52 protein-coding genes and 2 pseudogenes (2 of these 54 running past the window's edge) are annotated in these 57,238 nt (G+C 59.0%); 31 read left to right on the forward strand and 23 right to left on the reverse strand.

Translation table 11 applies throughout. The features are described 5' to 3' along the window. Positions 1–1,590 carry the 5' portion of a bifunctional aconitate hydratase 2/2-methylisocitrate dehydratase gene (gene acnB, locus AC07UI_RS04895; protein WP_494991725.1) on the reverse strand. 1,011 nt of this gene lie to the left of the window's left edge, so the window shows 1,590 of its 2,601 coding nt (coding positions 1–1,590); its start codon is at positions 1,588–1,590; the stop codon falls past the left edge of the window. Between the two features lie 407 nt (positions 1,591–1,997). Between acnB and AC07UI_RS04900 the strand changes: the two genes are divergently transcribed. After that, complete coding sequence (locus AC07UI_RS04900) at positions 1,998–2,468, forward strand: DUF1289 domain-containing protein (RefSeq protein ID WP_494991419.1); 471 nt, start codon at positions 1,998–2,000, stop codon at positions 2,466–2,468. A 57-nt stretch (positions 2,469–2,525) separates the two neighbouring features. Here the strand turns inward: AC07UI_RS04900 and AC07UI_RS04905 are convergent, their stop codons facing one another. Next, positions 2,526–3,389, reverse strand: coding sequence for a universal stress protein (locus AC07UI_RS04905; RefSeq protein WP_494991420.1), 864 nt, complete (start codon positions 3,387–3,389; stop codon positions 2,526–2,528). Between the two features lie 227 nt (positions 3,390–3,616). Here AC07UI_RS04905 and AC07UI_RS04910 point away from each other — a divergent pair, with 227 nt between their 5' ends. The 4 genes from AC07UI_RS04910 (at position 3,617) to AC07UI_RS04925 (ending at position 10,129) form a co-directional block, all read left to right on the forward strand. Continuing rightward, on the forward strand, positions 3,617–4,255 hold the full coding sequence (locus tag AC07UI_RS04910) for a MiaE family protein (protein ID WP_494991421.1): 639 nt from the start codon (positions 3,617–3,619) through the stop codon (positions 4,253–4,255). A gap of 236 nt (positions 4,256–4,491) precedes the next feature. Further along, entirely contained in the window at positions 4,492–5,856 is a 1,365-nt protein-coding gene (locus AC07UI_RS04915; RefSeq protein WP_494991422.1) for an efflux transporter outer membrane subunit, read from the forward strand. Continuing rightward, positions 5,853–7,055: an efflux RND transporter periplasmic adaptor subunit gene (locus tag AC07UI_RS04920; protein WP_494991423.1), complete on the forward strand. Its 1,203-nt coding sequence runs from the start codon at positions 5,853–5,855 to the stop codon at positions 7,053–7,055. Before AC07UI_RS04915 ends, AC07UI_RS04920 begins: the two co-directional genes overlap by 4 nt. Further along, entirely contained in the window at positions 7,052–10,129 is a 3,078-nt protein-coding gene (locus AC07UI_RS04925) for an efflux RND transporter permease subunit (RefSeq protein ID WP_494991424.1), read from the forward strand. Before AC07UI_RS04920 ends, AC07UI_RS04925 begins: the two co-directional genes overlap by 4 nt. A 156-nt stretch (positions 10,130–10,285) precedes the next feature. Here AC07UI_RS04925 and AC07UI_RS04930 read toward each other — a convergent pair whose 3' ends face one another. The 7 genes from AC07UI_RS04930 to AC07UI_RS04960 all read right to left on the reverse strand — a co-directional run bounded on the left by AC07UI_RS04930 (position 10,286) and on the right by AC07UI_RS04960 (position 16,045). Further along, positions 10,286–10,774 (reverse strand): GFA family protein, encoded by a 489-nt coding sequence (locus AC07UI_RS04930; protein ID WP_494991425.1) that lies wholly within the window; start codon positions 10,772–10,774, stop codon positions 10,286–10,288. A 161-nt stretch (positions 10,775–10,935) separates the two neighbouring features. Continuing rightward, positions 10,936–11,553, reverse strand: a complete 618-nt coding sequence (locus AC07UI_RS04935) for a DNA-3-methyladenine glycosylase family protein (RefSeq protein WP_494991426.1) — start codon at positions 11,551–11,553, stop codon at positions 10,936–10,938. Between the two features lie 5 nt (positions 11,554–11,558). Continuing rightward, positions 11,559–12,371: an isocitrate lyase/PEP mutase family protein gene (locus AC07UI_RS04940; protein ID WP_494991427.1), complete on the reverse strand. Its 813-nt coding sequence runs from the start codon at positions 12,369–12,371 to the stop codon at positions 11,559–11,561. A gap of 60 nt (positions 12,372–12,431) precedes the next feature. After that, on the reverse strand, positions 12,432–13,514 hold the full coding sequence (locus AC07UI_RS04945) for a bifunctional transcriptional activator/DNA repair enzyme AdaA (protein ID WP_494991428.1): 1,083 nt from the start codon (positions 13,512–13,514) through the stop codon (positions 12,432–12,434). Positions 13,515–13,594: 80 nt separating this feature from the next. Next, the gene (locus AC07UI_RS04950) at positions 13,595–14,635 is read right to left on the reverse strand and encodes a DMT family transporter (protein ID WP_494991429.1); all 1,041 of its coding nucleotides are present in this window, start codon (positions 14,633–14,635) and stop codon (positions 13,595–13,597) included. A gap of 34 nt (positions 14,636–14,669) precedes the next feature. Continuing rightward, the gene (locus AC07UI_RS04955; protein ID WP_494991430.1) at positions 14,670–15,290 is read right to left on the reverse strand and encodes a LysE family translocator; all 621 of its coding nucleotides are present in this window, start codon (positions 15,288–15,290) and stop codon (positions 14,670–14,672) included. Positions 15,291–15,826: 536 nt separating this feature from the next. After that, complete coding sequence (locus AC07UI_RS04960; RefSeq protein WP_494991431.1) at positions 15,827–16,045, reverse strand: hypothetical protein; 219 nt, start codon at positions 16,043–16,045, stop codon at positions 15,827–15,829. Between the two features lie 679 nt (positions 16,046–16,724). Here AC07UI_RS04960 and AC07UI_RS04965 point away from each other — a divergent pair. The 5 genes and pseudogenes from AC07UI_RS04965 to AC07UI_RS04985 form a co-directional block, all read left to right on the forward strand. Continuing rightward, positions 16,725–16,832: pseudogene (locus tag AC07UI_RS04965) on the forward strand (LysE family translocator); the annotation flags it as partial. 28 nt (positions 16,833–16,860) lie between these two features. Next, positions 16,861–17,082 carry a hypothetical protein gene (locus AC07UI_RS04970; protein ID WP_494991432.1) on the forward strand — a complete coding sequence of 74 codons (222 nt, stop codon included), beginning with the start codon at positions 16,861–16,863 and terminating at the stop codon, positions 17,080–17,082. A 14-nt stretch (positions 17,083–17,096) separates the two neighbouring features. Continuing rightward, positions 17,097–17,519, forward strand: coding sequence for a DUF2000 domain-containing protein (locus AC07UI_RS04975; RefSeq protein ID WP_494991433.1), 423 nt, complete (start codon positions 17,097–17,099; stop codon positions 17,517–17,519). A gap of 209 nt (positions 17,520–17,728) precedes the next feature. Then, positions 17,729–18,349 (forward strand): LysE family translocator, encoded by a 621-nt coding sequence (locus AC07UI_RS04980; protein ID WP_494991434.1) that lies wholly within the window; start codon positions 17,729–17,731, stop codon positions 18,347–18,349. 149 nt (positions 18,350–18,498) lie between these two features. Further along, positions 18,499–19,086: a LysE family translocator gene (locus AC07UI_RS04985; RefSeq protein WP_494991435.1), complete on the forward strand. Its 588-nt coding sequence runs from the start codon at positions 18,499–18,501 to the stop codon at positions 19,084–19,086. 107 nt (positions 19,087–19,193) lie between these two features. On the opposite strand, the gene AC07UI_RS04990 is transcribed toward AC07UI_RS04985, so the two are convergent. Beyond that, entirely contained in the window at positions 19,194–20,027 is an 834-nt protein-coding gene (locus tag AC07UI_RS04990) for an AraC family transcriptional regulator (RefSeq protein WP_494991436.1), read from the reverse strand. A 37-nt stretch (positions 20,028–20,064) separates the two neighbouring features. Next, positions 20,065–20,568 carry a VOC family protein gene (locus AC07UI_RS04995; protein ID WP_494991437.1) on the reverse strand — a complete coding sequence of 168 codons (504 nt, stop codon included), beginning with the start codon at positions 20,566–20,568 and terminating at the stop codon, positions 20,065–20,067. 276 nt (positions 20,569–20,844) lie between these two features. Here AC07UI_RS04995 and AC07UI_RS05000 point away from each other — a divergent pair, with 276 nt between their 5' ends. From AC07UI_RS05000 to AC07UI_RS05020, 5 genes are all read left to right on the forward strand, one after another. Continuing rightward, positions 20,845–21,036 (forward strand): hypothetical protein, encoded by a 192-nt coding sequence (locus AC07UI_RS05000; protein ID WP_494991438.1) that lies wholly within the window; start codon positions 20,845–20,847, stop codon positions 21,034–21,036. A 195-nt stretch (positions 21,037–21,231) separates the two neighbouring features. Then, positions 21,232–21,687, forward strand: coding sequence for a (2Fe-2S)-binding protein (locus AC07UI_RS05005; protein ID WP_494991439.1), 456 nt, complete (start codon positions 21,232–21,234; stop codon positions 21,685–21,687). Between the two features lie 50 nt (positions 21,688–21,737). Then, positions 21,738–23,903, forward strand: a complete 2,166-nt coding sequence (locus AC07UI_RS05010; RefSeq protein ID WP_494991440.1) for a xanthine dehydrogenase family protein molybdopterin-binding subunit — start codon at positions 21,738–21,740, stop codon at positions 23,901–23,903. Between the two features lies 1 nt (position 23,904). Then, complete coding sequence (locus tag AC07UI_RS05015) at positions 23,905–24,504, forward strand: hypothetical protein (protein WP_494991441.1); 600 nt, start codon at positions 23,905–23,907, stop codon at positions 24,502–24,504. A 66-nt stretch (positions 24,505–24,570) separates the two neighbouring features. Continuing rightward, entirely contained in the window at positions 24,571–25,536 is a 966-nt protein-coding gene (locus AC07UI_RS05020; protein WP_494991442.1) for a GGDEF domain-containing protein, read from the forward strand. Between the two features lie 16 nt (positions 25,537–25,552). Here the strand turns inward: AC07UI_RS05020 and AC07UI_RS05025 are convergent, their stop codons facing one another. After that, positions 25,553–25,978, reverse strand: a complete 426-nt coding sequence (locus AC07UI_RS05025; RefSeq protein ID WP_494991443.1) for a VOC family protein — start codon at positions 25,976–25,978, stop codon at positions 25,553–25,555. 95 nt (positions 25,979–26,073) lie between these two features. Between AC07UI_RS05025 and AC07UI_RS05030 the strand changes: the two are divergent. Next, positions 26,074–26,193, forward strand: a pseudogene (locus tag AC07UI_RS05030) (LysR family transcriptional regulator); the annotation flags it as partial. A 138-nt stretch (positions 26,194–26,331) separates the two neighbouring features. Here the strand turns inward: AC07UI_RS05030 and fabI are convergent. The 8 genes from fabI to gloB all read right to left on the reverse strand — a co-directional run bounded on the left by fabI (position 26,332) and on the right by gloB (position 36,947). Next, positions 26,332–27,126: an enoyl-ACP reductase FabI gene (gene fabI / locus AC07UI_RS05035; protein ID WP_494991444.1), complete on the reverse strand. Its 795-nt coding sequence runs from the start codon at positions 27,124–27,126 to the stop codon at positions 26,332–26,334. A 20-nt stretch (positions 27,127–27,146) separates the two neighbouring features. Beyond that, positions 27,147–28,757 (reverse strand): ABC transporter ATP-binding protein, encoded by a 1,611-nt coding sequence (locus tag AC07UI_RS05040; RefSeq protein WP_494991445.1) that lies wholly within the window; start codon positions 28,755–28,757, stop codon positions 27,147–27,149. A gap of 1 nt (position 28,758) precedes the next feature. Beyond that, on the reverse strand, positions 28,759–29,778 hold the full coding sequence (locus tag AC07UI_RS05045) for an ABC transporter permease (RefSeq protein ID WP_494991446.1): 1,020 nt from the start codon (positions 29,776–29,778) through the stop codon (positions 28,759–28,761). A 1-nt stretch (position 29,779) separates the two neighbouring features. Continuing rightward, the gene (locus AC07UI_RS05050; RefSeq protein ID WP_494991447.1) at positions 29,780–30,853 is read right to left on the reverse strand and encodes a microcin C ABC transporter permease YejB; all 1,074 of its coding nucleotides are present in this window, start codon (positions 30,851–30,853) and stop codon (positions 29,780–29,782) included. 1 nt (position 30,854) lies between these two features. After that, on the reverse strand, positions 30,855–32,708 hold the full coding sequence (locus tag AC07UI_RS05055; protein ID WP_494991448.1) for an extracellular solute-binding protein: 1,854 nt from the start codon (positions 32,706–32,708) through the stop codon (positions 30,855–30,857). Further along, positions 32,705–34,537: an extracellular solute-binding protein gene (locus tag AC07UI_RS05060; RefSeq protein ID WP_494991449.1), complete on the reverse strand. Its 1,833-nt coding sequence runs from the start codon at positions 34,535–34,537 to the stop codon at positions 32,705–32,707. Before AC07UI_RS05060 ends, AC07UI_RS05055 begins: the two co-directional genes overlap by 4 nt. A 124-nt stretch (positions 34,538–34,661) precedes the next feature. Next, positions 34,662–36,080, reverse strand: coding sequence for a transglycosylase SLT domain-containing protein (locus tag AC07UI_RS05065; protein WP_494991450.1), 1,419 nt, complete (start codon positions 36,078–36,080; stop codon positions 34,662–34,664). A 99-nt stretch (positions 36,081–36,179) separates the two neighbouring features. Further along, positions 36,180–36,947, reverse strand: a complete 768-nt coding sequence (gene gloB / locus AC07UI_RS05070; protein ID WP_494991451.1) for a hydroxyacylglutathione hydrolase — start codon at positions 36,945–36,947, stop codon at positions 36,180–36,182. Positions 36,948–37,012: 65 nt separating this feature from the next. Here gloB and AC07UI_RS05075 point away from each other — a divergent pair, with 65 nt between their 5' ends. From AC07UI_RS05075 to AC07UI_RS05095, 5 genes are all read left to right on the forward strand, one after another. Then, a complete protein-coding gene (locus tag AC07UI_RS05075; protein WP_494991452.1) occupies positions 37,013–37,771 on the forward strand; it encodes a methyltransferase domain-containing protein in 759 nt (252 codons plus the stop codon). Positions 37,772–37,915: 144 nt separating this feature from the next. Continuing rightward, positions 37,916–38,368 (forward strand): ribonuclease HI, encoded by a 453-nt coding sequence (gene rnhA, locus AC07UI_RS05080; RefSeq protein ID WP_494991453.1) that lies wholly within the window; start codon positions 37,916–37,918, stop codon positions 38,366–38,368. A gap of 135 nt (positions 38,369–38,503) precedes the next feature. Then, the gene (dnaQ, locus tag AC07UI_RS05085; protein ID WP_494991454.1) at positions 38,504–39,256 is read left to right on the forward strand and encodes a DNA polymerase III subunit epsilon; all 753 of its coding nucleotides are present in this window, start codon (positions 38,504–38,506) and stop codon (positions 39,254–39,256) included. Between the two features lie 103 nt (positions 39,257–39,359). After that, complete coding sequence (locus AC07UI_RS05090) at positions 39,360–41,615, forward strand: Orn/Lys/Arg family decarboxylase (RefSeq protein WP_494991455.1); 2,256 nt, start codon at positions 39,360–39,362, stop codon at positions 41,613–41,615. A gap of 14 nt (positions 41,616–41,629) precedes the next feature. Beyond that, entirely contained in the window at positions 41,630–42,247 is a 618-nt protein-coding gene (locus tag AC07UI_RS05095; protein WP_494991456.1) for a GNAT family N-acetyltransferase, read from the forward strand. On the opposite strand, the gene AC07UI_RS05100 is transcribed toward AC07UI_RS05095, so the two are convergent. Next, a complete protein-coding gene (locus AC07UI_RS05100) occupies positions 42,213–43,106 on the reverse strand; it encodes a LysR substrate-binding domain-containing protein (RefSeq protein WP_494991457.1) in 894 nt (297 codons plus the stop codon). The genes AC07UI_RS05095 and AC07UI_RS05100 overlap by 35 nt on opposite strands. An 88-nt stretch (positions 43,107–43,194) precedes the next feature. Further along, positions 43,195–43,431 carry a hypothetical protein gene (locus AC07UI_RS05105; protein ID WP_494991458.1) on the reverse strand — a complete coding sequence of 79 codons (237 nt, stop codon included), beginning with the start codon at positions 43,429–43,431 and terminating at the stop codon, positions 43,195–43,197. Between the two features lie 185 nt (positions 43,432–43,616). Here AC07UI_RS05105 and AC07UI_RS05110 point away from each other — a divergent pair, with 185 nt between their 5' ends. Both AC07UI_RS05110 and AC07UI_RS05115 read left to right on the forward strand, forming a co-directional pair. Then, positions 43,617–44,174 (forward strand): NADPH-dependent FMN reductase, encoded by a 558-nt coding sequence (locus tag AC07UI_RS05110; protein WP_494991459.1) that lies wholly within the window; start codon positions 43,617–43,619, stop codon positions 44,172–44,174. 232 nt (positions 44,175–44,406) lie between these two features. Then, positions 44,407–45,699: an arsenic transporter gene (locus AC07UI_RS05115; RefSeq protein ID WP_494991460.1), complete on the forward strand. Its 1,293-nt coding sequence runs from the start codon at positions 44,407–44,409 to the stop codon at positions 45,697–45,699. Positions 45,700–45,830: 131 nt separating this feature from the next. Here the strand turns inward: AC07UI_RS05115 and AC07UI_RS05120 are convergent, their stop codons facing one another. Continuing rightward, positions 45,831–46,892, reverse strand: coding sequence for a DUF1853 family protein (locus tag AC07UI_RS05120; RefSeq protein ID WP_494991461.1), 1,062 nt, complete (start codon positions 46,890–46,892; stop codon positions 45,831–45,833). Between AC07UI_RS05120 and AC07UI_RS05125 the strand changes: the two genes are divergently transcribed. From AC07UI_RS05125 to AC07UI_RS05160, 8 genes are all read left to right on the forward strand, one after another. Then, the gene (locus AC07UI_RS05125; RefSeq protein WP_419115794.1) at positions 46,884–47,774 is read left to right on the forward strand and encodes an NAD(+) kinase; all 891 of its coding nucleotides are present in this window, start codon (positions 46,884–46,886) and stop codon (positions 47,772–47,774) included. The two genes, AC07UI_RS05120 and AC07UI_RS05125, sit on opposite strands and share 9 nt — an antisense overlap. Beyond that, positions 47,774–48,745, forward strand: coding sequence for a metallophosphoesterase (locus tag AC07UI_RS05130; protein WP_494991462.1), 972 nt, complete (start codon positions 47,774–47,776; stop codon positions 48,743–48,745). Before AC07UI_RS05125 ends, AC07UI_RS05130 begins: the two co-directional genes overlap by 1 nt. Beyond that, positions 48,742–49,611 carry a rhomboid family intramembrane serine protease gene (locus tag AC07UI_RS05135; RefSeq protein ID WP_494991463.1) on the forward strand — a complete coding sequence of 290 codons (870 nt, stop codon included), beginning with the start codon at positions 48,742–48,744 and terminating at the stop codon, positions 49,609–49,611. Before AC07UI_RS05130 ends, AC07UI_RS05135 begins: the two co-directional genes overlap by 4 nt. Positions 49,612–49,647: 36 nt before the next feature. Then, the gene (locus AC07UI_RS05140) at positions 49,648–49,908 is read left to right on the forward strand and encodes a YeaC family protein (protein ID WP_494991464.1); all 261 of its coding nucleotides are present in this window, start codon (positions 49,648–49,650) and stop codon (positions 49,906–49,908) included. After that, positions 49,905–50,735 carry a DUF2797 domain-containing protein gene (locus AC07UI_RS05145; protein WP_494991465.1) on the forward strand — a complete coding sequence of 277 codons (831 nt, stop codon included), beginning with the start codon at positions 49,905–49,907 and terminating at the stop codon, positions 50,733–50,735. The genes AC07UI_RS05140 and AC07UI_RS05145 overlap by 4 nt, the downstream gene beginning before the upstream one ends. A 12-nt stretch (positions 50,736–50,747) precedes the next feature. Beyond that, positions 50,748–53,417, forward strand: coding sequence for an aminopeptidase N (pepN, locus tag AC07UI_RS05150; RefSeq protein WP_494991466.1), 2,670 nt, complete (start codon positions 50,748–50,750; stop codon positions 53,415–53,417). 802 nt (positions 53,418–54,219) lie between these two features. Continuing rightward, positions 54,220–55,272, forward strand: a complete 1,053-nt coding sequence (locus AC07UI_RS05155) for a WD40/YVTN/BNR-like repeat-containing protein (RefSeq protein WP_494991467.1) — start codon at positions 54,220–54,222, stop codon at positions 55,270–55,272. A 20-nt stretch (positions 55,273–55,292) separates the two neighbouring features. Next, positions 55,293–57,238 carry the 5' portion of an efflux RND transporter permease subunit gene (locus AC07UI_RS05160; RefSeq protein ID WP_494991468.1) on the forward strand. The gene runs 460 nt beyond the window's last position, so the window shows 1,946 of its 2,406 coding nt (coding positions 1–1,946); its start codon is at positions 55,293–55,295; its stop codon lies off the right edge, out of view.

The raw sequence follows: 57,238 nt of genomic DNA on the forward strand, positions 1-57,238 counted from the left end.
TTCCGGCATGTCCAGTGGCATCACGCCAGTGGCTGCGGCGAAAGCGACCAGACCGGAACCGGCCGGGAAGGAGATCCCCATCGGGAAACGGGTGTGGGAGTCACCACCGGTACCGACGGTGTCCGGCAGCAGCATGCGGTTCAGCCAGCTGTGGATGATGCCGTCACCCGGACGCAGGGAAACACCGCCGCGGGTCATGATGAAGTCTGGCAGGGTGTGGTGGGTGGTCACGTCGATCGGCTTTGGATAAGCCGCGGTGTGGCAGAAAGACTGCATTACCAGATCGGTCGAGAAGCCCAGGCATGCCAGGTCTTTCAGTTCGTCACGGGTCATGGGACCGGTGGTGTCCTGGGAGCCGACGGTGGTCATTTTCGGTTCGCAGTAGGTACCTGGACGAACGCCAGCTACGCCGCACGCCTTGCCGACCATTTTCTGCGCCAGGGTGAAGCCCTTGGTGCTTTCAGCCGGAGCTTCCGGCTTCTTGAACAGATCGGACGGCGGCAGACCCAGCTCGGCACGCGCCTTCTCGGTCAGGCCACGGCCGATGATCAGCGGAATACGACCGCCAGCACGGACTTCGTCGAGCAGGACCGGGGTCTTCATTTCGAAGGTGGTCAGGATTTCGTCGCTGTTGTGCTTGGTGACTTTACCGGCATGAGGGTACAGGTCGATCACGTCGCCCATGTTCATGTTGGTCACGTCGAATTCGATTGGCAGTGCGCCGGCATCTTCCATGGTGTTGTAGAAGATCGGAGCGATTTTGCTGCCGAAGCAGAAACCGCCAGCGCGCTTGTTCGGCACGTAAGGAACGTCGTCGCCGAAGAACCACAGCACCGAGTTGGTGGCCGATTTACGCGAAGAACCGGTACCCACTACGTCGCCGACGTAGGCGATCGGGAAGCCTTCGCCGCGCATGGTTTCGATCTGCTTCATGGGACCGGTGACGCCTTGCTCATCAGGCACGATGCCGTCACGGGCCATTTTCAGCATGGCCAGGGCGTGCAGCGGGATGTCTGGACGGGACCAGGCATCAGGAGCAGGGGACAGGTCGTCGGTGTTGGTTTCGCCGGTGACCTTGAATACGCGCAGGCTGATCTTGTCGGCCAGAACAGGGCGGTTCTTGAACCACTCGCCGTCAGCCCAGGATTGCAGTACGCCTTGAGCGTGAACGTTGCCGTTCTTGGCTTTTTCCGCGACGTCGTGGAAAGCATCGAACATCAACAGGGTGTGCTTGAGTTGCGCGGCAGCGACCGGAGCCAGTTCGGCTGAGTCGAGCAGGTCAACCAGCGTCACGATGTTGTAGCCGCCTTGCATGGTGCCAAGCAGTTCAACAGCGCGCTTTTTGTCGAGCAGAGGGGAAGTGGCTTCGCCTTTGGCCAGAGCAGAGAGGAAACCGGCCTTTACATAGGCTGCTTCGTCCACGCCAGGCGGCACGCGATTGGTGATCAGGTCAACGAGGAAAGCTTCTTCGCCAGCCGGGGGATTCTTCAGCAGCTCGACCAGGCCTGCAGTTTGTTCGGCGTTAAGCGGCTGGGGAACGATACCCAGTGCTGCACGCTCTTCGATATGTTTGCGGTAGGCTTCAAGCACAGTTATTACCCTCATCAGTGGTCCCAAATGGGTGTCCGGGACGCTCATCCCGAAATTGCCGTACTCATGCGCTGCGTAGCGTTGTGGGCCACTTAGCCAGAATTACCGGCAATTCCTTACAGAAGCTGCTTTCAAAGTTTTACGCCTGCAGAACGGGGAGCTGATGAGGGTTGGCGTTGGGCTTTTCCCCGCTGGAAAAACCCTTCGCCAACACCGCTCTGAAGGAACGACTGTGCTCGTGACGCTTTGAAAACAGCTTCTAACGGACATTGGCGCCTTAAAAGGCTGGCTGATTCTACGGCAAAAAAAATTTTAAGGTAAGTTAGCCTCTGAACTTTGAGGGGTGATGAATGTTAGACAAAGGGCTAACATGCCGACCTGTTTTGCTTCTCACGTTCTGCTTACCTATGCCCAATCAGACCATCAAGACCCCCTGCGTCGGCCTCTGCTCCACTGTTTACGGTGATCTGGTATGCCGTGGCTGCAAGCGTTTCCACCATGAAGTGATTCACTGGAACGGCTACAACGAGGAAGAAAAACGTGCGGTCTGGCTGCGTCTGGAGCAGCTGCTGGTGCAGGTGATGGCCGGCAAACTGGAAATTTTCGACCCCAAACGGCTGCGTCAGCAGCTGGAGCAGCGAAAAATCCGCTTCGTGCCCCATCAGTCCGAATATTGCTGGGCCTATCAGTTGATTGCCCGTGGCGCGCGGGTCATCAGCCAACTGGACGCCTACGGCATGGTGTTAATGCCCGAGTTTCGCGGCTGGAGCCTGCCGCAGCTGCGTGATGCCATTGATCGGGAGTTTTTCCTGCTGTCTGAAGCTCATTATCAGCGTTACATCGCGCCGGGCTTTCTCAGGGATGCCTTCGGTTCCTGATTGCTGAAACCTAGTGGCGAGGGAGCGGCCACTCCCTCGCCACAGGTGATCATCACCTCAATGCTTCAACGCCACTTCCTCCAGGTGGTCCATGATCTGGTCCGGCTTGAGCACCAGTACGTCGCTTTCCAGCGAGTCGAGCACCACTTCCGCGGTATTGCCAATCAATGCACCTGACAATCCGGTACGCGCCACGGTACCGATGACCGTGACCGATGCCTGCAACTTGTGGGCAAAGTGTGGAATCAATACGTCTGCCGGGCCTTCTTCGATATGCAAATGGTCGTCATCAATGTCGAACTCGGCCTGAAACGCCTTGCACTGCTCGCGGTAGCGGGCTTCGATGGTTTCCTTGAGCTGAAACACTGGATCGGCCGCCGACAGCATCGGTGACGGATGGGCGCTGATGACATGCAACTGCGCCTTGGCCAGGCTGGCGATGTCAAAGCCGTGATCGACGATGCTGGCGTGCAGGTTGCGGTGTTCGCCATCGGTATTACCGACGTCGATGGCCGCCAGAATGGTTCCGCCAGTCCAGGGGGTGGAGGTCTTGACCAGTAACACCGGAGTCGGGCAATAGCGCAGCAGTTTCCAGTCCGCCGGGGTGAGCAGGGCCTTTTTCAGCGGGTTGTCGGGGTAATGCTGCTTGACCACCAGGCCGCAGCCTTCGGCCTGCTGCACGTCGATAATGGTTTCGTGCAGGCTTTCATTCCACGCCTGTTCGGTGGTGACGCTGTAGCCTTCGCTCAACAGGCTGCTCTTGAGCACGCTCAGGAGCGCCGAGTGTTCATGCTTCTTGTCGCAGACCAGCAAATGCAGGTGCGCCTGGGTCACTCCGGCGATCAGCTTGGCGCGTTTGAGTGCGAGACTTTCCGAATGCTCGGGCTCAATGACCACCAGGATGCTGCGAATGGCTTGCATGATCGGGATCTCCAGAAGGTGATAGACGCTACGTTGCACAACTATAGTTGCTGTGCGCTGACTGTGATGTTGACGCACATCAAGTCGGCCGGCTGGTGGTCTGCGGCCCGGCCGGTATAATCAGCGCCCTTCGCTGTGAACCTTTCTTTCGTGAGCCTCATGTTACCGATCCTTGAAGTCGCTGCCCTCCTGCCTTGCCACGCTCCTGAACGTACGGAAGTGTCCCTATGATTTTTCCGGAAATTCACGAGTTTTTGGGTTGCCGCACCCCGGACGGTTGGGTCCAGGCCGCGCTGGCGGATCAGCAAACCCTGCTGATCGACCACAAGAATTGTGAGTTCAAGGCGGCCAGCACTGCGCTCAGTCTGATCGCCAAGTATCACGCCCATGTCGATCTAATCAACCTGATGTCGCGTCTGGCCCGCGAAGAGTTGGTCCACCATGAACAGGTCATGCGGCTGATGAAAAAGCGCAAGATCGAGCTGCGCCAGCTCTCCGCCAGCCGCTATGCATCAGGGCTGCGCAAAGTGGTGCGCAACCACGAGCCGGTCAAACTGGTGGACACGCTGGTGGTCGGTGCCTTTATCGAGGCTCGAAGCTGCGAACGCTTCGAAGCGCTGGTGCCGCATCTGGATGAAGAACTGGGCAAGTTCTACTTTGGCCTGCTGAAAAGCGAGGCCCGGCATTTTCAGGGCTACCTGAAGCTGGCTTACCAGTACGGCGATGCCAAGGACATTGCCCAGGTGATCGACAGGGTCAGGGTCACCGAGCAGGAATTGATCGAGTCACCGGATACCGAATTCCGCTTCCACAGCGGGATCCCACCGCTCTCATCGGTACCTGATCTTTCGGGCGAGTCGACCTGACGGCTGTATGGCGGCCGGACTCGCAGTGGTACAGCCGTTGGGCTTGGCTAAATTAAATTTTAGGTTCAGGGGAACGCTCTGCTAGGTGCCCATTGTTATCTTCGCGCCATTCGTGGTGGCCAAGCCACACAGGCTTTGCCGGAGATGATCAGTAGATGCCCGTCGTTACGTTACCTTCGTCTTTCAGACCGTCCTCAGCCTCGCTTCGACTTTCCAAACGGCTGACGCTCCTGGGCATGCTGTTGTTGAGTGGTTGCTCGCTGGTGCCGACCTATCATCAACCCGCATTGGCAGTTGCGCCGGCGTGGGCCGGTGCGGCCTCCAGCGCCCCGGCAGCGGGCGGGCAGTGGTGGACAGAGTTTCACAGCCCGGAGCTCGACGCTCTGATTGCCCGCGGTCTGGATCACAATTACACCCTGCAAGCGGCTCTAAGCCGAATCGATGAAGCCCGTGCTTCGGCCCAGGTGGCGGGTGCCGCGCAATACCCGGCAGTGGCTTTGGGCGGCAGCTATCAGCGGCAGAACGGTAGCTCGACGAGCCAGACACGCAGCGTGTTTGCCCAGGCGTCCTATGAGGTGGACTTCTGGGGCAAGCACCGGGCAACGGCTGACGCAGCTCAAACGCTGGCGCAAGCGAGCGCTTTCGATGCGCAGACCTTGCGCATGACCTTGGGAGCGTCGATTGCCGACAGCTATTTCCAGGTGCTCTCGCTCGAAGAGCGGCTGCGTCTGGCTCAGTCGATTGCCGACGACGCGCAACAAGTGCTTGAGTTGGTCCAGGTGCAAGCCAGCCAGGGCGCGGTTTCCAACCTTGAGGTCGAGCAGCAACGCAATGCCCGACAAACCTTTCAGGCCGCGGTGCCGGCCCTGCGCCAGCAACGCGATCAGGCGCTGTATCAATTGGCGGTACTGGTCGGCGCTGCTCCACAAGGATTCACCGTGTCTCAGACCGACCTGGACCGGTTCGACGTACCAAAGCCTACGCTTGGATTGCCGATCGGCCTGCTACGTCAGCGGCCGGATATCCAGTCCGCCGAGGCACGCCTGAAATCGGCCAATTTTGATGTCGGTGTGGCGCGAGCTGCCTTTTTACCCAATTTATCGCTGGATCTGATGGGCGGCCTCGACACCCTGGCTGGAGGACGGATCTGGAGCGTGGTCGGTACATTGGCCCAACCGGTGTTCATGGGCGGCCAACTGAACGGCCAATTGCACTTCGATCAGGCTCATGTCCAGGAATTGACGGCCAGCTATCGGGAGTCGGTGATCGAAGCCTTGCAGGATGTCGAGACGCAGTTGAGTGCTGCCCATGAACTGGATCAAGCCTATGAGCTGAACCGCGCTGCAGTGGCCTCGGCCCGTGAGGCCGCGAGGTTGGCGCAGGTTCGTTACCGTCTGGGCTCGACCGACTTCCAGACACTGTTGGTCGTGGAGCGTACCCAGTACCAGGCCGAAGACACGTTGCTGCAGGTGCGCCTGCAGCATTTGCAGGCCGCAGTCGGCCTGTTTCGCGCACTGGGCGGTGATTTCACGGCTGCCGCCATCTCGTCTAACACCATGCCCACTCCGTCTTCTTCAGCTCTTCAGGCCACACGCCCATGAACGTCCCACTCGTTTCGCCTCCTTTTCGCCGCTGGTGCCATGCCGGACTGCTCATCGTCCTGCTGGGCGCCGGGTGGGTGATCAGCACCCCATGGCGCGCATCCGCCGAACCCGCCAAACCGGCGGACAGTGCGGTGCCGGTGGTCATGCAGCAGGCCCGCCAACAAGATTTGCCCATCTGGCTGGATGCGATCGGCAACGTCCAGCCGCTCAACACGGTGAATGTGCGGGTAAGGGCCGATGGCGAGTTGCAGAAGGTGCTCTTCAATGAGGGCCAGATGGTCACTGCTGGCAGCCAACTGGCGCAGATCGATCCGCGGGTCTATCACGCTCAGTTGGCGCAGGCCCAGGCCGTGGTCGCCAAAGATCAGGCGCAACTGGCCAATCTGCGCGTCAGCCTGGATCGGGCCAGTAAACTGGCTGCGGCCAAGGCCGGTCCGACCCAGGATGTCGATACCTATCGGGCGCAGTTGGCCGCGCAGCAAGCCAGCGTACAGGCGGATCAGGCCGCGCTGGAGAATGCGCGTCTGCAACTGGGATTCACCCAGATCCTCGCACCGCTGACCGGGCGCACCGGCCAGCGTCTGCTGGACGTCGGCTCGATTGTTCATGGCACGGACGCGACGGGGTTGGTGACCATCACTCAAATGGACCCGATCTCGGTGGCCTTTGCCGTGTCCCAGGATGAGCTGTCCGAAATCCTTGAAGAGACTGCGCGCCAGCCCTTGCAGGTGGTTGCCATGAGCCGTGATGGTCGGCAACAGATTGCCAGCGGGCACCTGAGCTTCATTGATAGTCAGGTCGCTGCCGCCACCGGCCAGATTCAGCTCAAAGCCCAATTCGACAATGCCGATAACAAGCTTTGGCCCGGGCAGTTGGTCAACGCCCGCCTGTTGCTCAATACCCAGCGCAAGGCAACCGTGGTTCCGGCCAACGCGGTCCAGTTAGGACAGAAGGGCAGTTTTGTTTATGTGGTCAACGCTGATCAGCGAGTAGCGCCGCGACAAGTCCAGGCGGCGGCCGTGGTTGATGGCCGGCAATGGATTCGTGCAGGGCTGGAACCGGGTGAAACGGTCGTGGTGCAAGGGCAGTCGCGTATCGCACCGGGAGTCAAGGTGTCTGCGGTTCAGGCTGATCCTGCGCAAGTCGATACCTCCGTATCGATTGCCTCCAGCAACGGCGTGGAGGGAGGGCGATGAAAGCCTTGTCCGGTTTGATCCAGCGACGTGTCGGTTTGGGCTTGCTGGCGTTGGGGGTGATGCTGCTGGGAAGCTTCGCGTATTTTCAGTTACCCGTAGCGCCGCTGCCGACCGTGGATTTCCCGACGATTCAGGTCACCGCAAAACTCTCCGGCGCGAGTGCCGAGACTATGGCGACTTCCGTGGCGACACCATTGGAGCGTGCTTTCTCGACAGTCCCTCAAGTCACATCCATGACCTCGTCCAGCGCCTCGGGGAAAACCCAGATCGTGCTGCAGTTCGATTTGTCCCGCAACATTGACGGCGCCGCCCAGGATGTCCAGTCGGCGATCAATACCGCCAGCGCCAGCCTGCCCAAAAGCATGACCAGTGCGCCGACCTTCAACAAGGTCAACCCGGCCGAGTTCACCGTGCTTTCGTTGGCGCTGACTTCACCGACTCGCACGCTGCACGAACTGGATCGCTATGCCGACAATTACCTGGCTCAGCAATTATCGCAGGTGCCGGGCGTTGGTCTGGTGGACTTTCATGGTGAACAGAAACCCGCTGTGCGCATTCAGATCGACCCGGATGCCCTGGCAGCTCGCGGCTTGACACTGGAGGACGTGCGTAGCGTCATCGGTCTGAGTACGCTCGACCAGCCCAAAGGGAGCCTGGACGGTGCCAGCCGTAACGTGACCCTCAACACCACCGACCAGCTGCTCGACCCGCAGGGCTATCGCGACCAGGTGGTTGCCTACAAGAGCGGGATGCCGATCAAACTGGGCGACCTTGGCCGGGTGATCGACGGTGCCGAAGATACCCAGCAGGCGGCGGCCATCGGCGGGGAGCCGACGATCATTGTCGACATCCATAAACAGCCGGGTTTCAACGTGCTGGCGACCATTGCAACGATCAAGGCGCGTCTGCCGTCGTTGACGGCATCGTTGCCCCGTGACGTTCAGGTTCAGGTGGTGGGCGATCGCACGCAGACGATTGAAGCGTCGGTGCATGACGTGCAGTTCACGTTGTTGCTGTCCATCGCGCTGGTCGTGGTAGTGATCTTTGTGTTTCTGCGCAAAGCCACCGCGACCCTGATCCCGAGCCTGACCATTCCTCTGTCACTGGTGGCGACCTTTGCGGTGATGTACTTGCTGGGTTATAGCCTGGATAACCTGTCGATCATGGGGTTGGCGATCGCGGTGGGATTCGTGGTCGACGACGCCATCGTCGTGATGGAAAACATCGTGCGTCACCTGGAAATGGGCAAGTCACGGCTGCAGTCGGCGGTCGATGGCTTGCGTGAAGTCGGTTTCACCATCGTCTCTATGACGGTTTCGCTGATCGCGGTATTCCTGCCGATTTTGTTGATGGGAGGGATCGTCGGACGCCTGATGCGCGAGTTCGCGGTCACGGTCAGCGTGGCGATTGTCATGTCCTGCATCGTTTCGCTTACGGTGACGCCAATGCTCTGCGCGTGGCTCTTGAAACCCCACGCCGAGGACCGCCCCGGGCGATTCGCGCAGGCCTGTGAAGCGGGGTTCACACGCTTGCATGAGGGTTACCGACGCAGTCTGGATTGGGTACTGGAGCATCAGCGCCTGACCCTGGCAGTCGCGCTGGCGACACTGGTGGCGACGGCTGCGCTGTATGTCTACATCCCCAAAGGCTTTTTCCCACAGCAGGACACCGGGCTGATTCAGGGCGTCGCCGAGGCGGCGCCGGATATTTCGTCGCAGGCAATGCGCGAGGACGTCGCGCGCCTGACCGATATCATCGGTCAGGACCCGGCAGTGGCCAAGGTCTATTTCTGGATCGGACCCAACCCGACGATCAGCCAGGGCAAGGTGATGATCAACCTCAAGCCCTTCAGTGAACGCACCGCCAGCGCCCAGCAAGTGATCGCCCGACTGCAACCGCAGCTTGATGCGGTGCCTGCTATCAAGCTGTTCATGCAGGCCAACCAGGACATTCAGATCGGTGGTCGGGCGAGCAAGACCCAGTATCAATATACCCTCCAGGACCCGAACAGCCTTGAGCTGGACCACTGGAGCGCGGTTCTGTTGGCGAAGTTCAAGACGTTGCCACAGTTGCAGCATGTCACCTCCGATCAGCAGCACGCCGCACCCCAGGCGACACTGGTGATCGACCGCCCCACGGCGGCACGGCTGGGTGTCACCGTCCAGGCTATCGATGACGTGCTTTACGATGCGTTCGGGCAGCGACAGATCGCCACCATGTTCACCCAGCTCGATCAGAATCATGTGATTCTCGAGCTCGATCCGCGCTGGCAGTTGTCGCTCGATACGCTTGCGCATCTGTACGTTCGTTCAGCCGCCGGCGATAGGGTGCCGTTGAACCTGTTGGCCAGCGTCAAGAACGAGCTGGCGCCGATCGTGATCAACCATCAGGGGGTATTCCCGGCCATCACGCTGTCGTTCGACCTGGCGCCGGGTCAAGCCCTGAGCAACGCCGTCGCGGCAATTCAGCAGGCCTCGCTGGATGTCGGATTGCCGGATAGCGTCCGTGGGAGCTTTCAGGGAACCGCCCAAGCGTTTCAGGATTCCATCAAGTCGCAGCCGTGGCTGGTGTTGGCCGCGATTCTGACGGTCTACATCGTCCTGGGTGTGCTGTACGAAAGCGCCATCCATCCGTTGACGATCATCTCCACGTTACCCTCGGCAGGCTTCGGCGCCTTGCTGGCATTGATCATCTGCGGTCAGGATCTTTCAGTCCTGGGCATGATCGGGATCATTTTGTTGATCGGGATCGTCAAGAAAAACGCCATCATGATCGTCGATTTCAGCCTGGCGGCCGAGCAGCAAGGGATGAGTCCCCGCGATGCTGTGCGCGAAGGTTGTCTGTTACGGCTGCGTCCGATTCTGATGACTTCTCTGGCTGCCTTGCTGGGAGCGGTACCGCTGGCTTTTGGTCATGGTGCCGGCTCTGAGTTGCGACAACCGTTGGGGATTGCCATCGTCGGCGGGCTGGCGGTGTCACAACTGCTGACGCTGTACACCACCCCAGTGGTCTACCTCTGGTTCGATCGTTTTCGCCGTCGTAGCGAGGTCGAGCACTCGCTGGTCAAGAGTTAAAGGTTCACAAAGGATGTGGTGAGGGCGCAGAGCCTGTAGGAGCACGGCTTGCCGGCGATGGTGTCCTCGAGATTGCCATCGTCGGAACGCCGCCCGGACCAATCGAGCGTCGAGCGGCTGCTCCTACAAAAAGCCATCTATTTCAAGCGCAACGGCTTATCGGTTCAAACCAAGCCGCTCATGCCACTGGGCGATGGATTCTTGCGGGTAGACCTCGAATTGCTGGTCGCCGGGGTGCGCCTGGACTTCAACCCAATCGGCTTTTGAGCCAAGCATCAGATGCGTATGTTCCGGCGGCACCGGCAGCGGTGTGTTGATGGCCGAGGCAAACGAGTGGATCAGCTCCGGCCACTGCGGGCTGAACAGCCACAGCGCACTACCGCAGAGCTTGCAGAAGTGACGCTCGGCGGTGCTGCTGTGGGCGCGGCGATCACCTTCATCCTTGAGTCGGGCGTGATAGATCGCGACGTTTTTGCGGCCGCGGACTTTCAGGCTGTTGGCGTCACCGCCCAGATTGATCGCATAACCGCCACCCCCCTGAGTCTTGCGACAGATCGAGCAATAGCAGCGCTGGTAAGGGTAGGGGTGTGCACTGCTCAGGCTGAACGTGACCGCACCGCAATGACAGGAACCTTCGAGCTGCATGGGAACCTCCGGCTGTTTTTGGACGTACTTAGGACAGCCTAGACCTTCAGCACCCTTCGACCGGCACCAGAATCGCGTCGCCGGTTGCCAGTTGTGGCTACTGTCAGATCTGACAGGGGCACAGCAGTTTCCGATCAGCGGTTATGCGACCTTCGTCGCTTTCATTTGTTCGGCACCCGCCACAAATACCAGGCCGCCGTCGTCCGATACGGACTCCACCACAACCCCATCTCGATCATCTGCTTGCGCGTCGGCTGCACCTCCAGCCCCTTCAACCGCCGATAGCCCTCGCGCACGCCAAAATCATCGGCCGGCAAAATATCCGGCCGTTCCAGGCTGTAAATCAGCAGCATCTCAACCGTCCAGCGTCCAACCCCGCGCAAGGTAATCAACCGCTCGATCAATGTCTCATCGTCCATGGTCAATGCCGTGGCGTAATCCGGCACCACACCACTCAACGCCGCCTCAGCAATCCCCTGAATGGTCGCGATCTTGCTGGCCGAAAACCCGCAACTGCGTATCTGGTCAATCCCGGTTGCAATAATCTGCTCAGGCCTCGGAAACGCGCCCGAGGGAAACAACGCCAGCAACCTCCCGACAATCGCATCCCCGGCCTTGGCATGCAGTTGCTGGTAGGCAATCGCCCGCACCAGCGACTCATAAGGATCGCGCGCCGGATGGGGCTGATGCAGGCAAGGGCCGATGGCGGCAATGTGGCGCCGCCAGTCGTCATCGATGGACGACAGAAACTCGGTCGCGGGCAGATAGGGATCGAGCATCGCGATCAGGCTTTCCCGGAGGGTTTGAGCAGGGCGTTCACTTCGCCATAGGTGAAGGCCTTCAGGTGGCTGCTGTCGAGCTTGCCGGTTTGCAGAAAGCTTTTAGCCAGCCCGGCCATGGCGCCGTAAAGAAACTCGGCGATGCCCGATCCTGCACTCAAGCGGCGTACGCCGAGGGTTTTGAGCTCGTCTGGCGACGGCAGGCCGGGTAATCCGAGTACGTTCACCGGTAGCGTGGTGCCCTGGCAGAGCGCCGCAATTTCGTACTCCGCGGTCACGCCTGCGGCGAACAACCCATCGGCGCCAGCGGCTTGATACAACGCCGCACGCTTGAGCGTTTCTGCGACGCGATCTTCGGCGGGCACCAGACCCTTGAGGTAGACGTCGGTGCGCGCATTGATGAACAGCTTCACATCGCGGCGCCTGGCAACCTGACGAGCGATCCCGATCTTGCGCGCCAACAGTTCGGGCGGTGAGGCGCCATCTTCGATGTTGATCCCGACGGCCCCGGCGGCGATCACCGCATCGATCACATCGGCAACCCGTGCCAGGTCATCGGAATAACCGGCCTCGATGTCCACGGTCAACGGCACGCAAATCACTCGGGCAATGGACTCGACGGTCGACACCAGGCGTTCGAGGGGCAGGGTGTTGCCATCCGGATAGCCATGAACCCACGCCACAGCCGCGCTGCTGGTGGCAATGGCTTTGCTGCCCAATTGCTCCACCAGCCGCGCCCCGGCGGCATCGGCGACGTTGGTGAGGATCAGCAAACCCTCGTGGTGCAGCTGGTGAAATTGATTGTCGAGCGTTTCCATCGGATGTCCTTCCCTTATGACTTTGTTGATATAGACGGGGTTGAAATAAACGGGGAGCGATCAGAACGCGAGTTGTTGAATGACCTGCACCTTGGCCTTTTCCAGCCTAAGCAAAAACGCCTTGCGCGGTTGTCCTCCACCATAGCCTGTCAACGAGCCATCTGCACCGATCACCCGGTGGCAGGGCACGACAATCGAGAGACGGTTATGCCCGTTCGCCAGGCCCACGGCACGACTGGCGCCGGGTTTGCCCAGCAACGCGGCGATGGTGCCGTAGGTGCTGGTCTGGCCATAGGGAATTTTCGTCAGTTCGGCCCAGACCTGCCTGGCGAAATCGCTGCCCGGCAAATGCAGCGGGACCTTGAACTCGGTCAGCTTGCCTGCGAAATACTGCGCCAGTTCATTTTCGATTTGTCGCAAGTAGGCGTTGTGCCCTGGCGCCACGGCATAGCTGTAGCGGTTTTGTAGTGCTTCTACCTCCCGGGTCAACGCGGGTCGATCGAGGAATTCCAGGAGCACCAGCCCACGGCGCTCGGCCATGGCGATCATCGGCCCCAGCGGTGTGGTCAGGCGGGTGAACAGCAGTGGCTCGCTGTTGGCGGCGCGGCCGGGGGTGATATGGAAGGACTTTTGAAACGCGTCGCGGAAACCGCTCAGGGATTCGTAACCCGAGTCGAACGCGACGTTATCAATGGAATTGCCCTGTTTGATGCCGCCTAACGCCATGCCGAGGCGCCGGGTGCGCAGCCAGGCATGGAAGGTCATGCCAAAATGTTGTTTGAACCAACGCCGCAGCTTCAGCGGCTCGATGCCCTTGGCCAGTAACTGGGCATCGGTCCAGCGCTGGTCGGGGTCGGTATCCACCGCCGAGAGCAGCTTTTGCACCCAGTCCGGTGCGATGGCCGCGGCGTCCAGCGGCTTGCAACGCAGGCAAGCGCGATAGCCCGCCGACATCGCCTCGTCGACATGGGCGAAGAACTCGACGTTTTCCGGCTTCGGCTTGCGCGCTGTGCAGGTCGGGCGACAAAAGATGCCGGTGGTTTTGACCGCGGTAAAGAACACCCCCTCATAGGCGGTGTCTCGTTCGAGCATGGCGCGAACCATCTCGGTATGGGGCGGGAGTAGGGTGTTTTTTAGGTTCATGGACACGAGTCTAGAGTGACCGGCGCTGAGCCTCCACCGGAAAATCGACAGCGAATTCCGGCTTTTGCTTGAGCGTGACCTCAGTGCTTGTGCCGGTGATGAATGTCTGGAAAGTGCGGATGGCTGTGGCGGATCGGCGCATGGTCATGTACGTGGCTGTGGGGCTGCGTTCCATCCCATTCAAACGAATGCTCGTGTTGATGGTGCTCGTCGTGAACATGACGGTGTTCGTGCGTGAGCGGGTCGTGTTGGTGATCGTGGGCATGGCTTTCGGTGAGATGAATCCAGACACCTGTGCCCATCAACAAGGCCGCCGCCCAGAACGTGAAGGACACAGGCTCGCCCAACATCAAAATCGAAATGGCTGCGCCCAGAAACGGTGCCGTAGAGAAGTACGCGCCGGTGCGTGCGGTGCCAAGCCCTCGAAGCGCCAGAACGAACAGCACCAGGCTGATGCCGTAGCCCAGAAATCCAACGATGAGCGTGGGGCCAAGCACGGAAAAATCTGGAAGTTGAGCCCCCAGGAAAAGTGCCAGAGAACAGTTCACCAGACCGGCGATCAAGCCTTTGATACCAGCAGTAAAAAGAGCATCCGAGGCAGAAACCTTGCGCGTCAGATTGTTATCGATAGCCCAGCAAGCACAGGCCAAAGCGACAGCCAATGGCCCAAGCCACTCATAAGACCGGGTTGTACTCTGCGGCCACGCCAGGACGAGGCCTCCGGCAACGATGGCGAGCATACCCGCCACGATCCGGCGATCAGCATTCTCTTTGAAAACGACCCACGCCAGTAACGCTGTCAGTACGGCTTCCAGATTAAGCATGAGTGACGCTGTCGAGGCTGATGTTCGGGTTAAACCAAACATCAGTGCGATCGGGCCAAGAACACCACCAAAAGCGATCGCACCGATAAGCCACGGCCATTCTGACGGCGTAAGACCGGTTTTTTGCCAACGGCGGTCGCGGATAAACCTGACGACTGTCAGACCAATGCCGCTACCCAGGTACAGGAGGCCGGCGAGCAGGATCGGGGAGAGATTCAGGCCTAACAGTTTGGCGAGTGGTGTACTCGCACCAAATAGTGCGGCGGCCGCCAGTGCGTAGAAAATGCTGATGTTCATTCAACTGCTACTCCGAGTCTAACGCTGGAATTTCTCAAGCCCGGCGGGCCATCAGCAACACCGAAGCAGCACCCGACAACAACCCGGCGCAGCAGCGGTTGAATATCCGCTTGCCGCGTGGCTCGGCAAACCAGCGGCGCATGTGCAAGCCCATGTAGGCGTAGGCGCTGATGGCGATCCATTCCAGGCACAGGAACAACGCACCGAGCACAGCGAACTGCGGTGTGACCGCTTGTGTCGAGTCGACGAACTGCGGCAGGAAGGCGGTGAAAATCAGGATCGCCTTTGGATTGCCGGCAGCCACCAAAAATTCTTGCCGCGCCAGAGCCAGCACGCCGACCGGCGCTTTCACCGCCTCGGTTTCGGTTTCGGGACTGGCGCGCCACAACTGCAGCGCCAGGTAAAACAGATAGGCCGCGCCCAGAATCTTGATCCCGTAGAACAACAGTTCCGAGGTCTGCAGCACCACGGCCAAACCGGCCGAGGCGAGGGCGATCATTCCGGCAAAGGCCAGCAGGCGACCCACCCCGGCGACGCAGGAGGTGCGATAGCCGTAGCGGGTCGAGTTGCTCACCGAGAGCAGGTTGTTCGGACCGGGGGCCATGTTCAAAGCGAAACAGGCGGGAAGAAATAAGGTGAGTGTTGCGAGATCCATGATGGGCTCCATGGGATATTTTTATTTCAGGCAGTGTGGCTAATGCCAGTCAGTCAAGACATTACGCGGACAGTAGCAGCTGGCGAAGCCTGCGTCCGGCTGCGCAGCAGTCGTAAAACAGTCACTGCGGTATTCCAGACAAATCGTGGAAGCAGGATTTGCGACGGCTTCGCCGCCGGACGCAGCCTTCGGCAGCTGCTACGGGGGGCAGTGCTGAACCTGAAATTCCTTAACTGACTGGCATTAGGCAGTGTGGCTGCATTGTGCCTTGGATTCAGGTGTCACCCGCAGATGCAGAGAGTGTATGTGATGTGTCGGGGAACAATCAGCCTCTTTTTCAGGGTGGCGATATCGCCAAAACGAGACCAGGATTGGGGGATCTGCCCCGTAAACGGGGGCAAGGGGATTGTCTTGTTCCTGGGTGTTTGTCTTCCTTCATTCAAAAGAAAACCTATAAAGCCTGCCCCCAAGACTTTATAGGTTGTCAGTCAATACAGCCTTTCAGGTCCCGCTCTTGTCATCTCCAGGCTCACCGCCTACATGAACGCCCCGATCATCCCCAAGCTCGCCTGCTGCGTGAACACCGTGGTCATCTCCAAGCTCGCCGGCTGCGTGAATGCCGTGGTCATCGCCAGGTTCGGCATGACTTCCATCGCGGCCAGAAGCCGAACTCCCTGAGTGGCCTTCGCCGGCATGACCATCGCCATGCCCGCTACCACTTCCACCACTGTGGCCTGCGCCGCCCCCATCACCATGGCCGCTGCCACCCTCCCTGGCATAGGCACTCGAAAATCCAGAAATTGTGTCAGGTACCAGGACGGTTGATATCGATAAGATTGCGCCGATAGCTAATGCCAATAAAGGCTTTGTGATAAGCATATTGACCTCCAACTTGACTCCCAGGATAGGAAGCCCGATGGGAGAGGGAGCAAATCACAGGCCAACTGCTGGATCGACTGCTGATACCCCGGCAAGGCTTACGCCTCCCCATCCATTGTAAAAAAACCATGCTGATAGCGAGCGTCTGCCTCATCCCGGAGGTGGCGCCACCGGGAGAAGACAGGATGTCTATTGCTCGACCTGCTGCCTGGCAGTCACCCGCTGGTGTGAAGATCCATACAGCCAATGGGCGTACAGCGCGCTATAGCAACGCTGACACCCGGTGACCAACGCGCTGCGCGTTATGCCATTGACACTAACCTGATACTTGAGGCCGGTTTGCTCGACATTGGTAATGTTTGCGTCGTGTTTTGACTGCCAGCCATGTTGTGTCACTGGCGGATGAAGAAACGGCGGGAGCGATCATCCCGGGAAAGGTCAGCAGACGACCCGTTCATACCGCACTCCCGGGGGGCATTTTTCTTCAATACAGGCATGGGAGCGCTCTTTATCCTGAGTGCTGGAATTACCCAACTGACTTGAAGAAGGTACGTGATGAGTTTGATTATCTCCATGGCCGCGTTTGCCCTGGCCTCCTCGATTAACCCTGGACCGGCCAATATCTTCGCCTTATATCAACGAAATATTGGGCCGGGCTTGCGGCAGGAATGTAAGTCGGCGCAAACAGGTTATGAACTTTGTGGTAATGGGGTTGTTTGAAACTCAAGAGACACTCTCTGCGTTTCTGATTCAACCCAACCATCTGCAGGGTGTGATGAAGTGGCAAAAAATTGCCAGTTGGCAAGTAATTGATATCGACATCGGCAGTGACACTACAAAGTTTGCCGGGCTGCTCGATGGTTGGGCTGACTTCAGTGTGACAAAGCTCAAAGAACTGAAGATTTATTGTTAGTTGTGGAGGATTCAATGAATTTCGATGCTGCCGTTCACAAATGCGTAATTGTAGTCGACAAAGCACTGGGGCTGGGACATGCGGCCAATGCCGTCAGCGTCATCGGCGTCAGCCTGGGGCGTTCGGTAGAAGGTCTGGTCGGACCTGACATGCAAAGCCGTGACAATGTTAATTACCCCGGAGTCATCTACGCACCGTTGCCGATTCTGCTATCCACCAATGAGTATTTGCAGGCGCTTCAAGAGAAAGCGCTGGCGGATGATGAAATCCATACCATGCCATTCAGCGCGCTGGCGCAATCCTGCAAAACTTATCAGGAGTATGAGACGCGTATCTCCGAGGCCGATAGTTCAGCCATAGAATTGGTTGCCATTGGCTTGATCGGGCCACAGAAAAAAATCAGTAAGTTGACCGGTAATCTTTCGCTGTTTAAATGACAAGGAGGTTGTAGTGTGCGCTTTATTCAAGCCTGAACCAGGGCGTGACGATCTTCAAGCCGGTCGGATTAGCTATGCAGGATCTGGTTTTTTCCCGGGAAGTCGTCAGGCAGTGGGTCGCTGCATCCTGTTGAAGCCGTTGATAACCTTGCTTGCCGGAAGCGGAAATCATCGAGCAATACAATAATAAATTACCTGAGGAAAGCGACATGCTCGATTTGACACAAGTACTTACCTATTCGGCAGCGCTGGGCATCGCGGCCGCCATTCCCGGCCCCGGCATGGCGGCGCTGGTGGCGCGCAGCGTCAGCGGTGGCGCGTTGTCGGGCTTTTGTCTGCTGTTTGGGTTGATTCTCGGCGATCTGACCTACCTGTCATTTGCGGTCTTTGGTTTGGCGATGATCGCCGAGCACTTCAATGCGTTGTTCCAGCTGGTACGCTGGGCGGCGGCGCTGTACCTGTGCTATCTGGCCTGGCAGTTCTGGTTCGCCAACCATCAGGCTATCGAAGTCGGCAAGCAGGTGAAGAAGAAGGAGCTGCTGTCGGCGGCGATATCCGGTCTGACCATTACCCTGGGCAACCCGAAGACCATCGCCTTCTATCTGGCGTTGTTGCCGCTGGTGATCAACCTTGAGACGGTCTCGTTGCAGACCTGGGGGCTGATGCTGGTGCCACTGACCATTCTCGTTCTGCTGGGCGTTGGCGCGCTGTTCATTGTCGGCGCGGTGCGCATCCGGCACCTGCTGTCGAGCTTGCGAGCGCAACAGCGGCTGTTCCGCGGCGCGGCGGCGATCATGGTAGCGGCTGCCGCGGCGATGCTGATTCGTTGAGGCCCTCAGTGGCCGTGGCTGCGCCCTGCAGTCAGCAGGCGAGCCATCCATACCGCACTCCACGGGGGGATTTTTCTTCAATACAGACATGGGAGCGCTCTTTATCTTGAGTGCTGGAATTACCCAACTGACTTGAAGGAAGGTATGTGATGAGTTTGATTATCTCCATGGCCGCGTTTGCCCTGGCCTCCTCGATTACCCCTGGACCGGTCAATATCGTCGCCTTGAGCTCCGGCGCGCAATTTGGTTTTCGCGCCAGCCTGCGGCATGTGGCCGGCGCGACGCTGGGTTTCGTTTTGTTGTTGGTGCTGATGGGGCTTGGCCTGCATGAAGTGCTGGTGCTCTGGCCAGCATTGACGGGTGTGGTGCAGTTGGCCGGGGTCGCATTTCTGTTGTTCATGGCCTACAAGCTGGCCGTTGACGATGGTCGGCTGAATGCCGGAGATGCCGACAGGGCGCCGTCGATGTTCTACGGTGCGGTGATGCAATGGCTCAATCCGAAAGCCTGGCTGGCCTGCGTGGCGGGGATGGGGGCGTTTGCTGCGAATGGAGAAGCGTCGTTGATCTGGAAATTCGCCGCGGTGTATTTGGTGGTCTGCTATGTCTCGGTGGGGTGCTGGGCTTATGCGGGGACTTTTCTGCGTCACTACTTGAGCAACCCCAAGGGCATGCGGCTGTTCAATCGGTTGATGGCGTTTCTGTTGGCGGCGAGTGCGGTTTATCTGTTGTTGCCGTAAAGCAGAGAGGATCCTGTAAAGGGCTATTTAATAGCCGAGCACGGACCCTGTGTTGAGGAGGGCTCGCCACAAGGCTTGTGCTGTATTTGTGAGGCCATGAGGGGAACTCAACCGCGATATTGCCCCGGCGTCGCCGCCAGATGTTGCTTGAACGCCCGCTGAAAATGCGCCTGATCGGCAAACCCGGCTTCCAGTGCGACATCGGCAATCAATTTGCCGCTGCGCAGTTGCGCCCGGGCGAACTGGATACGCCGATTCACCAGAAACGCATGAGGGGTCATACCGTAGTGCTGCTTGAAGGCACGGGTCAGGTAGGAGGCCGATAGCTGCGCAGCCTCACAGATGTCATCGAGCTTCAACGCCAACGTGCAATTGTCCCGAATGTACTCTGCCGCCCGTTCGAGCTTGAGGTTGATCTCACGGCCCAGGAGTTCAGAGGGGTTGAGTCTTTGCTGCAAGTCAGAGAAAAACGCCACTGCGCTGTTGTGTTTTTGCAGTGGTTCGGCCTGTTCGTCGATCAGTACCTCATACAGCCGGTTCAGCCCTGCATACAGGCTGGCGTCGGTGGTATGGGTGGTGGAGAAAGCCCGAAAGTCCAGCTCCGGACTGAACCCCAGCGTGTGCTGAAGATCGGTCAGCCAAGGCGTGTCGACGTAGAACATGCGATACGACCAGGGCTGATCGTCGATCGGGTTGCAGGCGTGGACATCACCGGGATTCATCAGCACTACGGTACCGGCGCTGACCCTCAGGTGACTGTTCTCATGAATGTAGGTGCTTTGCCCTGCGGTAATTGCACCAATGGAAAAGTGCTCGTGCGAATGTCGGGCGTAGCAGACCTCGCGGCCGTCCGCGATGGAGCGGACTTCGATAAAAGGCAAGGCTTCGTCACGCCAGAAGCGTGGCGCCTTGTCAGCATCTTTCGCAGGGTTATGGGTCATCGTCGGGCGTCCATCGGCAGGCCAGCTCTAGAGTGTATTAGCTCTGACCGGCAAAGGCTTGCTCGAGTGCGGCAATATCGATTTTCTTCATCTGCAACATGGCTTGCATGGCCCGTTGGGATTTTGTTGTGTCGGGATCTTTCATCATCTGCATCAGCACGGTCGGAACAATCTGCCAGGAAACGCCAAATTTATCCCTGAGCCAGCCGCACTGCTGGGCTTGTTTGTCACCGCCTTCAGACAGGGCGTTCCAGAAGTGGTCGACTTCATCCTGGGCCAGGCAGTTGACCTGGAACGAAATGGCCTCGCTGAAGGTGAACACCGGTCCGCCGTTCAGGCCGGTAAAGGTTTGACCGTCCAGCTCAAAACTGACAGTCATCACCGAACCTTCGGGCCGGCCATGAAGCTCGAAACCGGCTTTGCCATAGCGAGTGATAGCGGTGATTTTCGAGTGATCGAAGAGTGAGCAATAAAACCCGGCGGCGGCTTCGGCCTGGTCGTCAAACCACAGGCATGGAGTGATCTTTTGAATGCGTTGCATGGCGGTTCTCCTTTTCGGTAGTCACGGCGCAATAACAGCGTAGCCCCCCGATAGTCGTCCGGCCGCGCCGTAGATCGACAATTATGTCCTGATCTGGAAAATGAGAATGCTTCAAGATGCAGTCTAAATGACTGCATATGTGGTCATTAAGACCAATTATGCTTATGGTCATATTGACCATTGTTGTCTTAAGTGGCTGATACATATGGTATTTAAACTTGGCGCGGGACTTGATAGGTCAACAGTACAACTGAACCATTTCAGGAGTACGCCCAAGTGTTTGAATTCTTCAGCTCCCCTCAGAATGTCCTGCAACTATCGAGCAAGGTCCTTGGGCTCGGTGTGGTCCTGCTGTGCACCGGCGTCATCGGTGCCTATGGTTACGAAGGTCAACTCGGGATCGTGACGCTGGTGTCCATGCTGTTTCTTATGCGTTACACAGGGATTTTGTTCGGGCCTCGGCTATAAGGAAATTGATGGGTGTCAGCAAAGGGCGGCTTCGAAAGAAGCGGCCCTTTTTCGTGACCGGTGGTCGCTGAAAATGAACCGCTTGGCAAAGTGCGCTTAGCTCTATGGATAACCCAATGCGCGCGTAGACCGGGTCGGCCACAGCGTCGCAGCTCAAGGACCCCGTGAGTCCTGTCATCGGCATGAGGGATAACCATGCTTACGCTCAACATCAACGGCAAAGCGCAGCAGTTCGACGTCGCCGATGACATGCCACTGCTCTGGGTGCTGCGCGACGTGGCACACCTGACTGGCACCAAGTTTGGCTGCGGCATTGCGCAATGCGGTGCCTGCACCGTGCATGTCGATGGCGCGCCGTTGCGCTCCTGTATCACCCCGGCCTCGGCGGTGGCCAAAGGGCAAAAAATCCTCACCATCGAAGGCCTGTCGAAAGACGGCTCGCACCCGGTGCAGCGGGCCTGGGCTGAGCTCGATGTGGTGCAGTGCGGTTACTGTCAGTCCGGACAAATCATGTCGGCAGCAGCCTTGCTGGCGAAAATTCCCTCGCCGAGCAACCGCGATATCGATCAGGCCTTGTCGGGGAATATCTGTCGTTGCGGTACCTATCCACGTATTCGCGCTGCAGTGAAGCGCGCGGCCGAGCTCGGCTGAAAAGCCGCGGTGCGCCGTTGGCACGTACTTGTGGACCTGGAGGCTTGGCGATGAATCGCGTGATAGAGACTTCGCGGCGTAACTTTCTCAAAAGCACAGTACTGATAGGCGGAGGCCTGGTCGTGGCCTTTGTCATTCCCGGGGCCCATCGTTTCACCCAGGCTGAGTCAGGGACGGACAGACCTTTTGCGCCCAACGCCTTTCTGCGCATCGCCAGTGATGGCAGCGTCACGGTGCTGCTGGGGCATTCGGAAATGGGTCAAGGCATCTGGACCGGGTTGTCCATGCTGATCGCCGAGGAGCTGGACGCCGATTGGTCGAAGATTCGCGTCGAACATGCTCCGGCAGCGGCGGTTTATGGCTTGCCGGCCTTTGGCGGGATGCAGATGACCGGTGGCTCGACGTCCACCTGGATGGAGTTCGACCGTTACCGTCTGGCCGGAGCGACCGCCCGGATCATGTTGATCGAGGCGGCTGCCAAACGCTTTAACGTCGCGCCCTCCGAAATTCGTACCGAGCAAGGACAGGTCATTGCCGGTGATCATCGGGCCAGTTATGGCGAGTTGGCCAATGACGCCGGTCAGCTACCGCTGCCGGATCCGGCCTCGATAAAGCTCAAGGAGGCGAAAGACTGGAAAGTGATCGGCAAGCCGACCAAACGTCTCGACACCCCGGAGAAAATCACTGGGCGGGCCCGGTTCGGCATGGACGTGCAGTTCGACGGGCTGCTGACGGCGATGGTCGCTCGTTCGCCGGTGTTTGGCGGTACCGTCAAATCCTTCGACGGCGCAGCAGCCATGGCCGTACCAGGGGTACGCAAGGTGGTGCAGGTGCCCACCGGCGTTGCGGTGGTTGCCGAGCATTTCTGGGCGGCGAAACTGGGCCGTGATGCACTGAAGGTCGAATGGGACCTGGGGCCCCATGCCGATCTGGACAGTGGGACGCTACTGGAAACATTTCGCAAGTTGGCCACCACGCAAGGCGTGTCTGCGACCCAGGCTGGCGATGCGGCTGGCATCTTGGCCAAGGCGGTGAAAACCGTCGTCGCCGAATACAGCGTGCCGTACCTGGCCCATGCGCCCATGGAACCGCTCAACTGTACGGTCAAGCTCACTGCGGACAAATGCGAAATCTGGACTGGCACTCAATTCCAGACCATGGATCAGCAAACTGCAGCGAAAATCACTGGCCTCAAGCCCGAGCAAGTCGAGATCCATACGACCTTTCTGGGCGGAGGTTTTGGCCGGCGAGCCAACCCGTCGTCGGACTTTGTCAGCGAAGCGGTGCAGGTGGCCAAAGCGGCCCAGGCACCGGTCAAGACTGTCTGGGCCCGCGAGGATGATGTGCGCGGCGGTTACTACCGTTCGGCGTTTTTGCATCAGGCGCGTATCGGTCTTGGTGCTGATGGGCTACCGATTGCCTGGAAGCACGTGGTGGTGGGGCAGTCGATCATGGCTGGCACACCGTTCGAAGCAGGTTTTGTAAAGAACGGTATCGACGGTACGTCCGTCGAGGGGCTGGCCGACGGGCCTTATATGAAAGGTCTGGCGAATCATCAGGTGGATCTGCATTCACCGAAAACCGGGATCCCGGTGTTGTGGATGCGTTCGGTGGGGCACAGTCACACCGCGTTTGTCGTGGAGTCGTTGATCGATGAGCTGGCCACTGCGGCCGGTAAGGATCCGGTGGAATACCGGCGAATGTTGCTCAAGGACCATCCGCGGCATTTGGGCGCGCTGAATCTGGCGGTGGAGAAGGCCGGGTGGGGAGCGCCCCTGCCTGAGGGACATGCGTTGGGGGTTGCCGTGCATGAGTCGTTCGGCAGTTACGTCGCTCAGGTGGCCGAAGTATCTCAGGACAACCTGGCGATCCGTGTACATCGGGTTGTCTGCGCCGTGGACTGCGGAATTGCGGTGAATCCGGCAAGCATTGCTGCGCAAATGGAGTCCTGCATCGCCTTTGGCCTGAGTTCGACCTTGCACAGCAAACTCACGATCAAGGCGGGACGCGTTGTGCAGTCCAACTACCATGACTATCAGGTGCTGCGCCTGAACGAAATGCCGCTGGTCCAGGTGCATATCGTGCCCAGCAGCGACAAGCCCGGAGGCATCGGTGAAGCCGGTGTACCGCCCACGGCACCGGCGGTGGCCAACGCGGTGTTTGCCTTGACCGGTCAACGCTTGCGCGAATTACCGTTGCGCCTGGCAGGGGTTTGAGATGAAAAGACAGTTGTTTCTGGGCGCGTTGATATTGATCGGCTTTGGTGGCTATGCCGACGATCTGTTTGCCAGGGATGAGGCGGCGCTGGCAGCCTTTGCCACGGTGCAGAAAGTCTTCCAGAGCCCGCGTTGCCAGAACTGTCACATACCCGGCGATTCGCCGTTGCAATTCGATGCCGGCGTTCCTCATGCCATGGACGTGGTGCGCGGTGAGGACGGCAAGGGTGCGGCGGGATTGCCTTGCGCAACCTGCCACGCCGAGACCAATCCTCCCGCCAGTTATGGGCCTCACGCGCCTCCGGGCGCGCCGCACTGGAGCCTGCCGCCGCCCGCGCACAAAATGGCCTGGATTGGCCTGCCGGCCGATAAGCTGTGCCAGCTCATCAAGGATAAATCGAGTAATGGCGACCGCGACTTTGCCGCGCTGATCAAACACGTCAGCGACGACAAACTGGTGCTGTGGGGCTGGAACCCCGGCGGAACACGGGCACCGGTGCCGGTCGCCCATGACATTTTTGTCACCCGGTTCAAACTGTGGGCCACAGCGGGTGGGCCGTGCCCGCTGGGGCACGGCATGGAGACGACTCAGCTAAGGTGAGAGATATCGCGGAGTAAATCCGCGTGTGGACTGATCAACGGAACATACATGCCAAAGGAGTGCGTGATGCTGGCCCCAATCAAACCTGTCAATGAGAATGCCCGCGTAGAGACTCTGCGCTCGTTGAATGTCCTCGACACCTCCCCGGAGGAGCGCTTCGACCGCCTGACCCGTCTGGCCAGGCGCGTGTTCAATGTGCCGATCGCCTTGGTCAGTCTGGTGGATGCAGACCGGCAGTGGTTCAAGTCCGGCGCTGGGCTGGCGGTCAGTGAGACCGGGCGTGATATTTCTTTTTGCGGCCATGCGATCCTCGAGGACCAGATGCTGATGGTGTCGGATGCGCAGCACGATGAGCGCTTCCATGACAACCCGCTGGTCGTCGGCGAACCAGGCGTTCGTTTTTATGCGGGCTGCCCGCTGACCGCCGCCAATGGCGACACACTCGGTACCTTGTGCCTGATCGACACGAAACCCCGCCAACTGAACGACGAAGAGCGCGAGCTGCTAAGTGAGCTTGCGCGCATGGCTGAGCAGGAGTTGGCGGCAGTGCAGGTGGCGAGCATGGATGAACTGACGCTGCTGTCTAATCGCCATGGTTTCGAGGCCTTGGCCCAACACGGGTTGAGCGCTTGTAAACGGCTGAAAAAGCCGGCGACGCTGCTATTTTTTTACCTCGACGACTTCAAACGGATCAGCGATTGGTACGGCCATGCCGAGTGTGATAACGCGCTTAAAACCTTCGCTGACGTGCTTCGCATCGCGTTTCGTGAAAGTGATGTGATCGGCCGTTTGGATGGGGATGAATTCGTGGCGTTGCTGACCGGCTCCCATCACGTGGAGACTTCGGCAATCATGGCGCGCCTGCAAGAGATTCTGGATGAGCGTAACTCGACCTTGCAGCGCGGCTACGCCATCCGCTTCAGCGTCGGCCAGATCGAATATGACCTGCAGCGTCACGAATCGATCGAGGATTTGCTGGCCGATGCCGACTGGGCGATACATACACATAAGCAGGTTTTCAGGAAACGTTAATACCTCGTCCTCAGGCTTACTTGGCGAACAACTGATCGATGTCCTTGAATGCCTTGAACTCCAGGGCATTGCCGCAAGGGTCGAAGAGGAACATGGTGGCTTGTTCGCCCACCTGGCCCTTGAAACGGATGCAAGGTTCGATCACGAACCGGGTGTCGAGGGATTTCAGTCGTTCGGCCAGGGTTTCCCACTCATCCATCGCCAACACCACGCCAAAATGCGGGACCGGAACGTCATGACCGTCCACGGCATTGGTGTGTGCGGATTCTTGGGAAGCGGTTTTGGCATGTTCATGGATGACCAGTTGATGGCCGAAAAAATTGAAGTCGACCCAGTGATCGCTGGAACGACCTTCTTCCAGGCCGAACACTTGGCCATAGAAACTGCGCGCTGCAGGTAGATCGAAAACCGGGATGGCCAAGTGAAAGGGAGAAAGTTTCATAGGATCAATCCTCGGTTGTAGGGAGTCGAACTGATTCTAGACTTGTTGTTTTTGATTGAAAGACCCAAATTTTTGCGTCCAGCTCAAATTATTTCGATCTGTTGAGTCAGATCGACACTGGCGAAGTCGATCTGGCGATCCTGATCAAACCGCCCTTTGAGCTACCCAAGGAGCTGTCTGCACAGGTCATTCGCCGGGAGATCGTGCTACTTGTACGGCATAACCAGCGTAATTTGCCCATTCAACAGCTGTTTGCCCGGTGTTTGCTGGAAGGCGTTCAGGAGGCGTAGTTCAGTGGGGGAGCGGGCTCATAAAAAACCCGCCAATTGGCGGGTTTTTTCACAGCGTGGGCATCACTCTTCGAGGTTGCCCATGGCGGTGGTGTTGAAGCCGCCGTCTACATACATGATTTCGCCGCTGATGCCGGATGCCAGGTCCGAACACAGGAAGGCGCCGGCATTGCCGACTTCGTCGATGGTGACGTTACGACGCAGCGGAGTTTGCGCTTCGTTGGCGGCCAGCATTTTGCGGAAGTTCTTGATGCCGGAGGCGGCGAGGGTGCGGATCGGGCCGGCCGATACGGCGTTGACGCGAGTGCCTTCCGGGCCCAGGGAGCCAGCCAGGTAACGAACGCCCGCTTCCAGGGAAGCCTTGGCCATGCCCATCACGTTGTAGTTCGGCATGGTGCGCTCGGCACCCAGGTACGACAGGGTCAGCAGGCTGCCGTTACGGCCTTTCATCATTTCGCGACCGGCTTTGGCCAGGGCCACGAAGCTGTAGGCGCTGATATCGTGAGCGATGCGGAAACCTTCACGGGTGGTGGCTTCGGTGAAGTCGCCGTCCAGTTGGTCGCCCGGGGCGAAGCCGACGGAGTGGACGATGCAGTCCAGGCCATCCCACTTCTTGCTCAGATCGATGAAGACCTTGGCGATTTCTTCATCGCTGGCCACGTCGCAAGGGAAGCACAGCTCAGGGCCCGAACCCCAGCCAGCGGCAAACTCTTCGACACGACCTTTGAGTTTGTCGTTCTGATAAGTGAAGGCAAGCTCAGCGCCCTCGCGATGCATGGCGGCAGCGATGCCGGATGCGATGGACAGCTTGCTGGCGACACCGACGATCAGTACGCGCTTACCGGCGAGAAAACCCATGTGTTGCTCCTCTCTTCAGGTTATTCGACAGCTGTTGGGGCCAGAAAAGCGGCCTCCAGCAGCTGCTGTGTATAGGGATGTTGCGGTGCGGCAAAAATGTTTTGCGCCTCACCTTGTTCGACCACCTGGCCGTGCTTGACCACCATCAACTGGTGGCTGAGCGCTTTGACTACCGCCAGGTCATGGCTGATAAACAAATACGTCAGGTTGTACTTGGTTTGCAGTGAACGCAGCAGCTCCACTACCTGGCGCTGGACTGTCCGGTCGAGCGCCGAAGTGGGCTCGTCGAGCAGAATCAACGCCGGTTTTAGCACTAATGCCCGGGCAATGGCGATTCTTTGTCGTTGCCCGCCGGAGAACTCATGGGGGTAGCGGTTCCGGGTTTCCGGGTCCAGACCTACTTCCTTGAGCGCTGCGATAATCGCTTGTTCCTGTTCGGCCTGCGTGCCCATCTTATGAATCCGCAGGCCTTCGCCAACAATCTGGCCCACGCTCATCCGTGGGCTCAGGCTGCCGAAGGGGTCCTGAAAGACCACCTGCATTTCCCGCCGCAGCGGTCGAACCTGTTGCTGCGTCAGGCAGTCTAGCTGCTTGCCCTCGAAACGGATCGCGCCTTTGCTGCCGATCAACCGCAAGATCGCCAGGCCCAGGGTGGATTTGCCGGAACCACTTTCACCGACGATCCCCAGGGTCTGGCCTTGAGGCAGGCTGAAATTGATGCCATCTACCGCTTTCACGTAATCGACGGTGTTGCGCAGAAAGCCTTTCTTGATCGGGAACCAGACTTTCAGATCCTCGACTACCAGTAACGGCGCGCCGGCCATATTGGTCGCCGGGTTGCCGCGAGGCTCCGCTGCCAGCAGCTCCTGAGTGTAAGGATGCCGTGGTGCGCGGAACAACTCTTCGCACGATGCCTGTTCGACGATACAACCACGCTGCATGACACATACGCGATGCGCAATTCTTCGCACAAGGTTCAAGTCGTGGCTGATCAGCAGCAACGCCATGCCCAGACGGGCCTGCAACTCCTTGAGCAATTCGAGGATTTTCAGCTGAACGGTGACGTCCAGGGCGGTAGTCGGTTCGTCGGCGATCAGCAGTTCCGGCTCGTTTGCCAGGGCCATGGCGATCATCACCCTTTGCCGCTGGCCGCCAGACAGCTCGTGGGGAAGGGCCTTGAGGCGTTTGTGTGGCTCGGGGATGCCTACCAGCTCAAGCAATTCCAGTGTGCGTTTGGTCGCGACTTTGCCGCTCAGGCCTTTGTGCAGACCGAGCACTTCGTTGATTTGTTTCTCGATCGAGTGCAGCGGGTTCAGCGACGTCATCGGTTCCTGAAAGATCATCGCGATCCGGTTGCCACGGATGTGGCGGATGGTTTTTTCTCTCTGGCTCAGCAAGTCCTGTCCGGCGTACAGGATGGCGCCGGTCGGATGGTGCGCCAAGGGGTAGGGCAGCAGGCGCAGGATCGAATGCGCGGTCACCGATTTGCCCGATCCGCTTTCGCCCACCAGGGCCAGGGTTTCACCGCGTTTGATATTGAAGCTGACGCCTTCGACCACCCGCTGGCGGCGTTCGCCGACGACAAACTCGACGGAGAGGTCGCGGACTTCGATCAGATTGTCCTGATTCATTTCACTTCCTCGGGTCGAAGGCGTCGCGAGCGGACTCGCCGATAAACACCAGCAGGCTCAACATGATCGCCAGCACGGCGAAGGCGCTCATGCCCAGCCACGGCGCTTGCAGGTTGGATTTACCCTGGGCCACCAGCTCGCCGAGGGACGGCGCGCCGGGGGGTAGACCAAAGCCGAGGAAATCCAGAGCAGTCAGGGTGCCGATGGCGCCGGTGAGGATGAACGGCATGAAGGTCATGGTCGACACCATGGCGTTGGGCAGGATGTGGCGGAACATGATCGCGCCGTTCTGCATGCCCAGCGCCCGGGCGGCACGTACGTATTCGAGATTGCGCCCACGCAGGAACTCCGCGCGCACCACGTCCACCAGGCTCATCCAGGAGAACAGCAGCATGATCCCCAGCAGCCACCAGAAGTTCGGCTGCACGAAACTGGCGAGGATGATCAGCAGATACAGCACCGGCAACCCGGACCAGATCTCCAGAAAACGCTGCCCGGCCAGGTCGACCCAGCCACCATAGAAACCCTGCAAGGCACCGGCGATCACGCCGATGATCGAACTGAGGATGGTCAGCGTCAGGGCGAACAACACCGAAACCCGAAACCCGTAGATTACCCGGGCCAGCACGTCGCGACCCTGATCGTCGGTGCCCAGCCAGTTATCGGCCGAAGGCGGCGCGGGTGCCGGGACTTTCAGGTCGTAATTGATGCTCTGATAGCTGAATGGAATCGGCGCCCACAGGGTCCAGGCGCCCTTGGCCTTCAGCAGTTCGCGGATGTACGGGCTCTTGTAGTTGGCTTCCAGCGGGAATTCGCCGCCGAAGGTGGTTTCTGGATAACGCTTGAGCGCCGGGAAATACCAGCCGCCGTCGTAATGCACGGCCAGCGGTTTGTCGTTGGCGATCAGCTCGGCACCCAGGCTTGCGCCGAACAGGATCAGAAACAACCATAGCGACCACCAGCCACGCCTGTTGGTCTTGAACAGTTCGAGACGTCGGCGATTGAGGGGGGAAAGATTCATCTCAATGCTCCCGGCTTTCGAAGTCGATACGCGGATCGACCAGGGTATAGGTGAGGTCGCCGATCAGTTTCACTACAAGACCCAGCAGGGTGAAGATAAACAGCGTGCCGAACACTACCGGGTAGTCGCGGTTGATCGCCGCTTCGAAACTCATCAGGCCCATGCCGTCGAGGGAGAAAATCACTTCCACCAGCAAGGAACCCGTAAAGAAGATCCCGATGAAGGCCGACGGGAAACCGGCGATCACCAGCAGCATGGCGTTGCGGAACACGTGACCGTAAAGCACTCCGCGATTGGTCAGGCCTTTGGCCTTGGCGGTGATCACGTATTGCTTGTTGATCTCGTCGAGAAAGCTGTTTTTCGTCAGCAAGGTCATGGTCGCGAAGTTGCCGATCACCAGTGCTGTCACGGGCAGTGCCAGGTGCCAGAAGTAGTCTCGGATCTTGCCGACCCAGCTCAGTTCATCGAAGTTGTTCGAGGTCAGGCCTCGTAATGGGAACCAGTCGAAATAACTGCCACCGGCGAACACCACGATCAGCAGGATGGCGAACAAAAACGCCGGGATTGCGTAGCCGACGATGATCGCCGAACTGGTCCAGACGTCGAAATGGCTGCCGTGCCGAGTGGCCTTGGCAATCCCCAGCGGAATCGACACCAGATACATGATCAGCGTGCTCCAGAGCCCAAGTGAAATGGACACCGGCAATTTTTCCTTGATCAGGTCGACGACCTTGGCGTCGCGGAAAAAGCTGTCGCCAAAATCCAGGGTGGCGTAGTTCTTGACCATGATCCACAAACGTTCCGGCGCCGACTTGTCAAAGCCGTACATGTGCTCGATCTCTTTGACCAGTGCCGGGTCCAGGCCCTGGGCACCGCGGTAGCTGGAACCGGCCACCGACACTTCTGCGCCGCCGCCAGCGATGCGGCTGGTGGCACCTTCGAACCCCTCGAGTTTGGCGATCATCTGTTCTACCGGTCCACCGGGGGCCGCCTGGATGATCAAGAAGTTGATCAGCAAAATACCGAACAGGGTCGGGATAATCAGCAACAGTCGCCGAAAAATATACGCCAGCATCTTATTGCTCCACGCCTGCAGGTTCGGCTTGCACCTTGGTTTGAACTTCTATCGCCGGTCTGGCGTCGGGTTTGATCCACCAGGTGGAAATGCCCACCTCATTGGTCGGCGAGACCTTGGGGTGACCGAGATGATTCCAGTACGCGACGCGCCAGGTCTTGATGTGCCAGTTCGGGATCACGTAGTAGCCCCACTGCAATACCCTGTCGAGGGCGCGAGCATGGGCTACCAGGCTTTTGCGCGAATCGGCGTTGATCAGCTGATCGACAAGCTGGTCGATGACCGGGTCTTTCAAGCCCATGGAGTTGCGGCTGCCGGGTTTGTCGGCACTTTCGGACTTCCAGAACTCGCGCTGTTCGTTGCCCGGCGAACTGGACTGCGGGAAGCTGCCGACCACCATATCGAAATCCCGCGAGCGCAGGCGATTGATGTACTGGGAAACGTCGACCCGACGGATCACCAGATCGATCCCCAGATCGCTGAGGTTGCGCTTGAACGGCAGCAGTACCCGCTCGAACTCGGTCTGGGCCAGTAGAAACTCGATGATCACCGGCTTGCCGTTAGCGTCGACCATTTTGTCGTCGACGATGCGCCAGCCAGCTTCTTGCAAGAGTTGATAGGCCTTGCGCTGCTGGGTGCGGATCATGCCGCTGGCGTCGGTCAGCGGGTTCTGGAAAGCCTCGCTGAACACCTGCTCGGGAATTTTTCCTCTGAACGGATCGAGGATCGCCAGTTGATCCTGATCCGGCAGACCAGTGGCGGCCATTTCCGAGTTTTCGAAGTAGCTGCGGGTGCGTACGTAGGCGCCGTTGAACAGTTGCTTGTTGGTCCATTCGAAGTCCAGCAACAGGCTCAGGGCCTGACGCACCCGAACATCCTGGAACACCGGGCGGCGCAGATTGAAGACAAAACCTTGCATGCCGGTAGGGTTGCCGTTGGGGATCTGTTCCTTGATCAATCGACCCTCGGTAACCGCCGGAATGTTGTAGGCATTGGCCCAGTTCTTCGCAGTCATTTCCAGCCAATAGTCGAACTGACCGGCCTTCAGGGCTTCCAGTGCGACGGTGTTGTCGCGGTAGTAATCGATGGCCATGGTGTCGAAGTTGTAGAAACCACGGTTGACCGGCAGATCCTTGCCCCAGTAGTCCTTGACCCGCTCATAGCGAATCGAGCGCCCGGCCTTCACCGAAGTGACTTTGTAGGGGCCACTGCCCAGCGGGATCTCCAGGTTGCCTTTGCTGAAATCGCGGTTTTCCCACCAGTGTTTGGGCAATACCGGCAATTGCCCGAGGATCAGCGGCAATTCGCGGTTGTTATTGTGTTTGAACTTGAACAGTACTCGCAACGGGTCTTCGGCGACCACCTCTTCGACGTCAGCGTAGTAACCGCGGTACAGCGGGGCGCCATTTTTTATCAGGGTCTGAAAGCTGAACACCACGTCGTCGGCACGAACCGGGTGGCCATCGTGGAAACGGGCCTCGGGTCGCAGGTAAAAGCGCACCCAGGTGTTGTCCGGGGCCTTTTCGATTTTGCTGGCGATCAGGCCGTATTCGGTGAATGGCTCGTCGAGCCCCTGTTTGGCCAGGGTGTCGTAGATCAGGTTGATGTTGTCGGCTGGAACGCCCTTGTTGATGAACGGATTGAGACTGTCGAAGCCACCAAAACCGGCCTGGCGGAAGGTGCCGCCCTTGGGCGCATCCGGGTTGACGTAATTGAAGTACTTGAAATCTTCCGGGTATTTAGGCGGTTCGTTGTACAGCGTCAGGGCATGTTGCGGGGCAGCTTGGGCAGCGCACGCAAGTCCCGTGAACAACAGGCCACAGGCCCGCAGGAGCAGGGCACGCAAGGGCATCATTGGGCTTTCTCCGAAGGCTTCAGCCACCATGCGCTCAGACCCAGGTCGTAAGGGGGCGTGGTGACGAAGGCGAACCGGTTGCGGTACGCCAGGCGGTGATAATTGAGATACCAGTTGGGGATAATGTAATGCTGCCACAACAGTACCCGGTCCAGGGCTTTGCCTGCGGCCAGTTGTTCGTCGCGGGTCTTGGCCGCGAGTAACTGTTCCAGCAGATGATCGACCACCGGGTTGGCGATACCCGCATAGTTTTTGCTGCCCTTGACCCCGACCTGGCTGGAATGGAAGTACTGCCATTGCTCCAGGCCCGGGCTGAGGGTTTGGTCGAGAGTCATCAGGATCATGTCGAAATCGAACTGGTCGAGGCGCTGTTTGTACTGCGCGCGATCCACCGTGCGCAGGCGGGCGTCGATGCCGATGCTGGCGAGGTTCTCGGCGTAGGGTTGCAGAAGCCGTTCCAGGTTGGGATTGACCAGCAGGATTTCGAAACGCAGGGGCTGGCCGGCGCTGTTCTGCAGGCGTTGACCATTGAGCTTCCAGCCGGCTTCAGCCAAAAGCCCGAGGGCGCGACGCAGGGTTTCCCGCGGGATGCCGCGGCCATCGGTTTGCGGCAGGCTGAAGGGCTGGGTAAACAGGTCGGCGGGCAACTGGTTGCGATACGGCGCGAGCATCAGCCATTCGTGGCCGACCGGAACGCCTGTGGCGGAAAACTCGCTGTTGGGGTAGTAGCTCATGGCCCGTTTATAGGCACCGCTGAACAGTGTGCGGTTGGTCCACTCGAAATCGAACATCAGGCCCAGTGCTTCGCGCACCTTGATATCGGCGAAAGTACTGCGGCGGCCGTTCATGAACAGCCCTTGGGTCTGGGTCGGAATCTGGTGGGCGATCTGCGTCTTGATCACCTCCCCACGGCCTGCCGCCGGGAAGTTATAGCCATTGGCCCAGTTCTTGGCCTGGTGTTCGATGTAGATATCGAACTCGCCGGCCTTGAACGCTTCGAAGGCCACATCGCTGTCGCGGTAGAACTCAACCTCGACCCGGTCGAAGTTGTATTTGCCGCGATTGACCGGCAGGTCCTTGCCCCAGTAATCCTTGACCCGCTCGAACACCAGCTGTCGACCGGGTTGTACCTGGGTGATGCGATAAGGACCACTGCCCAATGGCGGCTCAAAGGAAGTGGCCTTGAAGTCGCGGCCTTCCCAGTAATGCTGTGGCAGCACCGGCAGTTCGCCCAGACGCAAGATCATCAGTGGATTGCCGGCACGTTTGAAGACGAAGCGGATACGTTGCGGGTTGAGGATGTCGACCCGTAGCACTTCCTGCAGGTTGGTCCGGTACTGCGGATGGCCTTCCTTGAGCAGCAAGCGGTAGGAAAACGCTACGTCGTAGGCGGTGATCGGCGTGCCATCGTGAAAGCGCGCTTCGGGCCGCAGGTTGAACACCACCCAGCTGCGGTCTTCGCTGAATTCCACGGATTGAGCGATCAGGCCATAGCTGGACGTTGGCTCATCGCCCGAGGGGGCGTATTGGCCGGTGCCGGCCATCAGGGGTTCATTCAGCTCGTTGACGCCGTATTGCAGGAAGTTGGGCGTCGAAACCGGGCTGGTGCCCTTGAACGTGTAGGGGTTGAGTGTATCGAAGGTGCCAAATGCCATGATCCGCAAGATACCGCCTTTTGGCGCTGCAGGATTGACCCAATCGAAATGGGTGAATTTGGCCGGATACTTGAGCGTGCCGAACTGCGCATAACCATGGCTTTCGCTGATCGTCGCGCTTGCGGGAAAGCTCAAGGCCAGACTGATTAGGAGCAGGAGGAGGGGACGCGTCAAGGCAGAGATCCGATCCAGGCGGCTTGGGCTTTGTGATCGGTACAGTAACAGCTTGTATCGACAGGAAAAAGGTCGTGCACCTGTGGCGAGGGGGCTTGCCACAAGCGCCTGACTTTAACCGCTCTCAATGCGATAAATAAACGGTCAGCGTCTGCCCCGGCTTCAGTGCCTTGGCCGTGTTCGGGTTCCAGCGCTTGAGGTGCTGCATCTCTACATTGAAACGTTTGGCAACCATGTACAGCGAGTCGCCTTGCTTGACCTTGTACTGGGTCGCCTTCTTGCTGCTGGCAACGCCGTTGCTTTTGCCTTTGCTGGTGTCTTGCATGACCAGCGTCTGCCCGACTTTCAGATTTTTGCCGGTCAGTTTGTTCCAGCGTTGCAAATCCTTGATGTCGACCTTGTTGGCCTTGGCGATCAACGACAGGTTGTCACCGTGTTTCACCCGATAGTTGCGTTTCAACCTGGCCAGTTCGTGGCTGTCCATACCCTCGAAGACGGGTTTGAGCGGGCGCTGACTGATCAGCTCTTCGGGTTTCATGGTCGACAGGCTGTCGGCCAGCAACTGTGCCTTGGACGTCGGCACCAGCAAATGCTGGGGGCCATCGATGGTGGTGCGTTGCTTGAAGGCCGGGTTGAGCTGGAACAGTTCGTCTTCGTCGATATTGGCCACGGCAGCGACACGGGACAGGTCCATGCGCTGATTGATTTCGACGACCTGGAAGTAGGGTGCATTGGCAATCGGGCTCAGGTTGACGCCATAAGCTTCGGGCGCCAGCACCACCTGGGACAAGGCCAGCAGTTTAGGTACATAAGCCTGGGTTTCGGCAGGCAACGGCAGGTTCCAGTAGTCGGTCGGCAGGCCGAGTCTTTCGTTACGCTCGATGGCCCGGCTGACAGTACCTTCACCAGAGTTGTAGGCGGCCAGCGCCAGCAGCCAGTCGCCGTTGAACATGTCATGCAAACGGGTCAGGTAATCCAGTGCGGCAGTGGTCGAAGCGGTGATGTCGCGGCGGCCGTCGTAGAAACGGGTCTGACGCAGGTTGAAGTAACGCCCGGTGGACGGGATGAACTGCCACAGTCCAACGGCATCGGCCCGGGAGTAGGCCAACGGGTTGTAGGCACTTTCAATCACCGGCAGCAGCGCGAGCTCCAGCGGCATATTGCGTTCTTCAAGGCGTTCGATGATGTAATGGATATACAGGCTGCCGCGGTCACCGGCGTTTTCCAGAAACGACGGGTTGCTGGCGAACCACAAGCGCTGTTGCTCGATGCGCGGGTTTACGCCAAGGCCCTCTTGCAACTGGAAGCCCAGGCGCATGCGCTCCCAGACATCCTGAGCGGCTTGCGGATTGGGTTTTTCGTTGAGCCAGATAGGCTTTTGCTTGATGTGGCTGGAAAGATTCGGTGTGTGCACCGCGTCGGTTTGCGGGGCATAGTTGGTGCTTTGGCAGCCCGCCAGGGTGGCGGACACAGCCACCGCGATGGCTTGAGCCAGGCGGGTCAATGCGTCTGAATTGTTGGTTTTACGAATAGATGACGACATTGGCTGGAAGAAAGTTCCGGGCAAAAATGTCGGGCGATTCTAGAAAGCACGGAAGGTGCGGTCAACCATTCAGAATTTTTGTACCAATGGTGGCTCGGCTTAGAACTTATCTTTCCAGGTGCGCAAGGCAGCGAAAACTGCACTGGGAGCCCGGTTATCCAGGCCATTCCGCTCGTCCGCTTTTTGTTTAACGGATGTTTCGCCAGTACGCAGGAAAGGGTTGGTGAGTTTTTCCAGGGCCAGGGTCGAGGGTAAGGTCATGCGGCCGGTTTCTCGCAATTGAGTAACCGTCGCCAGACGTTCAGCGATGTACGGGTTGGTCGGTTCGACGGCCTGGGCAAAACGCAGATTGCTCAGGGTATATTCGTGGGTGCAGTACACCAGCGTGTCTTCAGGCAAGGCCGCCAGACGCGTCAAAGAGTTGTGCATCTGTTGCGGCGAACCTTCAAACAGACGCCCGCAACCGGCGGCGAACAGGGTGTCGCCACAGAACAGCAGCCCGTGATGGTAAAATGCGATATGCCCCAGGGTATGGCCTGGAACGGCCAATACCTCGAAATCCCGGCCGAGCACGCTGATGCGGTCGTTGTCGTTCAGGGCCACATCACGCGCCGGAATGTTTTCGCTCGCCGGACCGTAGACCTTGGCACCCGAGGCTTTTTTCAGTTGCTCGACGCCTCCGACATGATCATGGTGATGGTGCGTGACGAGAATGTCGCTCAGCGTCCACTCAGGATGTTGCTCAAGCCATGTCTGTACCGGCGCGGCATCACCCGGGTCGACCACGGCACAGCGCCGGGTGCTGTGATCTTGTAACAACCAGATGTAGTTGTCGGTGAAGGCGGGCAGGGCACTGATCTGTATCATCGTCGGATTCGCCAAGCGGAAAACAATGGCGCATCTTAGAACTTCTTGGCGAGTTGGAGAATGCAATGACCGATAAAGCGTTCGCTCAGGCTGATCCTGACTGGTTGGCATTGATCAGCGCGGCCCGTGAGTGGCTGTCAGGTCCCATCGGGCAATTTTTGCTGGATGAAGAACGGCGCATGCTCGAAGACGAGCTGGGGCGGTTCTTTGGCGGCTACCTGGTGCATTACGGTCCTTCGGCCGAGGCGCCGCCAGCGGCACCGCAAGTGCAGCGCAATGTCCGGCTCGGTGCACCGCTACCCGGGGTGGAGATCGTCTGCGAGGAGCAGGCCTGGCCGCTCAGTGAGCATGCCGCCGACGTGGTGGTATTGCAGCACGGTCTGGATTTTTGCCTGTCGCCCCATGGTTTGCTCCGTGAAGCCGCCAGCAGCGTGCGTCCTGGCGGACATTTGCTGATTGTCGGAATCAACCCCTGGAGTAGCTGGGGCTTGCGCCATGTGTTCGCTCATGACGCGCTAAGCAAGGCCCGCTGCATTTCGCCTTCGCGGGTAGGCGACTGGCTGAACCTGCTGGGCTTTGCGCTGGAGAAACGCCGCTTCGGGTGCTATCGTCCGCCGCTTGCGTCCCCCGCCTGGCAGGCCCGTCTGGCCGGTTGGGAGCGCAAGGCCGGCGACTGGCAGTTGTCCGGCGGCGGCTTTTACTTGCTGGTGGCACGCAAGATCGTGGTTGGCTTGAGGCCGGTGCGTCAGGTTCGGCGCGAGCCAATGGGCAAGCTGATTCCGTTGCCGATGGCCAAGGTCAATCGTCGCCACATCGAGCCGTAAAACACTCTTTATATTCCCCGGCCGGGCTTGCCCGGCCAAGGGTCTGTTGACGTTTGGTGACGGCTTGTCACCCTGCATCAGCCGGCCCTGGGACGTTGCCGGTCAACGATCGGCAAGCCACAGGCATTTTCTGGATAGGTTGGCATGAGCGATAGCGTAGAACTCTTCACCGACGGCGCCTGCAAGGGCAACCCCGGCCCTGGCGGCTGGGGCGCATTGCTGGTGTGCAAGGGCGTTGAAAAAGAACTTTGGGGTGGCGAAGCCAATACCACTAACAACCGCATGGAGCTGATGGGGGCGATTCGTGGCCTGGAAGAGCTCAAACGCCCTTGCGACGTGCTGCTGGTCACCGACTCGCAATACGTGATGAAAGGCATCAACGAGTGGATGGACAACTGGAAGAAACGCGGCTGGAAAACCGCTGCGAAGGAACCGGTGAAAAACGCTGATCTGTGGAAGATGCTCGATGAACAGGTCAATCGCCATAACGTCACCTGGAAATGGGTTCGCGGGCATATCGGCCATCACGGTAACGAGCGTGCCGATCAGCTGGCCAACCGTGGCGTGGATGAGGTGCGGGGCTACAAGCCGGCGTAAACGACTCTGTCTGGTGCCGATTGCGCCCGCCAGGGCGGGCGCGACCGCGAGGCGAACGCAGGCTTCGCCAGCTGGGACATAGAGCGTGCTAAAATCGCGCGCTTTGAAAGATGAACCGTTGAGAGCTGACCCCTGATGGCCAACAGATCCGTTGTACTCGATACCGAAACCACCGGCATGCCGGTGACTGACGGCCACCGGATTGTCGAAATCGGTTGCGTCGAGTTGATCGGTCGGCGCCTGACCGGTCGGCATTTCCATGTTTATCTGCAGCCTGACCGGGAAAGTGATGAAGGCGCCATCGGCGTCCACGGCATCACCAACGAATTCCTGGTGGGCAAACCGCGTTTCGCCGAAGTGGCCGAAGAATTCTTCGAATTCATCAAAGGCGCGCAGCTGATCATCCATAACGCGGCGTTCGACGTCGGCTTCATCAATAATGAATTTGCCCTGATGGGTCAGAAGGATCGGGCTGATATCACTCAGCACTGTACGATCCTCGACACCCTGATGATGGCCCGTGAGCGTCACCCCGGTCAGCGCAACAGCCTTGATGCGTTGTGCAAACGTTATGGCGTCGACAACTCCGGCCGTGAACTGCACGGCGCGTTGCTCGACTCCGAGATCCTCGCTGACGTTTACCTGACCATGACTGGCGGCCAGACCAGCCTGTCTCTGGCCGGCAATGCTTCGGACGGTAATGGTTCAGGCGAAGGTTCTGGCAACCGTCCTGGCGAGATTCGTCGTTTGCCTGCCGATCGTCAGCCAACCCGAATCATTCGTGCCAGTGAAAATGACCTGGCCGAACACGTGGCGCGGATGGAAGCGATTGCCAAGTCCGCCGGTGCTCCGGCGCTCTGGGTGCAGTTGGCCGAGGCTAAGGGGTAATCTGCGTTCGCTTGCGAGGAATGCCCCTCGCCACATGGGGCTCAACCCTCTACCCTGAGGTCATTGGCAGGCCTCGGTCTGCCGCTTCAGGACGTCGAGCCCCATGTATAAAGACTTGAAATTTCCCGTCCTTATCGTGCACCGGGACATCAAGGCCGACACCGTTGCCGGTGATCGGGTCCGCGGGATCGCCAGGGAACTGGAGCAGGAAGGCTTCAGTATCGTTTGCGCGGTGGATTACACCGAGGGGCGACTGGTTGCCTCGACCCATCACGGCCTGGCCTGCATGCTGATTGCGGCCGAAGACGCCAGAGAAAACACCCATCTGCTACAGAACATGGCCGAGTTGATCCGACTGGCCCGTGTCCGCGCGCCGAACCTGCCGATCTTCGCGCTGGGCGAGCAGGTCACCCTGGAAAACGCCCCGGCCGACGCTATGAGTGAGCTCAATCAACTGCGCGGCATTCTCTACCTGTTCGAAGACACTGTACCGTTCCTCGCGCGGCAAGTAGCGCGGGCCGCACGCAGTTACCTTGATGGCCTGCTGCCGCCGTTTTTCAAAGCGCTGGTGCAACACACCGCAGACTCCAATTACTCCTGGCACACTCCCGGTCACGGCGGTGGCGTTGCCTATCACAAGAGTCCGGTGGGGCAGGCGTTCCATCAGTTTTTCGGGGAAAACACCCTGCGTTCGGATTTGTCGGTTTCGGTGCCGGAACTGGGCTCGTTACTGGACCACACCGGCCCGTTGGCTGAGGCAGAGGCTCGCGCTGCACGGAACTTTGGCGCCGATCACACGTTTTTCGTGATCAATGGCACTTCAACGGCCAATAAAATTGTCTGGCACTCGATGGTCGGGCGCGACGATCTGGTGTTGGTGGATCGCAATTGCCACAAATCGGTTTTGCACTCGATCATCATGACCGGTGCTATTGCGTTGTACCTGTGTCCGGAGCGCAATGAACTGGGGATCATCGGGCCGATACCACTGAGCGAATTCAGTCCTGAATCGATCAAGGCCAAGATCGATGCCAGCCCGTTGACCAAAGGCCGGCCGCCCAAGGTCAAGCTGGCGGTGGTCACCAACTCGACCTACGACGGTCTGTGCTACAACGCCGAGCTGATCAAGCAGACGCTGGGTAACAGCGTCGAGGTGCTGCACTTCGACGAGGCCTGGTATGCCTACGCGGCGTTTCACGAGTTCTTTGCCGGGCGTTACGGCATGGGGACATCGCGCACGGCCGATAGCCCCCTGGTGTTCACCACCCATTCCACGCACAAGCTGCTGGCGGCTTTCAGTCAGGCATCGATGATCCATGTGCAGGACGGCGGTGCGCGGAAACTGGACCGTGATCGTTTCAACGAAGCCTTCATGATGCATATCTCCACTTCGCCGCAGTACAGCATCATCGCCTCTCTGGACGTTGCTTCCGCGATGATGGAAGGTACGACGGGCCGTTCGCTGCTGCAGGAAATGTTCGATGAGGCGCTGAGTTTCCGTCGTGCCCTGGCCAATCTGCGTCAGCATATCGCCGCCGATGACTGGTGGTTCTCGATCTGGCAGCCACCGTCGGTTGAAGGTATCGATCGGGTTATCACCTCTGACTGGCTGCTTGAGCCCGAAGCGGACTGGCACGGTTTTGGCGACATTGCCGAAGATTACGTACTGCTCGATCCGATCAAGGTCACGCTGGTCACGCCTGGGTTGAGCGCCGGTGGCGCGTTGAGCGAGCGCGGCATTCCGGCAGCGGTGGTCAGCAAGTTTCTCTGGGAACGCGGATTGGTGGTGGAGAAAACCGGTCTGTATTCATTTCTGGTGTTGTTCTCCATGGGCATTACCAAAGGCAAGTGGAGCACGCTGCTCACCGAGTTGCTGGAGTTCAAACGCAACTACGACGCCAACGTCAGCCTCGCCACCTGCCTGCCGTGCATAGCGAGACAGGACGTTGCCCGTTATCAGGGCATGGGCTTGCGAGATCTGTGTGACCAGCTACACGCCTGTTATCGCAGCAATGCCACGGCCAAGCACCTCAAACGCATGTACACCGTACTCCCGGAAATCTCTATGAAACCTGCCGACGCCTATGACCAACTGGTGCGTGGCGAGGTTGAAGCCGTCTCCATTGACGCCCTGAATGGACGGATCGCCGCCGTGATGCTGGTACCCTATCCACCGGGCATTCCGCTGATCATGCCCGGCGAGCGCTTCACTGAAGCGACCCGCTCGATCATCGATTACCTGGCGTTCGCTCGCACCTTCAACAGTAGTTTTCCTGGCTTTGTCGCGGACGTGCATGGTTTGCAGCACGAAGACGTAGGCAATGGGCGTTGCTACACCGTTGATTGCATCAAGGTTTGAGGACTTTTCCTGCCATGCGGCCTGTCATCAATCCCAAGCACCCAGGCTTGTCCGTGCGCGTTGCCGATGAGGGTTTCGCGACCTACGTCTGGGGCAGCGACTTCAGTTTTGACGTGAGTGTTTATGCTTCGGCGCAAATCGACAAAAGTGTCGATCAATGGCCGCTGGAGCAGGTCACCTCTTATCGCAAGTGTTATGGCATTGATCCGCAGGAGTTCAGCAGTTACCGCGACGCGGTCGACAGCGCAATTTTCATGGCCTATCTCGATGATCTTCCGGTGGGGCATGTCGTGGTCAGCACCAACTGGAATGGCTTTGCCCATATCGATGAGCTGGCGGTGCATGCACCCGCGCGTCGACACGGTGTGGCCAAGGCTTTACTGGATGTCGCGCAGTTCTGGAGCCGCAAGAAGAAATTGCCGGGCATCATGCTGGAAACCCAGAACAATAATCTGGGGGCCTGTCGGCTGTACGAGCGCTGCGGTTACGTAGTCGGTGGGATCGATCATCTGCGCTATCGCGGGATCGATCCGCAAACCTGCGAGGTGGCGATTTTCTGGTATCGCTTGTTTGAAGATCCGCAGGATAAGCCGACGATCAACCTGCCAGCATCGCCTCGGCTTTTTCCGTGACAATTTCCAGCAGTGCCTGCAAGGCGGGCGAGGGCGTGTTGTTCTTGAGCGCGAGGGAGTAGAGCGTGATCGGCACGGGTGGTGACAGTGGGCACACGTCAAGACCGCCGGCTCGCGCGCCAATGGCGGTAAACGGATCGACGATGGCCAGGCCTTCCCCGGCCTCGACCATGCTGCGCATCATTTGGTAGGTCTGTACCCTAGTCTGAATCACCGGTGCCGGGCGCAAGGCTTGCAGCTTGTTGTCGAACATCACGCTAAGCGGCTCATGCCCTTCCAGGCCGACCATTGACTGGCCCGCCAGGTCCTGTAGGGAGATGTACTTCTGCTTGGGTTGCAGCCAGCCATGGGGGGCCAGCAGTTGCAGTTTGCCTTGAGCAACAACCTCGCAATGGATGTCGCCGTGGTCGGGGTCGTACAGGCTAAAACCCAGAACGCTTTCCCGTAATAACAGGCTTTTGACGATGTCGCGGGTCGGTTGGCTGGAAAGGCTACAAGGTGCATCGGGAAATCTTCGGCGCAGCGCTGCGACACTCTGCGGCAATAATTGCTGCGCAAGCGCTGGTGTGCAGATGATCCGCAAAGGAGGCGCCTGATACTGCTTCAGGCTACTGGCCAGTCGCTGCACGGGCTCAAGCGCTTCATACACGCGGGTGATCCCGACTTGCAGCTCACGTGCTTCGCGAGTGGCTTGCAGCCGCCCGCGCACACTGGCAAACAGCATGAAGCCCAGCTGGTCTTCGGTATCACGCAGGATCGCTTCGACCTCGGCCACCGGCAATTGCAGCAACTCGGCAGCAGTGCCCAGATGACTGGTTTGCAGGAGCGCCTGGATCACTTCGATATGACGTAAACGCATGCTTGAAGTCCATGTCCAGCAGGTGAGGGATTCAGTGACTGAATCCTAACCCAAGTCCGCGCATATGACTTCTGCTCATGACCGCATGTTATGAGGAGATCGTTGTTTGGGGCTCACGAACGATGGTAACGCCTGTTTGAACCAGCATGAATTGGTTGTCATCCAGTTTGTTGACCCGGTCACCAATGGCCAGGCGATAGGTGGTAACAGGCTGCGAGCCAGTCAGGCTGTCTTGCGAGGGGGTGGATTCCTGGAACTCATGCACTGAATAGACACGGCCTTGCGCGTCTCTTGCATGGAATTGTCCGACGAGTACTGCTGCCATCTGCTTAGAACCTCTGGAGATAAATCACTCAATTTGCGGCTCTGTAGACCGTAGTTGGGCGGGGTAAGTTTTCCTGCAGGAAAAAAATAGTCGTGAGGGCCGAATCCTCGAACCAGATTGGTTGTCATGCCCCCTGGATCATCTATAACTACAGGCTCCTATAGCCAGTTAGTCGAGAATCCTCAATGAGCAACGTCTATACGATTGCAGTTCTGGTCGGCAGCTTGAGAAAACAGTCGATCAACCGGAAGGTCGCGCTGGCATTGGCAGACCTGGCACCCGCCAATCTCAAACTGAACATCATCGAGATTGGTGATCTGCCGCTCTACAACGAAGACATTGACGCGTCACCGCCGGCAGCCTACAGCACTTTCCGGCAACAGGTGAGTTCATCCGACGCAGTGTTGTTCGTAACCCCGGAATACAACCGCTCCGTGCCGGGTGTATTGAAGAATGCGATTGACGTCGGTTCCCGTCCTTATGGCAAAAGTGCCTGGAACGGCAAGCCGGGCGCCGTGATCAGCGCTTCGCCGGGGGCTATCGGTGGATTTGGCGCCAATCACCACCTGCGCCAGTCTATGGTGTTCCTCAACGTGCCGTGCATGCAGCAACCCGAAGCCTATCTGAGTCATGCAGGCTCTGCATTCGACGAAGCGGGCAAGCCTTCAGAGGCTATCCGGCCGTTATTGCAGAAATTTATCGATGCCTACGGGGATTGGGTCGAGCAGCATAAGAAGGTCTGAATCACGCTGTCACGCATGGATCATCTATAGGAACACGGCTTGCCGGCGATGGCGTCCTTGAGATCGCCATCGTCGGAACGCCGCCCGGACCAATCGAGCGTCAACTGGCTGCTCCTGCAAAAAGCTGGACACCTATACACTCCCAACCCTGTCGATATCTTAAAATCCCTCGCCTCGTCCGCTGCTGCCCTCATCAAACGACATTTTCTACCCCTTTCGAAGGCTGCTTTGCATGCTGATAGCGTCATTGATTTTTCTGCTGACCATGACCTTGGTGATCTGGCAGCCCAAAGGCCTTGGTGTTGGCTGGAGCGCGGTATTCGGTGCGGTACTGGCGTTACTCAGCGGCGTGGTACATCTGAGCGATATTGCGTTGGTATGGCAGATCATCTGGAATGCCACCGGAACGTTCGTGGCGTTGATCATCATCAGTCTGTTGCTGGATGAGGCCGGGTTTTTTGCCTGGGCAGCCTTGCACGTCGCCCATTGGGGGCGTGGCAGCGGGCGCAAGTTGTTCGCCTGCATGGTGCTGCTGGGGGCGCTGGTTTCGGCGTTGTTCGCTAACGACGGAGCGGCGTTGATCCTCACGCCGATCGTAATCTCGATGCTGCTGGCTTTGCGCTTTTCTCCGATGGCGACCCTGGCGTTTGTGATGGGCGCGGGGTTCATTGCGGATACCGCAAGCTTGCCGTTGATGGTCTCGAACCTGGTGAACATCGTTTCGGCGGACTTCTTCAAGATCGGATTCAACGACTACGCGGCGGTGATGGTGCCGGTCAACCTGGTCAGCGTGGCGGCGACGCTAGGTATGCTGATGTGGTTTTTTCGTCGGGACATTCCCCGCGATTACGACCCTGAACAGCTTGAACAGCCTGAGCACGCGATTCACGACAAGGCGACCTTTATCGCCGGTTGGTGGGTGCTGATCATTTTGCTGGTGGGGTGCTTCGCCCTGGAACCGCTGGGGATTCCCATCAGTGCTATTTCGGCTGTCTGTGCGGCCTTGCTGCTGGCGATCGCTGCCCGCGGCCACAAGATTTCAACCCGCAAGGTCCTGAAAGACGCACCGTGGCAGATCGTGATTTTCTCTCTGGGCATGTACCTGGTGGTCTATGGCCTGCGCAATGCCGGCCTGACCGGGCACCTGGCCGGTCTGCTGGACTGGTTTGCCGGTTATGGTATCTGGGGCGCTGCCATGGGCACCGGTCTGTTGACGGCGTTGCTCTCCTCGATCATGAACAATCTGCCGACGGTGCTGATCGGCGCGTTGTCCATCGACGCCAGCCAGGCTGTGGGCGTTGTAAAGGAGGCGATGATCTACGCCAACGTCATCGGCAGTGACCTGGGGCCGAAAATCACGCCAATCGGCAGTCTGGCGACCTTGCTCTGGCTGCACGTACTGGCGCGCAAGAACATCCAGATTGGCTGGGGGTATTACTTCAAGGTCGGGATTGTGCTGACGGTGCCGGTGTTGCTGGTGACATTGGCGGCGCTGGCGCTGCGGTTGTCGATGGGTATCCCTTAGACCATGTCGCTCCTTTCGCGGGCAAGCCTCGCTCCTACGGGTTTGGAGTCGATCACACCATGCTGGGCTGATCCGGATCTCTGTAGGAGCGAGGCTTGCTCGCGAAGAGGCCCTTCCAGACGCTGAAAGGCTTAACCCGTCCCGGGCACATTCGGCCAAAGATCCGCCACCAGAAACAGCCGCTCGGCTTCTTCCCAGTCGCCCGCGGAGTTTTCCGTCAGACGCACCAGCAACTGTGCGGGTGCCTGTGGTTCCAGATCGGCCAGCCAGGCATTCAGTCGGTCAGCGTCCCACGTCTGATCGGCAGGGTAATGCGCCGGTGCCAGCCAGGCGTGACGGGGCAGGGGTTGCCAGCGCCCCGGCGGCCTTTCAACGACAAATGTCAGCCAGTCACGCTGGTGTAACCAACGGCCGTTCAAATGCTGCGGGTGGGCGCCGGTCGGTGGCTGAGCCTTGCCCGGCCACGGATAAAGCAGATAGCCCCCCAGCCACAACTGCGCGCTGAAGTGCAGGATGTCGAGTGTCGCCAGTGCTTCGCGGCTTTCGGGGCGGGCGGAGATCGGTAACTGATGCTGGCTGAGGTGCGCCAGTTTGCGGTCCAGTCGGTCATGACAACCGGGGCCGAGCCACTGCGCGGTGTCATGACCGTCACCGTGCTGCGGTCCCAGGTAGAGTTTGATCGCCAGTTCCAGATGATGCACGCCATCGCGGTCGCGCAGCAGCATGTCCAGCTCGCCCAGGGTGTGGCCTTCACGGCGGATCGGTAAATTGGCGGCGATCAATTCGACGCCGGGGGCGTGCTGCACGGCGAATTGCCACAGGCGTTCGTAATACAGGCCCAGGCGCCGGGTCGGGCCCAGAGCCAGCCAGTGCCGCAAGGGGCCGCTGTCGCGATCCAGCTGTTTGAGCCACTGCACCAGTTGTTCGGGGGCCTGCACCCAATCGCTGCCCGCCAGAGGGTGGCGCTGCGGCCAAGGCGTTTCACTGAGCATTGGCGGCGCGAGGATGACCCAGGCCAGGTCGCGCACTTCGGGATGACGCAACTGGCGGGGTAGGTTGAGTAAGCCGGGAAACAGGATCATTCTGCGAGCATAGTCGTTTATGTGCCGGAAAGGATTTTGTCTGTGGCCAGGTTTCGCCCATAATCGACTTTTTCGCCCGTCCCAGAACCTTGCAGGAACCCCATGGAGCAATTTCGTAATATCGGCATTATCGGTCGCCTGGGCAGTTCCCAGGTACTCGACACGGTTCGCCGGCTGAAAAGGTTTCTGCTCGAGCGGCACCTGCATGTGATCCTCGAGGACACCATCGCCGAAGTCCTCCCGGGCCACGGCCTGCAAACTTCCTCACGCAAAATGCTCGGTGAAGTCTGCGACATGGTGATCGTCGTCGGCGGTGACGGCAGCCTGTTGGGCGCCGCCCGGGCTCTGGCGCGACATAACGTGCCGGTGCTGGGGATCAACCGTGGCAGCTTGGGCTTTCTGACCGATATCCGCCCCGACGAGCTGGAGGTCAAGGTCGCTGAGGTGCTCGACGGCCATTACCTGGTGGAAAACCGCTTCCTGCTGCAAGCCGAAGTCCGCCGCCACGCCGAGGCCATCGGCCAGGGCGATGCGCTCAACGACGTCGTGCTGCACCCCGGCAAGTCGACGCGGATGATCGAGTTCGAGCTGTACATCGACGGCCAGTTCGTCTGCAGCCAGAAGGCCGACGGCCTGATCATCGCGACGCCGACCGGTTCGACCGCTTATGCGCTGTCGGCAGGCGGGCCGATCATGCATCCCAAACTCGATGCCATTGTTATCGTGCCCATGTACCCCCATACCTTGTCTGGAAGGCCAATTGTGGTCGATGGCAATAGTGAGCTGAAAATCGTTGTGTCCAAGGATATGCAGATATACCCGCAAGTCTCCTGTGACGGCCAGAATCACTTCACCTGTGCGCCCGGCGACACCATCACCATCAGCAAGAAGGCGCAAAAACTGCGCCTGATCCATCCTCTGGACCACAACTACTACGAAGTGTGCCGGACCAAGCTCGGTTGGGGCAGCCGGTTGGGTGGTGGAGGCGACTGATGCTCGATCCCGCGCGTAGCTACGACCTGATCGGTGACGTGCACGGTTGCGCTCATACTCTTGAGCATTTGCTCGACCGGCTCGGGTACCAAAGACTGGGCGGTGTCTGGCGCCATTCCTCGCGAATGGCGGTATTCCTTGGCGATGTCATCGACCGTGGCCCGCGGATCCGGGAAGCACTGCATATCGTCCGCGACATGAGCGAAGCCGGTCAGGCGCTGTGCATCATGGGTAACCATGAGTTCAACGCTCTGGGCTGGAGTACGCCGGCTCCTCCGGGAAGCGGCAAGCAATACGTGCGCGAACACACGCCGCGCCATGCTCGGCTGATCAACGAAACCCTTACCCAATTCGCTCAGCACCCGGCGGACTGGCATGACTTCCTCAAGTGGTTCTACAAGATGCCGTTGTTTGTCGACGCCGGGCGCTTTCGCGTGGTGCATGCCTGCTGGGATGCCGGGCTGATCGAGCCGTTGCGGGCGCTGCATCCCGATGGCTGCATCGACGAGCACTTCCTCCAGGCCGCTGCTGTGCCCGGCAGTTTTGCCTGCACGGTGTTCGATCGTTTGTTGCGCGGCACCGACATGCGTCTGCCTCACGGCTTGACCATGACCAGCGGTGACGGCCTGACCCGGGCGTTCTTCCGTACCAAGTTCTGGGAAGACGACCCGCAAACCTACGGAGACATTGTGTTCCAACCCGACGCCTTACCCGAGCCAGTGGCCCGGACACCGCTGTCCGCTACCCAGAAAGACACCTTGCTGCGCTATGGCATCGACGAGCCACTGTTGTTTGTCGGCCACTACTGGCGCAGCGGAAAACCGGCACCTATCCGGCCGAATCTGGCCTGCCTGGACTACAGCGCGGTGCTCTACGGAAAACTGGTCGCTTATCGACTGGACCAGGAGACCCGCCTCGATCCGCGCAAGTTCGTCTGGGTCGATGTCGAACGTCCAGAGGTCATGCAATGAGTGCCGTCGCTGTATTGCGCCTGCCGCTGGCGGTCGACCTGAGTGGTTTCGTCAAACTGCTGCAACGCATGCAAGTGCCGCACAGGGTCAGCGAAGAGGCCGGCGAGCAGGTGCTGTGGGTACCCGATAGCATCAGCGATGACGTTCGTTCGCTGTACGAGCGTTTCCCGGCCGGCGATCCCGATCAGCAGCTGGACATCCCGGTGGCCGAGGCCACGATGCAGCCGGGCTTTGTCGAGCAATTGCGCTACAGCCCCGTAACCGCGCTGATCCTGCTTTTGTGCCTGATCGTTGGCGGCGTGACGATGCTCGGCGAAAACCTCGGCACCCTGCGCTGGCTGACCTTCCTCGAGTTCCGCGTGGCGGGTGAGTACATCCAGTTCACGCCACTGGCCGACAGCCTCGCAGCGGGGCAGTGGTGGCGCTTGGTGACACCGATGCTGATCCACTTCGGCATCCTCCACCTGGCCATGAACGGCATGTGGTACTGGGAACTGGGGCGGCGTATCGAGATTCGCCAGGGCAGCATCAACCTGTTGGGTCTGACGCTATTGTTCGGCCTGGTGTCCAATTACGCTCAATATTATTTCAGCGGTCCGAGCTTGTTTGGCGGGCTGTCCGGGGTGCTTTACGGCCTGCTGGGGCATTGCTGGATCTATCAATTACTGTCGCCGAACCCGGCCTATCGCCTGCCCCGTGGGGTGCTGGTGATGATGCTGGTGTGGCTGCTGCTGTGTATGTCCGGACTGATCTCGATGATCGGTTTCGGTGAAATTGCCAATGCGGCGCATATCGGCGGGTTGCTCGTCGGATGCGTCACCGGTTTGTTGGGTGGCTTGTTCAGCCGACGTAAACTGGCCGTCTAAAAAATTGCGATTTGAATAAAGAGCGCGGAGAACCTGATGTCCTCTTTTAACGAAATGATCAAAAACATCACCCCCCACATCTACCAGAGCCTGAAACTGGCGGTAGAGATCGGCAAATGGTCCGACGGCGGTAAGCTGACGGACGAGCAAAAAGCGCTTTCGCTGCAAGCCATGATTGCCTGGGAAATCCAGAATCTGCCGGAAGAACAACGTACCGGTTACATGGGCCCGCAGGAGTGCAGCTCCAAGTCGGCGCCAGTACCGAACATCCTGTTCAAGTCGGATGCCATCCATTGATCGAGATTGGCCGCGGTGCAATCAGCAAGATGTCGGCGCGCCTCGAAGCGTCGGCCGTTCAATACGCCTTTCGTCTTGGCGATACCGAGGTGCCGGTCAATCCAATGATCGGCACCACAGTGCGCCTCGAGTACCTGGGGGCGATCCATTGCACCCATTGCGGGCGCAAGACCAAGACCAGTTTCAGCCAGGGCTACTGCTACCCGTGCATGACCAAGCTGGCCCAGTGCGATATCTGCATCATGAGTCCGGAGCGCTGCCACTACGACGCTGGCACCTGTCGCGATCCGGCCTGGGGCGAGCAGTTCTGCATGACCGATCACGTGGTCTATCTGGCCAATTCGTCGGGGATCAAAGTCGGAATCACCCGTGCGACTCAGCTGCCGACTCGCTGGCTCGACCAGGGCGCCAGCCAGGCGTTACCGATCATGCGGGTATCGACCCGTCAGCAATCGGGTTTCGTTGAAGACCTGTTTCGCAGTCAGGTGGCAGACAAAACCAACTGGCGTGCGTTGCTCAAGGGTGATGCCGAGGCGGTGGACCTCAAACAGGTTCGCGAGCAGCTTTTCGACAGCTGTGCCGAAGGTCTGCTGGGTTTGCAGGAGCGCTTCGGCCTGCAGGCTATCCAGGTGATCGGCGATGTCGAGCCGATTGAAATCCGCTATCCGGTCGAGCAGTACCCGGCCAGGATCGTCAGCTTCAACCTGGACAAGAACCCGATTGCCGAAGGCACGCTGATGGGGATCAAGGGGCAGTACCTGATTTTCGACACCGGCGTTATCAATATTCGCAAGTACACGGCTTATCAACTCGCCGTGCATCAGTAGAAGGACTCCAGCATGCGCAACGAACAACCGAAGATGATCTACCTGAAGGACTATCAGGCGCCTGAGTACCTGATCGACGAGACGCACCTGACCTTCGAGTTGTTCGAGGACCACACCCTGGTCCATGCGCAACTGGTGATGCGCCGCAACCCGGCCTGCCTTTTGGACAGCGCTGCGGGCCTGCCGCCGTTGGTGCTCGATGGCCAGCAGCTGGAGCTGCTGTCGGTGAAACTGGCTGACCGCGACCTGACAGCCGCCGATTATCAGTTGACAGAGCATCACCTGACCCTGCATCCGGCGAGCGCTTCGTTCACCGTCGACACCAGCGTCAGGATCCACCCGGAAACCAACACCGCTCTGGAAGGGCTGTACAAATCCAGCGGCATGTTCTGCACCCAGTGCGAAGCCGAAGGTTTCCGCAAGATTACTTACTACCTCGATCGCCCGGACGTGATGAGCAAGTTCACCACGACGGTCAGCGCCGAACAGCACAGCTATCCGGTACTGCTGTCCAACGGCAATCCGATTGCCAGCGGCCCGCAAGAGGACGGTCGGCACTGGGCGACCTGGGAAGACCCGTTCATGAAACCGGCTTACCTGTTCGCGCTGGTGGCCGGTGACCTGTGGTGCGTTGAAGATACCTTCACCACCATGACCGAACGCTCCGTTGCACTGCGTATTTATGTCGAGCCGGAAAACATCGACAAATGCCAGCACGCCATGAACAGCCTGAAGAAGTCCATGCGCTGGGACGAAGAGGTCTATGGCCGCGAGTACGACCTGGACATCTTCATGATCGTTGCGGTCAACGACTTCAACATGGGGGCCATGGAGAACAAGGGCCTCAACATCTTCAACTCCAGCTGCGTGCTGGCTCGCGCCGAAACCGCTACCGACGCTGCGCACCAGCGCGTTGAAGCGGTGGTCGCTCACGAATACTTCCACAACTGGTCGGGCAACCGCGTGACCTGCCGCGACTGGTTCCAGCTGTCGCTCAAGGAAGGCTTCACGGTGTTCCGCGATGCCGAATTCTCTGCCGACATGAACTCGCGCACCGTTAAGCGCATCGAGGACGTGGCCTACCTGCGCACTCACCAATTCGCCGAAGACGCCGGCCCCATGGCCCACGCCGTGCGCCCGGAAAGCTTTATCGAAATCTCCAACTTCTACACCCTGACGGTCTACGAAAAGGGCTCGGAAGTGGTGCGGATGATTCGCACCTTGCTTGGTGACGAAGGTTTCCGCAAAGGCAGCGACCTGTATTTCGAGCGCCATGACGGCCAGGCTGTGACCTGTGACGATTTCATCAAAGCCATGGAAGACGCCAACGGCGTCAACCTGACCCAGTTCAAACGCTGGTACAGCCAGGCGGGTACGCCGCGTCTGACCGTCAGCGAGGCTTTTGACAGCACAGCGAAAACCTACAGCCTGACCTTCCGCCAGAGCTACCCGGCGACCCCGGACAAGGTTGAAAAGCTGCCGTTCGTGATCCCGGTCGAACTCGGTCTGCTGGATGCCAAGGGTGGCGCCATTGCGCTACGCCTGGTCGGTGAAGCCGCCGCTGACGGTACCTCCCGTGTGCTGTCGGTGACCGAAGCAGAGCAGACCTTCACTTTCGTCGACATCACTGAAAAGCCATTGCCATCCTTGCTGCGTGGCTTCTCGGCACCGGTGAAGCTGAGCTTCCCGTACGATCGCGACCAGTTGATGTTCCTGATGCAACACGACAGCGATGGCTTCAATCGCTGGGAAGCCGGCCAGCAATTGTCGGTGCAGGTGTTGCAGGAGCTGATTGCTCAGCATCAACAAGGCACTGCATTGGTACTGGATCAACGTCTGGTCAAGGCTTTGCGCACAGTGCTGGCGGACGAGACGCTGGATCAGGCCATGGTCGCGGAAATGCTTTCGTTGCCAAGTGAAGCCTACCTCACCGAAATCAGCGAAGTGGCCGAGGTGGATGCCATCCATGCCGCTCGCGAATTCGCTCGCAAGCAATTGGCTGACAGCCTGTTCGATGGTTTGTGGCAGCGCTATCAGGCCAATCGCGAGCTGTCGAAAAAGACTGCCTACATCGCCGAGGCCGAGCACTTCGCCCGTCGCAGCCTGCAGAACATCGCGCTGTCGTACCTGATGCTCAGCGACAAACCGGAAGTTCTGGCTGCGACCCTCGAGCAGTTCGATGCTTGCGACAACATGACCGAGCGCCTGACCGCGCTGGCGGTACTGGTCAACTCGCCATTCATTGAAGAGAAGGCCAAGGCCCTGGCGACCTTCGCTGAAAACTTCAAAGACAACCCGTTGGTCATGGATCAGTGGTTCAGTGTCCAGGCGGGTAGTGGTTTGCCGGGTGGCTTGCAACGCGTGAAGGAGCTGATGAAGCATCCTGCGTTCAACATCAAGAACCCGAACAAGGTTCGTGCGTTGGTCGGGGCGTTTGCCGGGCAGAACCTGATCAATTTCCATGCTGCGGATGGTTCTGGCTATCGTTTCCTGGCGGATTTGGTGATTGAGCTTAATGGGTTCAATCCGCAGATTGCTTCACGGCAGTTGGCGCCGTTGACTCGCTGGCGCAAGTACGATGTTGCTCGCCAGGCGTTGATGAAGGGGGAGCTGGAGCGCATTCGTGCCTCGGGCGAGCTGTCCAGCGACGTCTTTGAAGTGGTCAGCAAAAGCCTGGCCTGACCCCTGTGGGAGCAGCCGGTCGACGCTCGATTGCTCGCGATGGCGGCCTGACAGCCAGCCTGGCTCTTGCTGGTGTACATATCCATTCCTGCGGTAACGGCCACTTAGGGTTTCGCCCTTACGGCGAGGCCCTTTTGGCAAACGCCCCAAAAGGACCCAAAAGGGCTTGCCCCGAGCGTACGGCACCTCGCTAAGGCTCGGCGTTCCCTCGTTCCGGCATTCATCAGGGGGCATCGCCTCCGGTCGGCTTCGCTTCGACCTCCTCTCGATGTGTTCGACTTCGTCGAACGGCGCTTCGCGCCCACCCCCTGATGAACGCCTCCGCTCGGCCTTCCGAAGGGGCGGGTAGATCAAGATCAAGGTCAAGATCAAGATCAAAAGCCCGGCGTTTGCTTACTTTTTTGGCGTTCGTGTTTGAAAAAAAGTGACACGCCGTAAGGGCGAAACCGTCAGCAGCCGTTACCGCAGAAACGGATATGTACCCGGTCAAAATCAACAGTGAACGCACCGCCGCTATCGCGGGCATGCCTCGCTCCTACAGGGGCCGTGCAACACGGCCGTTATTCATCATGACAGCGAATGTCTTGCCATTCAGGCACTCCTCCAAAGCGCCGGGTTAACAAAAGATAACGTGGCGTCGATTGTCAGACCTTTCCAAAGCTGGATAGGATAGGTCAGCTTCAGAGGGGGCTCTAGATTGCAGCTTTCAGGACAACCATCCGAAACGGCAAATCAGAAAAAACGCCCTGAGCGGCGCCCTGAAAGGTTGAATGACCTAACAATAATAATGGGGGAAAGGTCTATGAGTGAGCCTGTCATGGGTGTGGTTTTTTGCCGCCCGCCGGCGTTACGCAGATTCGCGTTGCTGGCTACAGCGCTCTCGCTGTTGGGAGTTGCCGCTCTGTCGGCCCCTGTCCAGGCTGCTGCCACGGCGGCGGCCGGTACTGTCTATTCGATTGAATCCGCAAAGTCCGCCAAAGGCCTGATGCTTGGCGTTGTGCATGCCGGTGCGCGTCTGGTGGCGGTGGGTGATCGCGGCCACATTCTCTATTCCGATGACCAGGGCAATAACTGGACCCAGGCCAAAGTGCCGACTCGGCAGCTGCTGACGGCGGTGTTCTTTGTCGATGACAAGCACGGCTGGGCAGTCGGGCATGACGCGCAGATTCTTGCCAGTGAAGACGGCGGCGCCACCTGGACCAAACAATTCGAAGACTTGAAACGTGAAGCGCCGTTGCTCGATGTCTGGTTCAAGGACGCCAGCAACGGCTTTGCCGTGGGCGCCTATGGCGCACTGCTGGAGACCACCGACGGCGGAAAGAGCTGGGAAGATGCCAGCGATCGCCTGAACAACGAAGACCAGTACCACCTCAACGGCATCGCGGCGGTTAAGGATTGCGGTCTGTTCATCGTCGGCGAGCAGGGCAGCATGTTCCGCTCCGCCGATTGGGGGCAAACCTGGGAGCGCCTGGAAAGCCCGTATCACGGCTCGCTGTTCGGTGTGATCGGTACCCGCCAGTCCGGCACACTGCTGGCGTATGGTTTGCGCGGCAACCTGTTCCGCTCCACTGATTTCGGCAGTACCTGGGAGCCGGTTGAGCTGAAGGCTGCTCGCGGTGCACTCGAATTCGGTCTGTCCGGTGCGACGTTGTTCGACGACGGTTCACTGGTCATCGTCGGCAACGGCGGCAGCGTGGTACGCAGCAACGACGATGGATTGACCTTTAGCGTATTCAATCGACCAGACCGCATTTCCTTGTCGGCGGTCACGGCGGCGGGCAACGGCAACTTGATTCTGGTGGGACAGGGCGGCGTTCGCGCTACCACGCCAACCGGCGCTGAGCTGGGCAAATAATAAGAAGGCGGGGGATTTCCATGAGCAGTCATCAACAAGACACGATTTCCATCAGCAGTCATCACCAGGACAAGGCGACGTTTCTCGAGCGTCTGATTTTCAACAACCGCCCGGCTGTGATCGTCATCTGCCTGCTGGTCAGCGTTTTCCTGTTCTGGCAGGCGACGCTGATCCGGCCGTCCACCAGTTTCGAAAAAATGATTCCGCTCAAGCACCCCTTCATCGAGAAGATGCTTGAGCACCGCAACGATCTGGCCAACCTGGGCAACACCGTGCGGATCTCGGTGGAAGCCACTGATGGCGACATTTTCTCCAGGACGTACATGGAGACCTTGCGGCAGATCAACGACGAGGTGTTCTACATCTCCGGTGTTGACCGTTCCGGTCTCAAGTCGCTGTGGAGCCCCAGCGTTCGCTGGACCGAAGTGACCGAGGAAGGTTTCGCCGGTGGTGAGGTGATTCCGCAGAGCTACAACGGCTCGGCCGACAGCCTCGATCTGCTGCGTAACAACGTGCTCAAGTCTGGTCAGGTCGGTCGGCTGGTCGCCAACGATTTCAAGTCGAGTATCGTCGATATCCCGTTGCTGGAGTCCTACCCGGACCCGCAAGACCAGGGCAAGTTGCTCGCGCTGGACTACCAGAAATTCTCCCACGAGCTCGAAGAGAAAATCCGCAACAAGTTCGAAGCGCAAAACCCCAATGTGAAGATCCACATCGTCGGTTTCGCCAAGAAGGTCGGCGACCTGATTGATGGCCTGATCATGGTGGTGATGTTCTTCGGCGTCGCTTTCATCATCACCCTGGTGTTGCTGTACTGGTTCACCAACTGCCTGCGCAGCACCATCGCTGTGTTGAGTACCACGCTGGTGGCGGTGGTCTGGCAACTCGGGCTGATGCACGCCTTCGGTTTTGGGCTGGACCCGTATTCGATGCTGGTGCCGTTCCTGATTTTCGCCATCGGTATTTCCCACGGCGTGCAAAAGATCAACGGCATCGCCTTGCAATCCAGTGAGGCCGACAACGCCCTGACAGCGGCGCGACGTACCTTCCGGCAATTGTTCCTGCCAGGGATGATCGCGATTCTGGCGGATGCGGTGGGCTTCATTACCTTGCTGATCATCGATATCGGCGTGATTCGCGAACTGGCCATCGGCGCGTCCATCGGCGTGGCGGTGATCGTGTTCACCAACCTGATCCTGTTGCCGGTAGCGATTTCCTATGTCGGCATCAGCAGGCGCGCCGTCGAACGCAGCAAGAAAGACGCAGTGCGTGAGCATCCGTTCTGGCGTGGGTTGTCGAACTTTGCCAGCCCGAAAGTTGCGCCGGTGTCGATCGTCCTGGCCCTGCTGGCCTTCGGCGGCGGTCTCTGGTATAGCCAGAACCTGAAGATCGGCGACCTCGATCAAGGTGCGCCGGAGCTGCGTCCTGATTCGCGCTACAACAAGGACAACAACTTCATCATCAGCAACTACTCCACCAGCTCCGATGTACTGGTGGTGATGGTCAAGACTGCTCCGGAAGGCTGCTCGCGTTATGCAGCCATGGCGCCGATCGATGAGTTGATGTGGAAGATGCAGAACACCGAGGGCGTGCAGTCGGCGATTTCCCTGGTGACTGTCTCCAAACAGATGATCAAGGGCATGAACGAGGGCAACCTGAAATGGGAAACCCTGTCGCGCAACCCGGATGTGTTGAACAACTCCATCGCTCGAGCTGATGGTCTGTACAACAACAGTTGCTCGCTGGCGCCGGTGCTGGTGTTCCTCAACGACCACAAGGCCGCAACCCTTGATCGCGCGGTGCAGGCGGTGCAGGCGTTCGCCAAAGAGAACAACAAGGATGGCCTGGAGTTTATCCTTGCGGCCGGTAACGCCGGGATCGAAGCAGCCACCAACGAAGTGATCAAGGAGTCGGAGCTGACCATCCTGATCCTGGTTTACGCCTGCGTGGCGACCATGTGCATGAT

This window comes from Pseudomonas sp. GW821-FHT04C07 (genome assembly GCF_059420325.1).

Bases quoted from the DNA above. Each gene is read 5' to 3' on its own strand.
- AC07UI_RS04900 (WP_494991419.1), top strand. From the start codon at position 1,998: ATGCCCAATCAGACCATCAAGACCCCCTGCGTCGGCCTCTGCTCCACT.
- AC07UI_RS04905 (WP_494991420.1), bottom strand. From the start codon at position 3,389: ATGCAAGCCATTCGCAGCATCCTGGTGGTCATTGAGCCCGAGCATTCG.
- AC07UI_RS04910 (WP_494991421.1), top strand. From the start codon at position 3,617: ATGATTTTTCCGGAAATTCACGAGTTTTTGGGTTGCCGCACCCCGGAC.
- AC07UI_RS04915 (WP_494991422.1), top strand. From the start codon at position 4,492: ATGCTGTTGTTGAGTGGTTGCTCGCTGGTGCCGACCTATCATCAACCC.
- AC07UI_RS04920 (WP_494991423.1), top strand. From the start codon at position 5,853: ATGAACGTCCCACTCGTTTCGCCTCCTTTTCGCCGCTGGTGCCATGCC.
- AC07UI_RS04925 (WP_494991424.1), top strand. From the start codon at position 7,052: ATGAAAGCCTTGTCCGGTTTGATCCAGCGACGTGTCGGTTTGGGCTTG.
- AC07UI_RS04930 (WP_494991425.1), bottom strand. From the start codon at position 10,774: ATGCAGCTCGAAGGTTCCTGTCATTGCGGTGCGGTCACGTTCAGCCTG.
- AC07UI_RS04935 (WP_494991426.1), bottom strand. From the start codon at position 11,553: ATGCTCGATCCCTATCTGCCCGCGACCGAGTTTCTGTCGTCCATCGAT.
- AC07UI_RS04940 (WP_494991427.1), bottom strand. From the start codon at position 12,371: ATGGAAACGCTCGACAATCAATTTCACCAGCTGCACCACGAGGGTTTG.
- AC07UI_RS04945 (WP_494991428.1), bottom strand. From the start codon at position 13,514: ATGAACCTAAAAAACACCCTACTCCCGCCCCATACCGAGATGGTTCGC.
- AC07UI_RS04950 (WP_494991429.1), bottom strand. From the start codon at position 14,635: ATGAACATCAGCATTTTCTACGCACTGGCGGCCGCCGCACTATTTGGT.
- AC07UI_RS04955 (WP_494991430.1), bottom strand. From the start codon at position 15,290: ATGGATCTCGCAACACTCACCTTATTTCTTCCCGCCTGTTTCGCTTTG.
- AC07UI_RS04960 (WP_494991431.1), bottom strand. From the start codon at position 16,045: ATGGTGATGGGGGCGGCGCAGGCCACAGTGGTGGAAGTGGTAGCGGGC.
- AC07UI_RS04970 (WP_494991432.1), top strand. From the start codon at position 16,861: ATGAACTTTGTGGTAATGGGGTTGTTTGAAACTCAAGAGACACTCTCT.
- AC07UI_RS04975 (WP_494991433.1), top strand. From the start codon at position 17,097: ATGAATTTCGATGCTGCCGTTCACAAATGCGTAATTGTAGTCGACAAA.
- AC07UI_RS04980 (WP_494991434.1), top strand. From the start codon at position 17,729: ATGCTCGATTTGACACAAGTACTTACCTATTCGGCAGCGCTGGGCATC.
- AC07UI_RS04985 (WP_494991435.1), top strand. From the start codon at position 18,499: ATGAGTTTGATTATCTCCATGGCCGCGTTTGCCCTGGCCTCCTCGATT.
- AC07UI_RS04990 (WP_494991436.1), bottom strand. From the start codon at position 20,027: ATGACCCATAACCCTGCGAAAGATGCTGACAAGGCGCCACGCTTCTGG.
- AC07UI_RS04995 (WP_494991437.1), bottom strand. From the start codon at position 20,568: ATGCAACGCATTCAAAAGATCACTCCATGCCTGTGGTTTGACGACCAG.
- AC07UI_RS05005 (WP_494991439.1), top strand. From the start codon at position 21,232: ATGCTTACGCTCAACATCAACGGCAAAGCGCAGCAGTTCGACGTCGCC.
- AC07UI_RS05010 (WP_494991440.1), top strand. From the start codon at position 21,738: ATGAATCGCGTGATAGAGACTTCGCGGCGTAACTTTCTCAAAAGCACA.
- AC07UI_RS05015 (WP_494991441.1), top strand. From the start codon at position 23,905: ATGAAAAGACAGTTGTTTCTGGGCGCGTTGATATTGATCGGCTTTGGT.
- AC07UI_RS05020 (WP_494991442.1), top strand. From the start codon at position 24,571: ATGCTGGCCCCAATCAAACCTGTCAATGAGAATGCCCGCGTAGAGACT.
- AC07UI_RS05025 (WP_494991443.1), bottom strand. From the start codon at position 25,978: ATGAAACTTTCTCCCTTTCACTTGGCCATCCCGGTTTTCGATCTACCT.
- fabI (WP_494991444.1), bottom strand. From the start codon at position 27,126: ATGGGTTTTCTCGCCGGTAAGCGCGTACTGATCGTCGGTGTCGCCAGC.
- AC07UI_RS05040 (WP_494991445.1), bottom strand. From the start codon at position 28,757: ATGAATCAGGACAATCTGATCGAAGTCCGCGACCTCTCCGTCGAGTTT.
- AC07UI_RS05045 (WP_494991446.1), bottom strand. From the start codon at position 29,778: ATGAATCTTTCCCCCCTCAATCGCCGACGTCTCGAACTGTTCAAGACC.
- AC07UI_RS05050 (WP_494991447.1), bottom strand. From the start codon at position 30,853: ATGCTGGCGTATATTTTTCGGCGACTGTTGCTGATTATCCCGACCCTG.
- AC07UI_RS05055 (WP_494991448.1), bottom strand. From the start codon at position 32,708: ATGATGCCCTTGCGTGCCCTGCTCCTGCGGGCCTGTGGCCTGTTGTTC.
- AC07UI_RS05065 (WP_494991450.1), bottom strand. From the start codon at position 36,080: ATGTCGTCATCTATTCGTAAAACCAACAATTCAGACGCATTGACCCGC.
- gloB (WP_494991451.1), bottom strand. From the start codon at position 36,947: ATGATACAGATCAGTGCCCTGCCCGCCTTCACCGACAACTACATCTGG.
- AC07UI_RS05075 (WP_494991452.1), top strand. From the start codon at position 37,013: ATGACCGATAAAGCGTTCGCTCAGGCTGATCCTGACTGGTTGGCATTG.
- rnhA (WP_494991453.1), top strand. From the start codon at position 37,916: ATGAGCGATAGCGTAGAACTCTTCACCGACGGCGCCTGCAAGGGCAAC.
- dnaQ (WP_494991454.1), top strand. From the start codon at position 38,504: ATGGCCAACAGATCCGTTGTACTCGATACCGAAACCACCGGCATGCCG.
- AC07UI_RS05090 (WP_494991455.1), top strand. From the start codon at position 39,360: ATGTATAAAGACTTGAAATTTCCCGTCCTTATCGTGCACCGGGACATC.
- AC07UI_RS05095 (WP_494991456.1), top strand. From the start codon at position 41,630: ATGCGGCCTGTCATCAATCCCAAGCACCCAGGCTTGTCCGTGCGCGTT.
- AC07UI_RS05100 (WP_494991457.1), bottom strand. From the start codon at position 43,106: ATGCGTTTACGTCATATCGAAGTGATCCAGGCGCTCCTGCAAACCAGT.
- AC07UI_RS05105 (WP_494991458.1), bottom strand. From the start codon at position 43,431: ATGGCAGCAGTACTCGTCGGACAATTCCATGCAAGAGACGCGCAAGGC.
- AC07UI_RS05110 (WP_494991459.1), top strand. From the start codon at position 43,617: ATGAGCAACGTCTATACGATTGCAGTTCTGGTCGGCAGCTTGAGAAAA.
- AC07UI_RS05115 (WP_494991460.1), top strand. From the start codon at position 44,407: ATGCTGATAGCGTCATTGATTTTTCTGCTGACCATGACCTTGGTGATC.
- AC07UI_RS05125 (WP_419115794.1), top strand. From the start codon at position 46,884: ATGGAGCAATTTCGTAATATCGGCATTATCGGTCGCCTGGGCAGTTCC.
- AC07UI_RS05130 (WP_494991462.1), top strand. From the start codon at position 47,774: ATGCTCGATCCCGCGCGTAGCTACGACCTGATCGGTGACGTGCACGGT.
- AC07UI_RS05135 (WP_494991463.1), top strand. From the start codon at position 48,742: ATGAGTGCCGTCGCTGTATTGCGCCTGCCGCTGGCGGTCGACCTGAGT.
- AC07UI_RS05140 (WP_494991464.1), top strand. From the start codon at position 49,648: ATGTCCTCTTTTAACGAAATGATCAAAAACATCACCCCCCACATCTAC.
- pepN (WP_494991466.1), top strand. From the start codon at position 50,748: ATGCGCAACGAACAACCGAAGATGATCTACCTGAAGGACTATCAGGCG.
- AC07UI_RS05155 (WP_494991467.1), top strand. From the start codon at position 54,220: ATGAGTGAGCCTGTCATGGGTGTGGTTTTTTGCCGCCCGCCGGCGTTA.